Source organism: Nitrospirota bacterium, assembly GCA_030645475.1.
Classification (GTDB): domain Bacteria; phylum Nitrospirota; class Nitrospiria; order Nitrospirales; family Nitrospiraceae; genus Palsa-1315.
Map to the genome: position 1 here is coordinate 57,672 of JAUSMA010000029.1, position 54,785 is coordinate 112,456.

At 58.6% G+C, this 54,785-nt stretch carries 66 protein-coding genes (1 of these 66 only partly in view); 46 read left to right on the forward strand and 20 right to left on the reverse strand.

All coding sequences use genetic code 11. The features are described 5' to 3' along the window. The 3 genes in view from Q7U76_06990 to Q7U76_07000 are tightly spaced (at most 46 nt apart) and all read left to right on the forward strand, a layout consistent with a single transcriptional unit that may run on beyond the window. Positions 1-2,576, forward strand: partial view of an efflux RND transporter permease subunit gene (locus Q7U76_06990; GenBank protein ID MDO8356116.1) — the 3' portion only. 715 nt of this gene lie to the left of the window's left edge; the window shows 2,576 of its 3,291 coding nt (coding positions 716-3,291); its start codon lies beyond the left edge, outside the window; it ends in the stop codon at positions 2,574-2,576. Between the two features lie 19 nt (positions 2,577-2,595). Then, positions 2,596-3,054: a DsrE family protein gene (locus Q7U76_06995; protein MDO8356117.1), complete on the forward strand. Its 459-nt coding sequence runs from the start codon at positions 2,596-2,598 to the stop codon at positions 3,052-3,054. 46 nt (positions 3,055-3,100) lie between these two features. Further along, entirely contained in the window at positions 3,101-3,535 is a 435-nt protein-coding gene (locus Q7U76_07000; protein MDO8356118.1) for an OsmC family protein, read from the forward strand. A gap of 428 nt (positions 3,536-3,963) precedes the next feature. On the opposite strand, the gene Q7U76_07005 is transcribed toward Q7U76_07000, so the two are convergent. Next, positions 3,964-4,263, reverse strand: a complete 300-nt coding sequence (locus Q7U76_07005; protein ID MDO8356119.1) for a Fic family protein — start codon at positions 4,261-4,263, stop codon at positions 3,964-3,966. A gap of 354 nt (positions 4,264-4,617) precedes the next feature. Here Q7U76_07005 and vsr point away from each other — a divergent pair, with 354 nt between their 5' ends. After that, positions 4,618-5,106, forward strand: coding sequence for a DNA mismatch endonuclease Vsr (gene vsr / locus Q7U76_07010; protein MDO8356120.1), 489 nt, complete (start codon positions 4,618-4,620; stop codon positions 5,104-5,106). 46 nt (positions 5,107-5,152) lie between these two features. Then, positions 5,153-6,640, forward strand: a complete 1,488-nt coding sequence (gene dcm / locus Q7U76_07015; GenBank protein ID MDO8356121.1) for a DNA (cytosine-5-)-methyltransferase — start codon at positions 5,153-5,155, stop codon at positions 6,638-6,640. On the opposite strand, the gene Q7U76_07020 is transcribed toward dcm, so the two are convergent. Together Q7U76_07020 and Q7U76_07025 are read right to left on the reverse strand one after the other, a co-directional pair. Then, positions 6,637-7,215 (reverse strand): hypothetical protein, encoded by a 579-nt coding sequence (locus Q7U76_07020; GenBank protein MDO8356122.1) that lies wholly within the window; start codon positions 7,213-7,215, stop codon positions 6,637-6,639. The two genes, dcm and Q7U76_07020, sit on opposite strands and share 4 nt — an antisense overlap. Positions 7,216-7,304: 89 nt before the next feature. Then, positions 7,305-7,517, reverse strand: coding sequence for a helix-turn-helix transcriptional regulator (locus Q7U76_07025; protein ID MDO8356123.1), 213 nt, complete (start codon positions 7,515-7,517; stop codon positions 7,305-7,307). A gap of 532 nt (positions 7,518-8,049) precedes the next feature. Here Q7U76_07025 and Q7U76_07030 point away from each other — a divergent pair. The 33 genes from Q7U76_07030 to Q7U76_07190 all read left to right on the forward strand — a co-directional run bounded on the left by Q7U76_07030 (position 8,050) and on the right by Q7U76_07190 (position 33,164). Continuing rightward, positions 8,050-8,430 carry a cytochrome c gene (locus Q7U76_07030; GenBank protein MDO8356124.1) on the forward strand — a complete coding sequence of 127 codons (381 nt, stop codon included), beginning with the start codon at positions 8,050-8,052 and terminating at the stop codon, positions 8,428-8,430. Continuing rightward, a complete protein-coding gene (locus Q7U76_07035; GenBank protein MDO8356125.1) occupies positions 8,427-8,900 on the forward strand; it encodes a hypothetical protein in 474 nt (157 codons plus the stop codon). The genes Q7U76_07030 and Q7U76_07035 overlap by 4 nt, the downstream gene beginning before the upstream one ends. 203 nt (positions 8,901-9,103) lie before the next feature. Further along, positions 9,104-9,325 (forward strand): DUF2892 domain-containing protein, encoded by a 222-nt coding sequence (locus Q7U76_07040; GenBank protein ID MDO8356126.1) that lies wholly within the window; start codon positions 9,104-9,106, stop codon positions 9,323-9,325. Positions 9,326-9,401: 76 nt separating this feature from the next. Beyond that, complete coding sequence (locus tag Q7U76_07045) at positions 9,402-10,649, forward strand: FAD/NAD(P)-binding oxidoreductase (GenBank protein MDO8356127.1); 1,248 nt, start codon at positions 9,402-9,404, stop codon at positions 10,647-10,649. Next, positions 10,646-11,071 carry a hypothetical protein gene (locus Q7U76_07050; protein MDO8356128.1) on the forward strand — a complete coding sequence of 142 codons (426 nt, stop codon included), beginning with the start codon at positions 10,646-10,648 and terminating at the stop codon, positions 11,069-11,071. Before Q7U76_07045 ends, Q7U76_07050 begins: the two co-directional genes overlap by 4 nt. Before the next feature lie 180 nt (positions 11,072-11,251). Next, positions 11,252-12,055 carry a sulfite exporter TauE/SafE family protein gene (locus Q7U76_07055; protein ID MDO8356129.1) on the forward strand — a complete coding sequence of 268 codons (804 nt, stop codon included), beginning with the start codon at positions 11,252-11,254 and terminating at the stop codon, positions 12,053-12,055. Beyond that, positions 12,052-12,597: a ubiquinol-cytochrome c reductase iron-sulfur subunit gene (locus Q7U76_07060; GenBank protein MDO8356130.1), complete on the forward strand. Its 546-nt coding sequence runs from the start codon at positions 12,052-12,054 to the stop codon at positions 12,595-12,597. The genes Q7U76_07055 and Q7U76_07060 overlap by 4 nt, the downstream gene beginning before the upstream one ends. Before the next feature lie 78 nt (positions 12,598-12,675). Next, complete coding sequence (locus Q7U76_07065) at positions 12,676-13,998, forward strand: cytochrome b N-terminal domain-containing protein (protein MDO8356131.1); 1,323 nt, start codon at positions 12,676-12,678, stop codon at positions 13,996-13,998. A 242-nt stretch (positions 13,999-14,240) separates the two neighbouring features. Continuing rightward, complete coding sequence (locus Q7U76_07070; GenBank protein MDO8356132.1) at positions 14,241-15,080, forward strand: c-type cytochrome; 840 nt, start codon at positions 14,241-14,243, stop codon at positions 15,078-15,080. Between the two features lie 69 nt (positions 15,081-15,149). Next, positions 15,150-15,587, forward strand: coding sequence for an OsmC family protein (locus Q7U76_07075; GenBank protein ID MDO8356133.1), 438 nt, complete (start codon positions 15,150-15,152; stop codon positions 15,585-15,587). Continuing rightward, positions 15,584-16,762: a sulfite oxidase gene (locus Q7U76_07080; protein ID MDO8356134.1), complete on the forward strand. Its 1,179-nt coding sequence runs from the start codon at positions 15,584-15,586 to the stop codon at positions 16,760-16,762. Before Q7U76_07075 ends, Q7U76_07080 begins: the two co-directional genes overlap by 4 nt. After that, positions 16,759-17,406, forward strand: coding sequence for a c-type cytochrome (locus Q7U76_07085; protein ID MDO8356135.1), 648 nt, complete (start codon positions 16,759-16,761; stop codon positions 17,404-17,406). Before Q7U76_07080 ends, Q7U76_07085 begins: the two co-directional genes overlap by 4 nt. Before the next feature lie 37 nt (positions 17,407-17,443). Beyond that, positions 17,444-18,454, forward strand: a complete 1,011-nt coding sequence (locus tag Q7U76_07090) for a c-type cytochrome (GenBank protein ID MDO8356136.1) — start codon at positions 17,444-17,446, stop codon at positions 18,452-18,454. 93 nt (positions 18,455-18,547) lie between these two features. Further along, complete coding sequence (locus tag Q7U76_07095) at positions 18,548-18,907, forward strand: DsrE family protein (protein ID MDO8356137.1); 360 nt, start codon at positions 18,548-18,550, stop codon at positions 18,905-18,907. A 155-nt stretch (positions 18,908-19,062) separates the two neighbouring features. Beyond that, the gene (gene ppk2 / locus Q7U76_07100) at positions 19,063-19,995 is read left to right on the forward strand and encodes a polyphosphate kinase 2 (protein ID MDO8356138.1); all 933 of its coding nucleotides are present in this window, start codon (positions 19,063-19,065) and stop codon (positions 19,993-19,995) included. A 19-nt stretch (positions 19,996-20,014) separates the two neighbouring features. After that, on the forward strand, positions 20,015-20,458 hold the full coding sequence (locus Q7U76_07105; protein ID MDO8356139.1) for a DUF2231 domain-containing protein: 444 nt from the start codon (positions 20,015-20,017) through the stop codon (positions 20,456-20,458). A 49-nt stretch (positions 20,459-20,507) separates the two neighbouring features. Then, positions 20,508-21,068 (forward strand): c-type cytochrome, encoded by a 561-nt coding sequence (locus Q7U76_07110; GenBank protein MDO8356140.1) that lies wholly within the window; start codon positions 20,508-20,510, stop codon positions 21,066-21,068. Positions 21,069-21,337: 269 nt separating this feature from the next. Beyond that, on the forward strand, positions 21,338-21,649 hold the full coding sequence (locus tag Q7U76_07115; GenBank protein MDO8356141.1) for a YtxH domain-containing protein: 312 nt from the start codon (positions 21,338-21,340) through the stop codon (positions 21,647-21,649). A gap of 28 nt (positions 21,650-21,677) precedes the next feature. Beyond that, entirely contained in the window at positions 21,678-22,034 is a 357-nt protein-coding gene (locus Q7U76_07120; GenBank protein MDO8356142.1) for a TraR/DksA C4-type zinc finger protein, read from the forward strand. Between the two features lie 3 nt (positions 22,035-22,037). Continuing rightward, positions 22,038-22,946, forward strand: a complete 909-nt coding sequence (locus tag Q7U76_07125) for a 2-oxoacid:acceptor oxidoreductase family protein (protein ID MDO8356143.1) — start codon at positions 22,038-22,040, stop codon at positions 22,944-22,946. Positions 22,947-23,022: 76 nt separating this feature from the next. Further along, entirely contained in the window at positions 23,023-24,264 is a 1,242-nt protein-coding gene (locus tag Q7U76_07130) for a pyruvate synthase (GenBank protein ID MDO8356144.1), read from the forward strand. Between the two features lie 8 nt (positions 24,265-24,272). Then, positions 24,273-25,205 carry a thiamine pyrophosphate-dependent enzyme gene (locus Q7U76_07135; protein MDO8356145.1) on the forward strand — a complete coding sequence of 311 codons (933 nt, stop codon included), beginning with the start codon at positions 24,273-24,275 and terminating at the stop codon, positions 25,203-25,205. Between the two features lie 199 nt (positions 25,206-25,404). Next, on the forward strand, positions 25,405-25,725 hold the full coding sequence (locus Q7U76_07140; GenBank protein MDO8356146.1) for a metalloregulator ArsR/SmtB family transcription factor: 321 nt from the start codon (positions 25,405-25,407) through the stop codon (positions 25,723-25,725). Positions 25,726-25,774: 49 nt separating this feature from the next. After that, positions 25,775-26,605 carry an arsenite methyltransferase gene (locus Q7U76_07145; GenBank protein MDO8356147.1) on the forward strand — a complete coding sequence of 277 codons (831 nt, stop codon included), beginning with the start codon at positions 25,775-25,777 and terminating at the stop codon, positions 26,603-26,605. Between the two features lie 58 nt (positions 26,606-26,663). Beyond that, the gene (locus Q7U76_07150; protein ID MDO8356148.1) at positions 26,664-27,140 is read left to right on the forward strand and encodes an arsenate reductase ArsC; all 477 of its coding nucleotides are present in this window, start codon (positions 26,664-26,666) and stop codon (positions 27,138-27,140) included. Between the two features lie 46 nt (positions 27,141-27,186). Then, positions 27,187-27,543 carry an arsenite efflux transporter metallochaperone ArsD gene (gene arsD, locus Q7U76_07155; GenBank protein ID MDO8356149.1) on the forward strand — a complete coding sequence of 119 codons (357 nt, stop codon included), beginning with the start codon at positions 27,187-27,189 and terminating at the stop codon, positions 27,541-27,543. A 28-nt stretch (positions 27,544-27,571) separates the two neighbouring features. Beyond that, positions 27,572-29,365, forward strand: a complete 1,794-nt coding sequence (arsA, locus tag Q7U76_07160; protein MDO8356150.1) for an arsenical pump-driving ATPase — start codon at positions 27,572-27,574, stop codon at positions 29,363-29,365. A gap of 392 nt (positions 29,366-29,757) precedes the next feature. Next, complete coding sequence (locus Q7U76_07165; protein MDO8356151.1) at positions 29,758-30,273, forward strand: hypothetical protein; 516 nt, start codon at positions 29,758-29,760, stop codon at positions 30,271-30,273. A gap of 14 nt (positions 30,274-30,287) precedes the next feature. Further along, complete coding sequence (locus Q7U76_07170) at positions 30,288-30,770, forward strand: hemerythrin domain-containing protein (GenBank protein MDO8356152.1); 483 nt, start codon at positions 30,288-30,290, stop codon at positions 30,768-30,770. 11 nt (positions 30,771-30,781) lie between these two features. After that, complete coding sequence (locus Q7U76_07175) at positions 30,782-31,333, forward strand: hypothetical protein (protein MDO8356153.1); 552 nt, start codon at positions 30,782-30,784, stop codon at positions 31,331-31,333. A 171-nt stretch (positions 31,334-31,504) separates the two neighbouring features. Beyond that, on the forward strand, positions 31,505-31,942 hold the full coding sequence (locus tag Q7U76_07180) for a cytochrome c (protein ID MDO8356154.1): 438 nt from the start codon (positions 31,505-31,507) through the stop codon (positions 31,940-31,942). Positions 31,943-32,005: 63 nt separating this feature from the next. Further along, positions 32,006-32,578 (forward strand): nuclear transport factor 2 family protein, encoded by a 573-nt coding sequence (locus Q7U76_07185; protein ID MDO8356155.1) that lies wholly within the window; start codon positions 32,006-32,008, stop codon positions 32,576-32,578. Between the two features lie 205 nt (positions 32,579-32,783). Beyond that, positions 32,784-33,164, forward strand: a complete 381-nt coding sequence (locus tag Q7U76_07190; GenBank protein ID MDO8356156.1) for a cytochrome c — start codon at positions 32,784-32,786, stop codon at positions 33,162-33,164. Positions 33,165-33,207: 43 nt separating this feature from the next. Here the strand turns inward: Q7U76_07190 and Q7U76_07195 are convergent, their stop codons facing one another. The 16 genes from Q7U76_07195 to Q7U76_07270 all read right to left on the reverse strand — a co-directional run bounded on the left by Q7U76_07195 (position 33,208) and on the right by Q7U76_07270 (position 44,774). After that, entirely contained in the window at positions 33,208-35,379 is a 2,172-nt protein-coding gene (locus Q7U76_07195) for an acetate--CoA ligase family protein (GenBank protein MDO8356157.1), read from the reverse strand. 96 nt (positions 35,380-35,475) lie between these two features. Then, positions 35,476-35,838, reverse strand: coding sequence for a cytochrome c (locus tag Q7U76_07200; protein MDO8356158.1), 363 nt, complete (start codon positions 35,836-35,838; stop codon positions 35,476-35,478). 38 nt (positions 35,839-35,876) lie between these two features. Beyond that, positions 35,877-36,737 carry a universal stress protein gene (locus Q7U76_07205; GenBank protein MDO8356159.1) on the reverse strand — a complete coding sequence of 287 codons (861 nt, stop codon included), beginning with the start codon at positions 36,735-36,737 and terminating at the stop codon, positions 35,877-35,879. A 27-nt stretch (positions 36,738-36,764) separates the two neighbouring features. Beyond that, positions 36,765-37,436 (reverse strand): phosphoribosyltransferase family protein, encoded by a 672-nt coding sequence (locus Q7U76_07210; GenBank protein MDO8356160.1) that lies wholly within the window; start codon positions 37,434-37,436, stop codon positions 36,765-36,767. Continuing rightward, a complete protein-coding gene (locus tag Q7U76_07215; GenBank protein MDO8356161.1) occupies positions 37,433-37,654 on the reverse strand; it encodes a hypothetical protein in 222 nt (73 codons plus the stop codon). Before Q7U76_07215 ends, Q7U76_07210 begins: the two co-directional genes overlap by 4 nt. A 315-nt stretch (positions 37,655-37,969) precedes the next feature. Continuing rightward, positions 37,970-38,827 carry a universal stress protein gene (locus tag Q7U76_07220; GenBank protein ID MDO8356162.1) on the reverse strand — a complete coding sequence of 286 codons (858 nt, stop codon included), beginning with the start codon at positions 38,825-38,827 and terminating at the stop codon, positions 37,970-37,972. 24 nt (positions 38,828-38,851) lie between these two features. Beyond that, on the reverse strand, positions 38,852-39,418 hold the full coding sequence (locus Q7U76_07225; GenBank protein ID MDO8356163.1) for a hypothetical protein: 567 nt from the start codon (positions 39,416-39,418) through the stop codon (positions 38,852-38,854). Positions 39,419-39,441: 23 nt separating this feature from the next. Continuing rightward, entirely contained in the window at positions 39,442-39,942 is a 501-nt protein-coding gene (locus Q7U76_07230) for a BCAM0308 family protein (GenBank protein MDO8356164.1), read from the reverse strand. Positions 39,943-39,976: 34 nt separating this feature from the next. Continuing rightward, on the reverse strand, positions 39,977-40,657 hold the full coding sequence (locus Q7U76_07235) for a phosphoribosyltransferase (protein ID MDO8356165.1): 681 nt from the start codon (positions 40,655-40,657) through the stop codon (positions 39,977-39,979). 37 nt (positions 40,658-40,694) lie between these two features. After that, on the reverse strand, positions 40,695-40,850 hold the full coding sequence (locus tag Q7U76_07240; GenBank protein MDO8356166.1) for a hypothetical protein: 156 nt from the start codon (positions 40,848-40,850) through the stop codon (positions 40,695-40,697). Between the two features lie 173 nt (positions 40,851-41,023). Continuing rightward, a complete protein-coding gene (locus Q7U76_07245; GenBank protein ID MDO8356167.1) occupies positions 41,024-41,497 on the reverse strand; it encodes an Hsp20/alpha crystallin family protein in 474 nt (157 codons plus the stop codon). A gap of 577 nt (positions 41,498-42,074) precedes the next feature. Further along, positions 42,075-42,326 (reverse strand): DUF2934 domain-containing protein, encoded by a 252-nt coding sequence (locus tag Q7U76_07250; protein MDO8356168.1) that lies wholly within the window; start codon positions 42,324-42,326, stop codon positions 42,075-42,077. An 18-nt stretch (positions 42,327-42,344) separates the two neighbouring features. After that, a complete protein-coding gene (locus tag Q7U76_07255; protein ID MDO8356169.1) occupies positions 42,345-43,349 on the reverse strand; it encodes a sugar phosphate nucleotidyltransferase in 1,005 nt (334 codons plus the stop codon). Positions 43,350-43,390: 41 nt separating this feature from the next. After that, positions 43,391-43,771, reverse strand: a complete 381-nt coding sequence (locus tag Q7U76_07260) for a hypothetical protein (protein MDO8356170.1) — start codon at positions 43,769-43,771, stop codon at positions 43,391-43,393. After that, positions 43,768-44,061 (reverse strand): hypothetical protein, encoded by a 294-nt coding sequence (locus tag Q7U76_07265; protein ID MDO8356171.1) that lies wholly within the window; start codon positions 44,059-44,061, stop codon positions 43,768-43,770. The genes Q7U76_07260 and Q7U76_07265 overlap by 4 nt, the downstream gene beginning before the upstream one ends. Positions 44,062-44,534: 473 nt before the next feature. Then, on the reverse strand, positions 44,535-44,774 hold the full coding sequence (locus Q7U76_07270; protein ID MDO8356172.1) for a hypothetical protein: 240 nt from the start codon (positions 44,772-44,774) through the stop codon (positions 44,535-44,537). A gap of 236 nt (positions 44,775-45,010) precedes the next feature. Here Q7U76_07270 and Q7U76_07275 point away from each other — a divergent pair, with 236 nt between their 5' ends. From Q7U76_07275 to Q7U76_07310, 8 genes are all read left to right on the forward strand, one after another. Continuing rightward, positions 45,011-48,046, forward strand: coding sequence for a CheR family methyltransferase (locus Q7U76_07275; protein MDO8356173.1), 3,036 nt, complete (start codon positions 45,011-45,013; stop codon positions 48,044-48,046). A 63-nt stretch (positions 48,047-48,109) separates the two neighbouring features. Continuing rightward, complete coding sequence (locus Q7U76_07280; GenBank protein MDO8356174.1) at positions 48,110-50,164, forward strand: PAS domain S-box protein; 2,055 nt, start codon at positions 48,110-48,112, stop codon at positions 50,162-50,164. Continuing rightward, positions 50,161-50,808 (forward strand): response regulator transcription factor, encoded by a 648-nt coding sequence (locus Q7U76_07285; protein ID MDO8356175.1) that lies wholly within the window; start codon positions 50,161-50,163, stop codon positions 50,806-50,808. The genes Q7U76_07280 and Q7U76_07285 overlap by 4 nt, the downstream gene beginning before the upstream one ends. 295 nt (positions 50,809-51,103) lie before the next feature. Further along, on the forward strand, positions 51,104-51,556 hold the full coding sequence (locus Q7U76_07290; protein ID MDO8356176.1) for a response regulator transcription factor: 453 nt from the start codon (positions 51,104-51,106) through the stop codon (positions 51,554-51,556). A 51-nt stretch (positions 51,557-51,607) separates the two neighbouring features. After that, a complete protein-coding gene (locus tag Q7U76_07295; GenBank protein MDO8356177.1) occupies positions 51,608-52,075 on the forward strand; it encodes a hypothetical protein in 468 nt (155 codons plus the stop codon). Next, the gene (locus Q7U76_07300; protein ID MDO8356178.1) at positions 52,072-52,197 is read left to right on the forward strand and encodes a hypothetical protein; all 126 of its coding nucleotides are present in this window, start codon (positions 52,072-52,074) and stop codon (positions 52,195-52,197) included. Before Q7U76_07295 ends, Q7U76_07300 begins: the two co-directional genes overlap by 4 nt. 140 nt (positions 52,198-52,337) lie before the next feature. Further along, the gene (locus tag Q7U76_07305; protein ID MDO8356179.1) at positions 52,338-53,246 is read left to right on the forward strand and encodes a diaminopimelate dehydrogenase; all 909 of its coding nucleotides are present in this window, start codon (positions 52,338-52,340) and stop codon (positions 53,244-53,246) included. A 2-nt stretch (positions 53,247-53,248) separates the two neighbouring features. Beyond that, positions 53,249-53,812, forward strand: coding sequence for a BON domain-containing protein (locus tag Q7U76_07310; protein MDO8356180.1), 564 nt, complete (start codon positions 53,249-53,251; stop codon positions 53,810-53,812). Positions 53,813-53,911: 99 nt separating this feature from the next. On the opposite strand, the gene Q7U76_07315 is transcribed toward Q7U76_07310, so the two are convergent. Beyond that, complete coding sequence (locus Q7U76_07315) at positions 53,912-54,763, reverse strand: CBS domain-containing protein (protein MDO8356181.1); 852 nt, start codon at positions 54,761-54,763, stop codon at positions 53,912-53,914. Positions 54,764-54,785: the final 22 nt, after the last annotated feature.

Below are 54,785 nucleotides of genomic sequence, written 5' to 3' on the forward strand. Positions count from 1 at the left end.
TTATTCGTTCGCGCGAAGATCTCGAAGCGCTGGTGGTCGGCGTTCGCGATGGCAGGCCGATCTATCTCCGTCAGGTCGCAGACGTGATCGATGGTCCTTCCGACGTCACGCGATACGTCTGGTTCGGCCTGGGCGCCGGTGGGGATCGTGAAACGGGCCGCACGAGCGACGCTTCACGAGATACGCTTCACGAGTCCCCTGCCGTGACCGTGGCAGTCGCCAAGCAGCGGGGCATGAACGCCGTCACCGTCACCCGCGAGGTGCTCCGTACCGTCGATGAGTTGAAAGGCACGATCATCCCGTCAGACGTGCGCGTCACGGTCACGCGCGATTACGGGGAGACGGCCGATGACAAGGCGAACGAATTGCTGTGGCATCTGCTGATCGCGGTGGCGGCGGTGGTGCTGTTTCTCGGGCTGACCCTGGGCGTGCGGCCGGCGATGGTCGTCTCGCTGGCCATTCCCGTGACGCTCTCCCTCACGCTCTTTACCTCCATGCTGATCGGCTACACGATCAACCGGGTCACACTCTTCGCCCTGATCTTTTCGATCGGCATCCTGGTCGATGACGCCATCGTCGTGGTGGAGAACACCTATCGGCATCTGACTATGCGTCGTCTTCCCCATCGCGAAGCCTCCATTTATGCCGTGGACGAAGTGGGGAATCCCACGATCCTGGCCACCTTCACCGTGATCGCGGCCCTCCTGCCCATGGCCTTTATCTCAGGCCTGATGGGCCCCTATATGAGGCCGATACCGGTGAACGCGTCGATCGCCATGTTCTTTTCGTTGCTGGTCGCCTTCATCGTCATTCCCTGGTTTTGTCAGACCTGCTATCGCGCAGGTGTGGTGATGAAGGGCGTGGAGCAAGACGATGTGACAGACGGCTGGACATACCGGTTCTATCAGCGAGTCCTCACGCCGCTGCTCCGCCACCCATGGCTAGCCTATGGGTTTCTGGCCTTGGTCGGCTTGCTGCTCGTCGCATCGGTGGCGCTGTTCTATACGAGGAGCGTGACGGTCAAAATGCTGCCCTTCGATAACAAGAGCGAATTGCAGGTTGTTGTCGACATGCCGGAAGGGACCACGTTGGAAGAAACGGCGCGAGTCACGAAGGCCGTGACCCAATATGTGCGCACGATTCCAGAAGTCCGCGATTATCAGGCCTATGTCGGGACGGCCTCGCCGTTCAATTTTAACGGCCTGGTCCGGCATTACTTTCTCCGGGAGGGGAGCCATCAAGCCGATATTCAGATGAATCTGTTGCCCAAGGATCAGCGGTCGGCGCAGAGCCATGAGATCGCCCGGCTGGTGCGGCCGGCCGTGCAGGAGATCGGCCGTCAGTTTGGCGCGAACGTGAAGGTAGTGGAAGTGCCACCGGGGCCTCCCGTGCAATCGGTGCTGGTGGCGGAAGTCTATGGACCGGACTACGATCGGCAACGGGCTGTGGCTAAGGAACTTCGAGCCATGTTCGAGGCGACCCCCGGGGTGGTGGATGTGGACGATTTCATGGAGCACGATCAGATCAAATATGTCTTTACCGTCGATCATGCGAAGGCGGCGCTGGCGGGGGTTCCGTCCGACGATATCGTGAGGACGTTGCGTATGGCGCTTGGCGGGGACAAGATCGGCCTGGTGCATATTCCCAAAGAGAAAAGTCCGGTTCAGATCGTCATGCGGCTGCCGCAGGCGGAGCGGACCGGATTGGAGCATTTCGGCGAAATTGCCGTGCGGCGGCCGACCGGTGAAATGGTGCAGTTGTCGGAACTCTTGCGGTTGGAACAGACGATCGAAGAGAAGGCCATTTACCACAAGAACCAGAAGCCGGTGGTCTATGTCGTCGGCGACGTCGGAGGGCCCGGTGCGGAGAAAGCGGAGAGTCCTGTGTACGGGGTGCTCGGGATCGGTGACCGGCTGAAATCCTATCGCCCGCCGGAAGGTTATGAGATCGAACAGCACTACGCAAAGGCACCCTGGTCCGAGAGCCGTGTGGCGGTGAAGTGGGACGGGGAATGGCAGATCACCTACGAGACCTTCCGGGACATGGGGATTGCGTTTGCCATCGCCATGTTGCTGATCTATCTCTTGATCGTCGGCGAGTTCCAGTCGTTTCTCACGCCGTTCATCATCATGGCGCCCATTCCCCTGACGTTGATCGGCATCGTGCCGGGACATTGGATGACCGGCTCATATTTTACCGCCACGTCGATGATCGGGTTCATCGCCCTGGCGGGTATCATCGTGCGCAATTCAATTTTATTGGTGGACTTCATCGAGTTGCAACGACGGGAGGGCTGGCCGTTGCAGGAAGCGGTGATCCGGGCCGGAGCCATCCGCACGCGCCCGATTCTCTTGACCGCGGCGGCGCTGATGGTCGGGGCCTTCGTCATCATTCTCGATCCGATCTTTCAGGGACTTGCGGTCTCGCTGCTCTTCGGAGTCGGCGCCTCGACCCTGCTGACATTGGTCGTGATCCCGGTTCTCTATGTCAGTCTGATGAAATGGTCCCGCCCTCAGGGGCCGACAGAAGAGGCAGGTCAGAAGCAGGCGGCTACCGAGTCGTCGGGAGTGAACTGAGGTTTAAGGAGGGATGGTTATGTCTCGATATGCCACTGTTGTCGGTTTCGTCGGCTTGATGCTGTTGGCCGGTCTTGTCTGCCGTGTGGAACCGGTGCAGAGCGCAGAGGGACCAGAGGCCGGCAGCAAGATCCATCGCGTGGTCATGCACCTGAATAGCGGAGAGGAGAAGGTGCAGAAGGGAGCGCTCAACAACATCAAGAATCTCTATGAGGCATTGGGCGCCGAACGAGTGATGGTGGAACTCGTCGCCCATGGAGCTGGACTGTCGTTGTTCACGAAACAGGATACGAAGCTGGCCGAAGAGCTGGCGAGGCTGAAGACCTCCTATGGGGTCTCGTATACTGCCTGTTCAAACACGATGAAGGCTCAAGGGCTTACGAGGGCCGATTTGATCGATCAGGTGGATCGCACCATGCCGGCCGTGGTGCGCCTGATGGAATTGCAGGAGCAGGGGTGGGCGTACATCAAACCGTAACGAAGAGCTGATGGCCTATAGCTGATAGCAGGAACTGGGAGGAATCATGGATGTGAAGCCGAAAGTCTATCTGTATCACACGGCAGTGAAATGGACGGAGCAGCGCAAGGGAGTCATCTCCTGCGCCGGTAAACCGGATATTCAAGTTGCGACGCCGCCGGAGTTCAAAGGGCACGACGGCATCTGGTCGCCGGAGGATCTATTCGTCGCCTCCGCCAATATCTGTTTGATGACGACGTTCCTGTCGGTGGCGGAGCGAGCCGGTCTGGTCTTTACCTCCTACGAGAGTCAGGCTGAAGGAAAGCTGGAATTGGTCGAGGGGAAGTTTCAGTTCACGACCATCACGTTGAAGCCGACCATCACGCTCCCGGCGAATGCCGATGCGGCCAAGGCGAAGGAGCTGATCGAGAAAGCCGAAGCGAACTGCCTGATTTCCAACTCGATGAAGGCCAACGTCAGCTTGGAAGCGACGATCCGATAGCAGGATGCGGGAAATGGCGGATGCTGAAAACGCCCGCCAGCTTCGTTCTCACCTCGAAAGCATCCTCAACGTAGCCCAGAGGCTACGCCTCCGGTGCTTTCATCGGCTGCGGCCTTGCTGGACGAACGTTTTGAGCATCCTACCGGGAAGGTTCTCCTGTTGTCTCACAGATGTCGACCATCGACGTTCTGCTGAGCCGAAATGGTTTTTCCGCAGCCTGCTGGAGTGAGGCAACCCGCGAATCTTACACTGACCATGCTATACTGATTGTATGTTGAAACGCTCACTGACCAAGACCAATCCCTACCTCCTTGATCCTGCCAAGCGCCGTGCGATGTTTCAGATGACCGTGTCTACCTCTACGGATATCGAGGGAGTGAAGCTCACTCCCGCCGATTTGCGCTCTAACCCAAACACCTCGGAACGTCTCACCTCTTCTCGTGCACCTGTAAAGTCCTCTCGATCACCGCGGTAAATAGTGTGGTCATGGGATCGTAATTGCGATCTAGTCCCGCCTGCACCGCAGCAAAATACTGGCGCCGTTTCCTGCCAGATAACTTGTCGAACACAAGAGCGGGCAACCCCGCCTGTAGCCCCATAAGCACAGCGAGAATTCGAGCGGCTCTCCCGTTCCCTTCCCGGAATGGATGGATGAGGGGATAGAGGCTGATGATCTTCTGTGCTCGCGCAACGCGCGGTCGCGGACTACCCTCGTTGGACGCGCGCAATGGAAGATCAATCAGCCCCCATCCCCTGAGAAATGACGAGCGAGTTTGGAGTGATCATCTGTAGCCTCGTTCGACGTGTGCATTCGAAGATCGGCCAGGCTATTATTGAGACATAAGTCGTAATGGAGCGGACGTGGGTAGTGGGGATTCTGCTAGGCCAGACTGAGAAGAAGAGGTATAGGCGCTGATTGCCAGTACGCTCGCGACATTGCAGTAAGGTTGAACGGACCTGTCGCCGATGAATTCATTGCAAGCGCGAAAAATAGAATAACTAGTTTCTCTCTTGCCGAAAGAGAAGCACAAGGACTTTTCAAGTCGGAAAGGAGAAAGGTGTCTGGAGCCATTCACGCCACCATGAGGAACAGGTGGCCGACCGATCCGACAACTTCAGCCCGCATGAAGCGGGTACGGCAAATAGCGACTGGCCCTGAACAAAGAGTTCAGGCTGTGATTCGAACACTTGGGGTGCGGTTTTCCAACTCGCTTAGGTCTCTTGATGGAAGCCCTGACTTCTGCAGCAAAAAGCATCGCTGGGCTGTTTTTGTGCATGGATGTTTCTGGCATGGCCATGCATACTGTCGATACGCCACGGTGCCACAAAGAAATCGTACTTCTTGGTTGGCGAAAATCAAAGGAAACAAGGCTCGGGATCGTCGAGTCACAAATACTCTGCGAAAAAGCGGGTATGCGGTTTATGTGATCTGGGAGTGCCAGACACACGACCCTAACCGACTTCGCCGTCGGCTGGTTGCATTCTTTACAAGACAGACTCACTGTACTCTTCGCAATTTGGAAGTAATTTCCAAATCAAAATCTGGCACCTTGACACAGCGAAGACTTTGAGTATCATGCATTCACCAAGGCCTATTAATTGGTTGACATAACTTCCATGCGTGAAAATATTTTCGACATGCGATCACGAAGGTTGGAGCTCGGACTTCCACAGCGCGAGGTCGCACTGCGTGCCTGCGTCCGAGAGACGCAACTCAGAAAATGGGAACGTGGGCTCGAGTTGCCGGATTCTGAGTCAGCAAAAAGATTGGGAAAGGTTCTTAAGATCAGCCCGTATAAGCTTCTCAGTGCACAGGAGATCCACGCTGAATTTGCTACCCCAGGTGAGGGATACACAACTGCTGAGGCTGGCAAAGGTGAAGTTACTCGTCGTAAGTCGGTTCCTCCCAGTGGGATTAGACGAGTCTTGGATGTTTTTTGTGGGGCCGGTGGTCTTTCATATGGATTTGAACGGTCAGAAGGGTTCATCACCACATGTGGAATAGATCTGCTCCCTGACCGTATCAAGACATTTATGGCCAACCATCACTATGCAACTGGTATTGCCGGAGATTTGCGTGCATATTCTCTTCACGAGATACACAAGCTAACAGGGCATGTTGACGTTGTTGTGGGTGGACCGCCCTGCCAAGGATTCTCATCGATTCGCCCCTTCCGAAATCTGACAGAGGGCGATCCTCGGAATTCATTAGTCGAGCATTATGTATTGGTCATCAATCACTTGCGTCCAGAGTGGTTCGTTTTTGAGAACGTTGTTGGAATACTAACCCATGAAAACGGCTCACGGCTTCGCGCCGTCCTTGAAGGCTTCCGTAGCGCGGGCTACTCAGTTGAATGGCGTGTGGTTAACGCGGCTTTGTATGGTGTCGCACAACATCGCGAGCGTGTTGTAATTGTTGGAAATCGAAGAGGGGTGCCATTTTTATGGCCAAATCCTTCTCACCGCGCTGAACATAAAAGCATGGCTGGATCGCGGCCAGAAGTTATTCGAACTGAGGGCCCTCTCTTCTGTCCCGACCTCCCGCCCGCGGTCACTCTGATGGAGGCCATCGATGATCTGCCGCCAATACCTGCTGGTGGGGAGGCCTCAGGGTATATTGGGCCGACTCGGACTGAGTATCAGCGAAAACTGAGAGCCGGATCAAACCTCCTTACTTTGCACAGGGCAACCAATCACTCAGCAAAGATGCTCGAAATAATACGTCACGCAGGAAGCAACATTTCTGCTCTGCCGCAGGGTATGGTCAAAAGCGGTTTCAGTTCATGCTACAGCCGACTCAATCCTGATAGGCCAAGCACAACTTTAACGGTTAATTTCGTGCATCCTGCATCAAACCGCTGCATCCATCCATATCAGGATCGTGCTCTTACGCCTCGCGAGGGTGCCCGCATTCAGAGCTTCCCAGACAGTTATCAGTTTCACGGCACAACAGCACAAGTCGTAAAGCAGATTGGGAATGCCGTCCCGCCCATTTTGGGGCAACGAATTGCTGAAGCTATTATTAGTAGCGAGGAAAATGTGAAAAATGGTCGACCTAAGAAATCCCGAGATGCTTGGCAGCCTCAGGTTGAATCTGCCTTTTAGGTAGGCCGTGAGAAAAGCGAAGTAGTTTTTTTATATGTACCACCTTTTGGAGAAAGTGGACAGCGATCAAGGTCGCAGTACACAATTCCAAGAGCGTTCATGCCTTCGGCATTGATTACCGCGGTCTTCCCGCTATCGCCTTCTGTGTTACTGAAGTTAAAGTGAGACTTCTTCAGAGAGCCAACGCGAACTTCCCAAATCCAAGGTACTTTTCCCCTGTTGCTCTTTCCTCTATGGTGGTTTCCTTCAGCATCACCTAACACGTATCTAAGCGTTAGGTGGGGGCCTGGCTTAATAAGGTGGCCTTTTGGCTTGTTATTTTCTAGCGCCACTTTGATCTCAATGTTTTTGCATCCTGCACCTTGGCCGAGCAAGTCAGGGTATGTATGAGGCGCGTTCGCAGCAAAACGACCTTCAGAAGCTCTAACAATTCCACCGCGATAAAGGTTTCCGATGATTGCTGAAAGATTTGCTAGTTCGACCAGCTCGGATAAGCGTTCGCCTCCAGCCTCTATGAGTTTCTCATCGATGGAATCAAGAATCTCATAAACGTAGGTGACTGCCTTCCCGATCATGTCTACGGATAGTCCGCATACATCGAGTGAATTCTCGTGGCGAAGATATCTTGTGTTACAGGATCGCATTTTTCGATTCCGATTAAGCCTCAATGATCCGCGAAAAAATCACTGGGGTGTATCCGTAAAGCCAAGGAGAGCTTGAGAATGTTCAGAACTCCAACGTTTCGTTCGCCTCGTTCGATGCCGCCAACATACGTTCGGTGAAGCCCAGAGCGTTCTGCCAATGCTTCCTGGGATAGGCCTGACGCTTGCCGAAGCTCTCGAACTCGCATTCCGAAGCGTTTGAGGTCTCGGTTCATGGTTGCAATATCAATAGATGATGACGATACGTCTACAGACTATGAGTATCTATGTTTAGAGGATTTTGTAAGGGATAGGGTTAGGCACGAGTATGGATTTATTGAGACGCCCGACCTACGGTCTGCACGCGGTTGCCTGGAGCAAGAAGGGGGTGGAACAAGAAGGGGGACAGGCACCGCTCTGAAGCGGAGCCAGTCCCAGCTCACGACTGTCGAAAGATGAGCCGATTGACGAATGGTATCTACTCAGGTGTTCAGGCGGAAGACTAAAAGCCTTCGGCCTATCTACCTGAGTCGTTACGACGAATGACCGCTGACGTTTGACGTTCTCCTGGCTGTAGCATCTTGCGACAGTGATCAGATTCCCAACGGGGTCTTTCTCGACACTTGCGGCGCTCAGCCCTCGCCATCTTTCCTTCTTCTCTCTTAACTCATTGTTTGTTTGCATGTTTACTCAGCACACTTGGCCACGCTTGCCTGGCATCTCGCTCGCAATGATATTCAACGGGTAGGAAGGCAAGGAGGCAATGAAATGAAAATTGTACTGGTTGGAGCCGTGCTCTTGGCGCTCGCCGGGGGCGCGAGCCTGAAAGAATTGAACGTCTCTCAGCCGGAGCGTGATGTGCTCAGCGGTAGAGTTATTTTTTCGACGATTTGTCTCCGTTGTCATGGGATCGACGGGAAGGGCGATGGGCCAATGAAGTTTACGCCTCCGGTTGCCGATCTGACGTCCCCCGCGGTTCAAGGAAAGCTGGATGCGAGGTTGTTCAAGAGTGTGCATGACGGCAAGAAAAATACTGCAATGGGGGCCTGGAGAGAAGCACTCACGGACGATGAGATTTGGGATGTGCTCGCCTATGTGCGGACGCTCGCTCCCGAAGCAGCCGGCGGCATGGGAAGCGGGCTCCGATGAGATCGACCCTCTGCCGGATCATGTTGGGGCTGTGGGTCGTGACGATGGTGGCTGGTGGATGGTTCTTTGTGCGGGGATGGACGGTGCCTGGCACGGATGGGCGGACGCAAATCGTCTTAGCCCCGGCAGAGCGTGACTTGATCCTGGGCGAGATGCGGATGCTCCTGAAGGCGGTCCATGGTGTCGTGACTGGCTTGGCCGGTCAGGATCAGGCGGCGGATCGAACGCAGATTGAACAGGCTGCCCGCTCGGCAGGAATGGGCATGGCGGCGGACGTGAATCCGGCGCTCATGGAGAAATTGCCGCTTCCGTTCAAGCAAATGGGTATGTCGATTCATCGGGACATGGATGCTCTTGCGGATGCGGTCGTCCAGAAAGAGACTCCACAACAGATTCTCCAGCGCCTCTCCAGCATGACGGCCCGCTGCACGACGTGCCATGACATGTATCGATTCGGAGTGGATAAGTAGCGGTCAGCCGTCAGCATTCAGCTATCAGCATGAAGGTTCAACCGAAAAAATGGTCGAAAGCAAAGCCCAAAAAGGCTGAATCCATTTCCCGAACAATGACTCATACCCATCAAGATCGCGATCAGCCGACAGTCTTTTAATCTGAACGCTGATGGCTACCAGCTGAAGGCTGATCGCTTCAGCCCAACCAAGGAGGTGCAGTCATGACATGCAATGTAGGGGGAGTGGAACGACCGATTCGGATTGTTTTGGGGATTGCGTTGCTCGGGATCGGCGGCTTTGCCGGGTTGCCCCCGGTAGGAACTGGTATCGCGCTGGTGGTGGGGACAGTCATGTTGATCACGGGCGCCATCGGTTTCTGCCCGGCCTGGACCCTATTGGGAATCAATACCTGTCCGACGGAGAACGTGAACCGTAAAAAGTGAACCGTGAAACGGGAAAAACTTTGAAAAGCGAGTCTTGCGAACAACGATTTATGCCTAACGTGTAACGAGGTGAACCATGGCACGAGTGGTGATCATCGGCGCATCGATCGGTGGACTGCCTGCGGCTTATGAGGCACGGGCGTTTCTCGCGAAGAAACACAAGGTCACGGTCATCTCCAATGTCGAGTCCTTTCATTTCGTGCCGTCGAATCCCTGGGTCGCGGTCGGATGGCGTACCAGGAAAGACATCAGTTTTCAGATCGCGCCTGTCTTGGCCAAGAAAGGGATTGAGTTCGTTCATGCCACGGCGGACCGGATCGAGCCGGAACAGAATCGCGTCGTCACCGCCAAAGGCGAGGTGCCCTATGACTATCTGATCATCGCGACGGGTCCCAAGCTGAATTTCGGCGCGGTCCCGGGACTGGGACCCAGCGGCTATACCCAATCCATCTGCAATGTGGACCATGCCGAGCAGGCCTGGGGCTCGTATCAGGCTTTCCTCAAGAATCCCGGTCCCATCGTCGTCGGGGCGGCTCAGGGCGCGTCCTGTTTCGGACCGGCCTATGAGATGGCGTTCATCCTCGACACCGACCTTCGGAAAAAGAAGCTCCGGAAGAAAGTGCCGATCTATTTCGTGACGCCGGAACCGTACATCGGACATATGGGATTGGCCGGAGTGGGGGCTTCGCGCCGCCTCATGGAGGACGAGTTCGCCGAACATTCCATCAAGCCGATTCCAAATAGTTCGATCAAAGAAGTCCAGCCTGGCAAGGTGCTGCTGGAAGATGGACAGGAAATTCCGTTCCGCTACTCCATGTTCATCCCGCCGTTCGCCGGGGTGGATGCGGTGGCCGGTACGCCTGGCTTGTGTAACCCCAAAGGGTTCGTGAACATCGATGCCTATCAGGCCAATCCTAAGTACAAGAATATTTACTCGGTCGGTGTCTGCGTGGCGATTCCACCGGTCGAAGTGACCCCCATCCCGACCGGCGCACCCAAGACCGGCTACATGATCGAGTCGATGGTCTCCGCGGCGGTCCACAACATCAAGGCCGATATCGAGAACGATCCCAAGCGCGATACCGCGACATGGAATGCCATCTGCCTGGCCGACATGGGGGACACGGGCGTCGCGTTCGTGGCCTTGCCGCAGATGGCGCCGAGAAATGTGACCTGGGCGAAGAAGGGGAAGTGGGTTCATCTGGCCAAGATCGGGCTGGAGAAATATTTCCTCCATAAGATGAAACGCGGGATCAGCGAGCCCTACTATGAAAAAGTGATCCTGAAAGCGTTGGGCATCGAGAAGTTGGATAAACCGGCATGAATACGATAACGCTCCCCTTCTCTGTTAGGTTTTTCCGGCTCACGAAGATGGGGCTGCTGGCGCTGACGGGGTTGTTGCTCACGGCCTGTGCCGGTGGTCCGTCGGATCGTTCTGACGCCGTGAAGATGGCGGATGTCTTGAAGGGGAAGACGAAGCAGGAGCTTCTGGCCTGCGCCGGTGCGCCGAGAAGAGAGACCATCTCGGATGGTCTGACCGCGATGCTGTACCAGGAGGAAGCTGAACTTGTCGAACTCTCGGTTCCCGGCGCGAAGTCGAGCGGTCCACGGGATATACCCCATCGTTGTCGAGCGACGGTCACGCTCAAGGACGGCCGCGTGACCGATGTGCGATACGAGTCGGTGCCTGCATGGTTGGGGGCCGAAAACCATTGCGACGCGATCTTCGCGCGCTGCTCTCAGTAGGGGCAGCCGTCCGGTCGGAGAATCGGACGACCAAGGAGCAGGCCATGGAGCGGGCACTTGTGGGGAGGGCTCTCGTGGCCTCAGCGTTCGTATCGCTTGCCGCTGGTTCGGTCCATTATGCGGTCAGGGGCGAGAAGATTTTGTATCCGGGGGTTTCATGAGCCTCACAAGAAGAGACACATGACGGGCGGCGATCCATCGATCCTTGTTGTCGTGGTGGGAAGTCTGGTCGGTCTTTCGCTGGGCGTCACGGGAAGCGGCGGGTCGCTGATCGCAATTCCCCTCCTGGTCTATGTGCTCGGGACGAGCGTACAGGAAGCCGTGAGTCTCTCGCTCGCGCTCGTCGCCGCTGCGGCCTGCATCGGCGCCATCGAGTCTTTCCAGTCGGGCCTCGTCAAGGTGAAGGCGGCGTTACTGTTGAGCGGCACTGGGATGATCGGCGGGTGGGTGGGAGTCGCCGGTCACCGGCTTGTCCGGGAGGAAATCACGCTCCTGCTCTTCGGCCTGCTGATGATCGTGGCGGCCGGACAGATGTGGTGGCGCACGACCTTGCGGGAGGATCCTGAGGAACGGAGCATCTGCGCGGACCTGTTTCCGCGGACCTGCTGGATGAAAGTGAGCGGGATCGGATTGGTGGTCGGCTTGTTGACTGGATTCTTTGGGGTCGGAGGAGGGTTTGTGATTGTGCCGGCCCTGACGCTGCTACTTGGATTTCCGATGCGGGTGGCGGTGGGGACTTCGCTGTTCATCATTACGCTGATTGCCCTGACGGGAGTCGCCGCATATGCTCGTCTGGCTCCGTTGGATGCGCGCATCCTCTCGTTCTTGATCGCCGGTGCAATTATCGGAATGCTGGCCGGGAGACAGGTGAGTCGCGCCCTCTCCCCCACGCTCTTAACCAGAGCCTTTGTCGTGGTCGCATGGGTGGTCGCGGTGATTCTCATCGGCCACAATCTCTGGAAGATCAACGGAGGAATCTTGTGAGTGAGCAACAGGGGGGCCTTGAAGAGGGAGGGGACTATACGCCTGTCGGTTCGAGGCGGACGTTTTTTGGCTGGGTGACGAAGGTAGCGGCAGGCTTGGTCGGGCTCGGGCTGGCAATTCCCTTGGCCGGGTATGTGATTTCACCAGCTCTGAAGCGCAGAGTCCAATCGTGGGTCGAGGTCGGTCGGGTCGATAGTTTGCCGGAAGGAGAACCGTCACAGCTTGAGTATGTGACGATCGTCAGAGACGGATACCTAGAGGCCAAGACCCAGAAGGCCGTCTGGGCGGTGAAACAGCCGGACGGAGCCGTCACCGTGTTCGCGCCTCTTTGCACGCATCTGGGGTGCGGCTATCACTGGGATACGACGGACCGGCAGTTCAAATGCCCCTGTCATGGAAGCGTTTATGATGTGACCGGAGCGGTGTTGGCCGGCCCTGCTCCTCGTGCGCTGGACCGCTTGCCGACAAAAATCGAATTAGGACGGGTGCTCGTCATGTACAAAGAGTTCAAGTCGGGATTGTCGAAGTCGGTGGAACTGTGAAATTGGTGAGCGGCGAGAGGGGTTCGGGAAATCCTACCACTCGCCCCTAGCCGCTTGCCTCTAGCCCGGAGCATTCTGATGCGAATCTACGAATGGTTTGACCGTCGCTTGAACCTCACGTCGGTCGAACGGACCCTGCTCGACGAGCCGATTCCCGGTGGCGCCAGCTGGATCTATGTGTTTGGCTCGGCGACGCTTTTTCTCTTCCTGCTCCAAGCCATCACCGGCATGTTTCTCGCCATCTATTATGCGCCGACGCCCGATCACGCCTATGACAGTATTCAGTTCATTGAAGAACAGGTCGCATTCGGCGCATTCGTGCGCGGGCTCCATCATTGGGGGGCCTCAGGGATGGTGGTCGCGATCGGGCTGCATATGCTCCAGACGTTTTTGTATGGGGCATACAAGTCGCCTCGCGAAGTGATGTGGATGGTCGGCGTCGTGCTCTTTCTTATCGTGATGGCGTTTGCCTTTACCGGCTATCTGTTGCCGTGGGATCAGACGGCCTATTGGGCAACGCAGATCGGGCTCAATATGGTGGGCACCGTTCCGCTGGTCGGAGAGTTCTTGATGAAGGTGATGCGGGGCGGGGAGCTGTTGGGGGCGCTCACGTTGTCCCGGTTCTTTGCCGTCCATGTGTTGTTTCTGCCGGCGATCCTGGTCACCATGATCGCCGCGCATCTCTTCATTCTGCGACGCGTGGGCCCGGCCGGGCCCTGGACCGATGAGCGGGCATCGCTCGGCCGCGAGACGTTCTATCCGAGGCAGGTCTATATGGACGCCGTCGTCATGCTGGCGGTGTTTGCCATTCTGGCGAGCCTTGCGCTGCTGGTGCCCTTTCCCTTGACCGACAAGGCGAATCCTTCCGACACCAGTTTCGTGCCGGTGCCGGAATGGTATTTTCTCTTCTATTACGAATTACTGAAATACGTGCATGGACCGTTGGAGCCGCTCGCGACCTGGGTCTTGCCGATGGTCGTGATCCTCGGCCTGTTCTTTTGGCCCTTCATCGACAGGAATCCGGTGCGCAATCCGATCAAGCGGCCTGCCGCACTGGTCTCTGGGCTGCTGTTTCTTCTCGTGGTCTTTTCGTTACTGGGCCTCTCGATCAAGAATCTCTATGCCGTGCCGCGCGTAGATCCGGCTCTCGCCAGGGGGCAGGCGCTCTATCAGCAATTCGGCTGCATCGGCTGTCATCGCATTCACGGTGAAGGCGGGGCCGTGGGGCCTGACCTGTCCTACATCGGCGACACGAGGCCTGACCGTGAATGGCATCTGAAACATTTTCGAGATCCTCAATCGGTATCGCCTGGGTCGTTCATGCCGAAGTTTCCGCTAGATGAGAAGCAACTCAACGATCTGGCGAGCTACATGCTGAGCCTTAAGCGAACCCCATCCTAAATGTTTGGGTGAGAGGCGCAGGGCCAGAGGTTAGGGGGCCAGGAGGAATGTTTTTCTCTTGTCTCGTCCCCCTTGCCACGTGCCTAGCCCCTGTGGCGTCCGGCAACAAGTCTGGAGTCGGCCCTGTGGCTTTTCGCTCCAGTAGAAATTGGTTCTGATGTCTAATCGATTGATTTAATGGTAAAAGCAGCAGGCACATTGTCGGCGCTAGTGGCACGGTCTTGGCACAGGGGAGAGATATTATGATGTGGCTGTTGTCGATGGTTCTCGGGATGACCATGCTCGTGAGCTGTGCCGGCGAGACGGCTCGGGTTCAGACCGAGGAGTTTCACGGGGCAGACCGAACCGAGAGTGCCGCAATCGAGTTCGCTCCGCCCTCTCCGGAGACCATTCCAGGCAGCCAACTCGGTGAACAGATCAGGCTTGGGTATGAGATTATTGTCCATACGCAGGAATATGGCCGGCCTTATGTTGGCAACCGTCTCAATTGCACCAACTGTCACCTCGATGGCGGACTCAACCCAAATGCAGCGTCATTTGTCGGCCTTACGTCAGTCTATCCCCTCTACCGCCCCCGCAACGCGAAGGTGAATACGCTCGCCGATCGCGTCAACGAATGCTTTGAACGAAGCCTCAATGGGCGAGCCCTTCCGCCGGACAGTTCCAAGATGCAGGCCATCGTGGCCTATATAACCTGGCTTTCTGAGGGAGTACCGCAAGGGGCGACCATTCCCTGGAGGGGTCTCCAGCATATTGACTCACGGCGGGCACTCGATCCAGCCAACGGGAAGAAGATATTTGCGAACAAATGTGCCTTCTGTCACGGCTCCGATGGCCTGGGAACGATGTCGGGGCCGCCGGTTTGGGGACCGAAGTCTTACAACATTGCCGCAGGTATGGCACGGGTGAGCGTTGCCGCCGCCTTCATCAAATCGAACATGCCGCGTACGCAGGGGTGGACCCTGTCGGACGACGATGCCTACGACGTCGCCGCGTTTATCAACGCGCAACCGCGGCCGGATTTTCCCGACAAAGTGCATGATTGGCCGAAGGGTGGTAAGCCTGCCGATTCGCCGTATTAGCGTATGAGATGTAAAGCGTCTCTCGCGAACGACGAGAGACGAGATACGAACGACGTAGGAGAGGGCGACATGAAACTCACAGCCGCATACCATGGCGGGACGCGCTACGACATCACGAGCGGCACACATCGCATTGTCACGGATCAACCGGCAGACGACGGAGGGCAGGATGCCGGGATGAGTCCGGTCGAACTGTTTGTTGGCTCGGTGGCCAGTTGCGTCGGGTATTTTGTCGGGCAGTTTTGCGCGCGCCACGATATCCCTCGGGACGGACTGAGGGTCGATGCCGAGTGGACGATGGCCGAAGGCCCGCATCGAGTCGGCGCCATCGCCCTGGCGATCCATCTTCCTCATCGCCTGCCGCCGGAGCTCAAAGAACGTTTGTTGAAAGTCGCGCATGGCTGCACCGTCCATCAGTCGCTGACGGTTGTGCCGAACGTGGCGATTACGCTGAATCCTCACAGCCATGTCGGGAACAATCCAACAGGAGGAACGATCACCCCATGACCATCTCGCGGCGTGTATTACTCGAACGGCTGCTGCAAGGGCTCGGAGTTGCGGCAATCGTCAATCAGCATGTTTCCGTTGCGCAGGCAGCCGGGGAAGAGTTGACCCGGAACGAGTCGGGGCCGTTGACGGTCCGGGTGACCAGGCCCTTCGATGCCGAAACGCCGGTGCACGAATTCAAACCGTTCCTGACACCCAACCATCGCTTCTTCGTGCGGAGTCATTTCGGCCCACCACAGCCTGAGGCCATCTCTGAGGCCAATTGGAGACTTCGCGTCGGTGGCCTGGTTGAACGATCGCAGGAATTTACGCTGAAAGACCTGCGTCAGATGGACGCCGTGACCATTACCGCTGTGGTCCAATGCAGCGGCAACGGTCGGGCATTTCACCGGCCCAAGGTCCCTGGCGTCCAATGGGAACGGGGTGCGGTCGGGAACGCAGAATGGACTGGGGTGCGGCTGCGGGATCTCTTGGCGAAGGCCGGGGTTCAAGCCGGGGCTCGTCACGTGCAGCTCCAAGGAGCGGATCGGCCTGTCGTGGCCTCGGTGCCCTTGTTTACTAGGAGTATTCCTCTGGAGAAAGCCCTCCATCCAGATACGATTCTCGCCTATGAAATGAACGGGCGTCCCTTGCCGCTCTTGCATGGCGCGCCATTACGAGTGATCACGCCGGGCTGGATGGCGGACTCCTGCATGAAGTGGCTGACGGAGATCACGGTGCAGGCGGAGGAGTCGAAGGGCTACTACATGCAGGTGGCCTATCGCGTGCCGACGCAGCCTGTGGAGTCCGGGACGACCCCGAACGTTCCCTCGACCCCCGTGGAAGCGATGGTGGTGAAGTCGCTCATCGCCGCGCCGCAAGAGGGTGAGACCGTGAAGTCCGGTCCCGTCACCATTCAAGGCATGGCGTGGAGTGGGGAGGCGAAGGTCGTGAAGGTCGAGGTGTCTTTTGACGAGGGGAAGACGTGGGAGTCGGCGAGGCTGGTAGGGGAAGATCATCCCTACGCGTGGAGACAGTGGCAGTTGGTCTGGAAGGCGAAGACGGCAGGCACGTTCACGATTCTCTGCCGTGCGACTGACGCCCGTGGGGAGCAGCAGCCGGCCACGACTCCCTGGAATCCGAGCGGATTTTTATGGAATGGGTGGGATCGTGTATCGGTGACGGTGACGGTATGAGTGTGAAACGTGAGACGGTAGGCGTGAGGCGAGAGAAGGGGCTGGCCATCGGCTTGCTTTTCTTCGGTGGTCTTCTGGTCCTTGCGATGACAACAGCGGCGCAGGAGGACGATTTGGCCATGGTGAGTGTTGCGCTGGCACCCCGTGCAGAGGGATTGATCATCGCGCGTTGTTCCGTCTGCCACAGTCCTGATCTCGTTGCCCAGCAGCGGTTGCCTCGCGCACGATGGGAAGCCACGGTCGAGAAAATGAAACATTGGGGCGCGGAGGTCTCCGACGACGAGGCGGATCTGCTCGTGCGGTATCTGTCGGCGCGGTATCACCCTGGTGCGCCGGATCGCCTGCCGCCGCTCGATAGCGACGTGAGGAAGGCTGAGCCGCTCACGCAGGACTCGGTGGCCGAAGGTCCGGTGACGGGAGTCGCCACCAGGGGCACCGGCATCTTTGAACATAATTGCCAGGCCTGTCATGGGACCGGCGCCACGGGCGGGATGGGCCCGAAGCTGGCAAAGAATCCGATTCTGAAACACGAGGACCTGTTTTGGGAGACGGTTCTGCATGGACGGGGGCCGATGCCGGCCTGGGGTTCGGTGCTGAGTCATCAAGAGATTGCCGATGTGCATGCATGGTTGTTGTCGAAGTAACGGTGAGAGGACCTCACCCCAGATGAAAGGAGCGGTCATGAATCTGCGGAAAGGGATTGTCATTGGCGGTGCGCTGTTGGCGTTGGTGGGACTGATGTCCACACCGCGGTTGCTCTTCGGGAGCGACCAGCCCCGCGCGAAGGAACTGATCCAGCAGGCCTGTGTCCAATGCCATCGCCTTGAAGGGCAAGCCGAGTCGCGATTCAACCTGCGTGCACCGGATCTTATTTGGGCCGGGAGCAAGTATAACCGCGCATGGCTGATTCGATGGCTCACAGGGAAAGAAGCGCCGCTCTATGTGAAAGGCTATCGCTGGGATCTCAGTGAAGGGGCGATGAAGCATCCGGTGGTCACCGAGACCGAGGCGAATGCGATTGCCGACTATTTCGACAAGAACAACAAAGATCCGCGGGTGAAAGTCGGGGCGTTCGATGTGTCAAAAGTCTCCAAGTATGAGGTGGCGTTCGGCGGCATGGCCTATAAGGCGCACGCCTGTCTCGGCTGTCATACGATCGAGGAAAACGGAAAACTCATCGGCGGGCAGCAAAGCATCGCGTTGGAGAAAGCCGGTCAGCGGTACAACATGGACTGGCTGTTCCGCTTCGGTCAGAACCCGCAAGATTTCATCATCCACACGGGCGAATTTGTGGCGGATGCTACGGAGCCGCAATTGCGCGCGGTGATCGGGTTCCTGGCAGCACAAGGCGTGCCGGACTTCAAATACTATGAGCCCTGGACGGCTCCGGAGTTCGGGAAGGCCAGTGCCGGGCGCGGAAAAGTGATTTACAAAGAGTACTGCATGCAGTGCCACGGGGCTGCCGGAAAAGGGGATGGACCGGCTGCGGCCACGATCGAACCGAAGCCGGCGATCCATGCCAACATCAACTTCAGCGAGGTGCCGACAGAATATCTCTACAATATGATCAATCATGGCGGCGCGGCGATGGGCAAGTCAGCCAATATGCCCTACTGGGGGCTGACCATCGGGCAGCAGGGCGTGGCTGACGTGATGGCCTATCTCAAAGCGAACTTCAAGGGCCCGAAGTAGGAAACACGTGTGAAGCGTCGTTCGTATCGCGCGGAGTGTGAATAACGCCCGCGAGGTACGAACGAGGAACGACCAAGGACGGAGGAGCAATCGATGGCGACGTTTATCATTTCAGGTAGCCGGGGTACGGATGATCCCACGATGGCAACCTTGCCCTTCATGGCAGCAAAAGTAGCGAAGGAGCAAGGGCATGACGTCGTGCTCTGGCTGTGGAACGAATCCGTGACGCTCGGACGCAAGGGCACTGCCGAGCATGTGACGGGAGTCAACCTGACGCCGTTGAAGGATGTATTGTCTGCTGTGCAGGCTGCGAATATTCCCATTTGGGTCTGCGGGGCCTGCGCTGTGGCACGGCAGATCGGCACAGGAGATCTCGTTTCTGGCGCAACGATCAAAGGCATGGCAGACTATATCAAGGCCGTGGCCGAGCGTGACCGCAACGTCGCATTTTGATTTTGCAGCGAAGAAAGGAATCTCCTATGTCAGCCGATGGTAAATCGACCGGGAAGTCAAAAGGCAGCAAAGATCGAGTAGACGAGGCGGACATCGACGAGTCCGTCGAGAAGGGCGGGCGGTTCGATGTCAATGGGTTAGAGACCATTCCCACGATGGTGCCGCGAGAAGGGGACGGCTACCACCCGCTAGGCAGTAGGTCGGTCGCACAGGGGCTCGGACGCATCGGCGAATCGGGCCATGCCTTGACCGACGACGATCTCAGACGGGTCAACACAAGGAAAGGCCTTCTTCAACTACTCGAGAACAAAGCTGTTGATATCGAGGAAGTCCGCAAGACTTTGCTGTACGAGCAGGAGTTGCGGCAACTACAAGTTGAATTGGTCAGACTGCAACGGTGGGTTCAAAGCAACGGAGAACGGATCGCGATCCTGGTCGAAGGCCGCGATGCAGCCGGGAAGGGTGGCACGATCCGCCGGTTTACCGAGCATCTGAATCCTCGCGCCATGCGGGTAGTCGCGTTGCCGAAACCCTCGGACGAAGAGCGAGGCCAATGGTACTTTCAGCGCTATATTCGCCAGTTGCCCAACAAGGGCGAGATCGTGTTCTTCGACCGCAGTTGGTACAACCGTGCGGTGGTCGAACCGGTAATGGGATTCTGCACCAAGAAGGAACATCAGCGGTTCCTGCAGCAGGTTCCGGAATTCGAACATATGCTCTATGAAGATGGCGTGACCATCATCAAGTTCTGGTTCTCCATCTCCAAGGACGAGCAGGCGAAGCGATTCGAGGCGCGCAGACAGAATCCGCTCAAGCAATGGAAGCTGAGCCCGGTCGATGAAAAGGCGCAGGAGCTGTGGGACTCCTATACCCGCTACAAAGAAGAAATGTTCAGCAAGACACATGCAACGTTCAGTCCATGGATCATCGTCAAAGCTAACGACAAGCAGGCGGCACGATTAGAAAGCCTCCGGCACGTGCTGAATCTGCTCCCGTACAAGGGCAAAGAGGAAGCGCCGATCCGTCTGACACCGGACCCCAATGTGATTACCCGATTCCACCGCAAGATGGTGGAATTGGATTTGTGACAGGAAAGAAAAAGACTTGATGCATCCGATTCATCCGATCGTCGTCCATTTTCCCATTGCGCTGTTGTGCGCCAGCGTCGCATTTGATGCCCTCGCCTCTCGCTGGCCGACCGGAGGTCTTCGGGAGACAAGCCTCTATACCCTGCTAGCCGGTGTCTTGAGCGCAGGGCTGGCAGTGGTGACGGGTGGAATGGAGGAGGATCTGGCCGAGCGGGCCGGTGCGCCGGAATCGGTGCTTGAGTTGCACGAGAGCTTGGGTACGGTCACGCTGGTCGTCTTCGTTGCGCTGTTGGGGTTGCGGCTCGCCATGCAGTGGGGGTGGCTCAAAGAAATCCGTGCTCTGACTCTCGGTCTTGGTGCGATCGGGATTGTCATCCTGGCTCTGACCGGCTATTGGGGCGGCGAGCTCGTCTATACCTACGTAATTGGTATGAAAGCCATCATGTCCCCGGTGACGCCCTAACAGGATGCTGAACGCTGAACGGCGATCAGATAATCAAAGGAGTAATGCGATGAAGACGGGTATATTCACGGCCTTGGTCACGGTGGTGTCTCTTGCCATCCCTGCCTGGGCTGCGGAGCGACAGATCATGCAGCCACGGGTACCGGTCGACAAACTGGCCGAAGCCCGTGCTCTGACGAGCCCCTTGCCTGGTTCCCCGGAGGTTGTCGCGCAGGGCAAGGCGCTCTACAACGGCAAAGGCACCTGCTTCAACTGTCATGGGAAAGACGGGAGCGGTACTGGGCCGGTGGCGGCCCAGTTGGATCCGTCGCCTCGCAACTTCCAACATCATGGATTCTGGCGCCACCGGACGGAGGGCGAAATCTTCTGGGTGATCAAGCATGGATCGATCGGGACCAGCATGGTGGGATTTGGTGACCAGCTGACGGACGAAGAAATCTGGAGCATCATCCAGTACGAACGCAGTTTTCCCGGCGAACATGGCCCGGGTATGATGGGCCATGGTGACGGCATGGGGTCCATGATGGGGCCGGGCGGCGGCATGGGCGGTATGGAACAGGGTGGACCGAGAGGTGGCATGGGGCCTCGTGGCGGTGAATGTTGTCCCTGATTCGACGTGAAGCCTCAGGTGTCAGTTGCTACCACATTGATCTCGTAGAGATGCTGCGAGCCTTCCACGCATAGTAGAGCTGTTGCCTTTCGCGACAATGGCTTTCCCTTTTCAGCCCTGGAATGCCCCAGGGGCCTCGCTCCATTTTTCTCGCGATTTCTTAAGCCCCCGTCAAACCACAGTAATCGGTGATTCCTTCGTGCTGACTTTCTGGCACGCCCTTCGCTTTTCATCTAAACAGAACCCCATCTATCCAAGGAGGAATCGCTATGGACAATCAAGAGACAAAAGGTTCAGTCCAGGCCGTTGCGCTGGCCTTCATTGGGGGAGCGGTGGCCGGAGTCGTGGCCGGCCTTCTTCTTGCTCCGCAGTCGGGGGAAGATACGCGACGGGATTTGAAGCGCTATGCCAGGAGGGCCGAGGAGGAGGTCCTGGAGAAGGCGAAGGAGGCGCGTGCCGCCCTTGATGAGACCATCGAACGCGGGAAGCATTTCCTCGCAGAGAAAGCGGCGGATGTCGAAGCGGCGGTCAAGGCAGGACGAGAGACCGTGAAGGAAAAAATGGACAAATGTTGCAGCTGACGTTGCCTCGGCAGGAAGGGGTATTGCGATGCTACTGGTCGACGATATTCGGAAGAAGCTGCTCACCCAACGGCGCGAGCTGTTTTACCAGGTTGCACAAACGGAAGACGAGCTGCTCTGGCTTGAGACCGATGTCGAGAGCGAAGTGGGGGAGCGGGGGCAGGAAGAGAGTATGGTGCGCCTGCTCGATCGTCTGGATGGACGAGCGAAGACTGAGATCGAAGAGATCGACCGGGCGCTCGTCAAGCTGGAGGCCGGGCGATATGGCCGATGCGAACAGTGCGGAAAGGACATCCCTCAGTCCAGACTGGAAGCCGTTCCTGCGGCGGCCATGTGTATGGCTTGCGCAGAGGCAGGGGAGAAGCAGGCGGCGTTGAGGACATAACTGATGCGAGCGGTTCGCTTTCATGGCCGGGGCGGGCAGGGTGCGAAGACCGCGAGCCGCATCCTGGGAACGGCTGCGTTCCTGGAAGGGTTCGTGGCGCAGGACTCACCGATTTATGGGGCCGAGCGGCGCGGTGCGCCGGTTGCAGCGTTCACGCGTATCGATACCCTGCCGATCAAGCAGCGTGGGGCCATCGTCCATCCCGATCTTGTCGTGGTTGCCGACGCGTCGCTCGTACAGGATCCCGCCGCCCGCGTGTTGGAGGGTATCGATGAACGAACGGCGGTCTTCGTCAATTCCCCGCTGATCGCCGAACAGTTTCAAGCCAAGACTTCTCTACCGGGTCGCTTGACTACGCTGGATCTGACGGACATCGCCCTGCAGCAGTTTGGAAAGCGCGGCGCGATCAGCGCCCTCCTCGGTGCCGTCGCAGGACGACTCGTCGGGTTGCAGCGGGAATCGATCAGAGAAGCCATTGCGCGGGAGTTGGCGGATCTCGGACTTGCTGCCGCGGTCATCGAGCGGAATCAAACGACCGCACTGCAATGTTACGACGCGGTTCCCGCAGTTCCCCTTGAAACAGGCTCGCCGCGGCCGATCGTCCCGGTGCTGCTTCGAACGCCGACCTACGAACCACCGACCAGAGGAACCGCTGGCATTACGGCAGGCCCCAATTCAGCAATCCGGTCCGTGGCGGGATGGCGCACCTTTCGGCCAGTTCTTCGTCCGGACCTGTGCAACGGATGTTGGCTGTGTTTTGCCAATTGTCCGGAGGGGGCAATCGCGATCAAGCCGGACGGTAAGCCGGCGATCTACTATCCCCACTGCAAGGGCTGCCTCGATTGTGTCGAAGTCTGTCCAACCGATGCCTTGACGGTCGAGAGAGAGACGGAAGCGGCGCGTGAGGCATGAAACGTTGAACTGGTTTTTCTGGTTGAACCAGACAAACCGGATAGACCAGAAAAACTAGACAGACTAGACCGACCAGATGAACCAGACAAACCAGATGATGACCGGAAATCTCGCGGCAGCCTGGGGTGCACGTCTCGCCGATGTGGACTATGTGCCGGCATTTCCGATCACCCCGCAGACAGAAATTGTCGAGACCTTATCGAAATGGTGCGGCACCGGGGCCTTGAATGCCCGCTTCGTCACCATGGACTCGGAGCACTCGATGATGACTGCGGCGGGAGCCGCTGCTGCAACCGGTGCCCGCGTGTTCACGGCGACGTCGAGTCAAGGGCTCCTCCACGCGTTTGAAGTGTTGTACACCGTCGCGGGGTGGCGGGTACCCTTGGTGCTGGTGAATGTCTCGCGGGCCTTGGCCTCTCCCATCACGCTGGAGCCGGATCATAACGATGTGCTGGCGGCGCGCGATTCCGGGTTCTTGCAGATTCATGCGGAGACCTGTCAGGAGATCGTCGACTCGATCCTCATGGCCTATCGCATTGCAGAGGATCCGCGTGTCTGTCTCCCGGTCATGGTCAACCTCGACGGGTTCTATTTGTCATTCACCCGTGAGCCGGTGATCTTGCCTGATCCTCGCATGGTGCAGGCCTTCCTGCCGGCATATCGACCGACCCATTTGGGATTCAAAGCTTCGTCGCCACGCGCACTGGGGACAGCCGTGTTAGGTGGCGCCACCTACAGCTACTTCCGGCATCAGAACCATCTCGCGTCGATGAATGCGCTGCTCGTACATGAGGAAGCTGCCGTGGATTTCGAACGGCTCTGTGGCCGCCGCTACGATCTGGTCGAGGGGTACCGACTCGACGATGCGGAGGATGTGTTGATCATGACCAACGCCTTTGCGAGCAAAGGCAAGGCGGCGGTCGATGTTGCGAGGGCAGAGGGCAAGCGAGTGGGTCTGCTGCGGCTGCGCGTGATCCGCCCATGGCCGGCTGACGCGATTCGTCACGCATTGCAAGGGCGTCGGGCAGTGGCAGTCCTGGATCAGAATCTGTCCCCCGGGCAGGGCGGCATTCTCTTTCAGGAGATTGCGGCCTCTCTGTATCACGAGGCGCTGCGGCCGCGGGCGCTCTGTTCGTTCATCGGAGGCCTGGGAGGAAAAAATCTGTCGGAGGGCGAGTTCCGGGCGATCTTCGAGCAGACAGCCGAAGCAGGAGTCCGCGGCAAAGGGATCGGGCCGGTGCTGCTCTATACCGAAATGGAATATCGTGAGATGGAGCAGCTGCAATATCTGGCGCACGATCTTAAGACAGGCAAGTGAGAGAAGGCATGGCCTGGGAACCGCACATGTTCAAAGAGCTGCATCAGATCCCCCGCGAGGAGCATGTGTTTCCGGGGACGCCGTTGTGCGCCGGCTGCGGCGGGCTGGAGTCCTTGCGGCTCGCGTCCAAAGTGCTCGGCAGCCACGTCGTCTATGTGAATGCGGCCGGCTGCTTCACCAACTTGGCGGCCTTCCCCTTTACACCGCTCGACGCCTCCTGGCTCTACACGACGATGGGGTCTGCGCCGGCCGGCGCACAAGGCGTGCGTGACGCACTCGATGTGTTGATCGCCAAAGGCCGGTTACCGAAAGAAGAGGATCTGAAAGTCGTCGTGTTGGGCGGGGACGGGTCCACTTACGACATGGCGCTCTCATCGACATCCGGAGCCATTACCAGAAAACTGGATTTCTACTATTTCTGTTACGACAACGAAGCCTACGGCAATACGGGCGTCCAACTGAGTCCTGCCACACCCTATGGAGCTCGCACGTCGACGTCGCCCTGTGGGGTGCAACATCCGGCCGGGACGACGCAGGAAAAGAAAGACATCTTTGAAATCTGGCGCGCGCACAAGCCGCCCTATATGGCAACGGTGTCCCCTCGTTTTCCGCTCGATCTCGAAGAGAAGTTTGCGCGCGCAGAGGAATATCGCGGCCCCAAACTCTTCCTGGCCTTCGCGGCCTGTCCCACTGGTTGGTTGTTCGACCCAGCCTATACACCCGATGTGGCGAGGTTGGCAGTGGAGTGCGGGCTCTGGCCGCTCAAAGAAGCGATCAATGGAACAGTCACCCACACCTACATTCCCAAGCGGAAGCCGGTGGAAGAGTATCTGAAATTACAGGGCCGATTCCGGCATCTGTTCGAACCGACCAGGCAGGACGAAGCCATTCGGCACATTCAAGCGCGGGTCGATGATTATTGGAAGCAGGTCAACGGATAATTATCGTGCATGGAGGTGCCTCATAGAAATCAAAGTACTCATGTGTAACTGCAAAGGGCTCGGCGATTCATTCAAAGATTCCGATATGAATACACTTCCGTCACTTGAGGCCATCGTCTGATTGATCGGGGGATGGCCCTTTGTTTTTACGGGCTTTCTCTCCCTTGACTCATCAATAAATGTTGTTATGATGACAAGCATGACGACGACGATCAAGCGGCGAGACACAGGCCTGAGTCTTTTTCATGCCTTGTCAGACGACACGCGACTGGAGATCATGGAGCGCCTAAAAGACGGTGAGCGATGTGTGTGCGACCTCACCGATGCACTCAAGACGGGGCAGTCGCGTCTGTCCTTTCATCTGAAAGTGCTCAAGAATGCGGGACTGATCACGGATCGTCCAGAGGGCCGATGGATGTATTATGCTTTGAATAGAGCAGCCCTGGAGGAATTGGACGCGGTGGTCCAATCGTTACAGGGCTCGCGCCCAGGGGTGGGCTCCTCGTCCCGGTGTCGTTAGTTTTGGCGCCGATTAATCAACATTCGTTGATCAATAGAAGGAGTGCGTGATGAATAGCCAAGAGATCAAGGAATTTGTGAAGGCCGAGTACGGGCAGGCGGCGTTGCAGGCGAAACGAGGCGGCAGTTCCTGCTGTGGATCGGTTTCGGAACGAGCCGCCCCCATCACCTCCAATCTCTACGAGGTGACGGACACAGAGGCGTTACCGGCGGAGGCCGTCTTGGCGTCGCTAGGGTGCGGGAACCCCACAGCGCTGGCCGAACTCAAGCCTGGCGAGACGGTCTTAGATCTGGGGTCAGGCGGTGGAATCGATGTCTTGTTGTCGGCCCGTCGGATTGGACCGACCGGTAAGGTGTATGGACTGGATATGACGGACGAGATGCTCGCCTTGGCGCGGGAGAACCAGCAGAAATCTGGCGTGCAAAATGTGGAGTTCCTCAAGGGTGAGATCGAGGACATTCCACTGGCGAATCAACTCGTCGACGTGATCATCTCGAACTGTGTCATCAATCTCTCGTCCGACAAAGATCGCGTGCTGGCCGAGGCGTTCCGGGTCCTGAAGCCTGGCGGTCGGCTTGCCGTCTCCGATGTGGTCGTGCGTGGCGACGTCCCGGCGGAGATTCGCCACAGCGTCGAACTGTGGATGGGCTGTGTCGCGGGTGCCTTGGAAGAGTCCGCCTACCGGGACAAATTAGTGAAGGCGGGGTTCCACGATATCGAGATCGTTCCCACACGCATCTATCGCGCCGAGGATGCCAAAGACTTCTTAGCCGGCGCGGGACTCAATGTGGAGGTTCTGGCGCCGCAGATGGATGGTAAGTTCATGAGCGCATTCATCCGCGCAAGGAAACCGCTGGAATCTGAACTGAGACCGACCTAGGACATTCCCCCTGTGATCGTGCATGGCAGACGACGCGCATTCGAAAGGAGACGACATCGTGAATATCCTGTTCCTCTGTACCGGCAACTCCTGCCGGTCTGTATTGGCCGAGGCTACGTTTAATGCATTGGCAGGCGCTGAGTGGCGTGCCATGAGCGCGGGCAGTCATCCGACCGGCACGGTACATCCGCGATCCCTGGCCTTACTACAGCGCGAAGGCATTTCGCCCGAGGGTTTGCACAGCAAGTCGTGGATCGGCTTGCCTGCCATTCCCGATATCGTCATCACGGTGTGCGGCAACGCAGCCGGTGAGACCTGTCCCGCCTATCTCGGTCCGGTGTTGCGCGCCCACTGGGGCGTGGAGGATCCGGCCAAAGCGACGGGGACCGAGGCCGAAATCGACGCCCAGTTCGAGCGGGCCTATCGCACCCTGCGCGCCCGCATCGAAGCATTCTTGAAACTGCCGCTTGAGCGGCTCAGGCAGGATCGTGAGCAGTTCGCGGTCGAACTAGATCGCATTGCAACGCTGTCATAAAACTATTTCTATTCACTCCTGTTTCACGATTTCATGGAGGTTCAACATGACGAAGATCGACGTGTATGACTCGGCGATGTGCTGCAGTACTGGTGTCTGTGGGGTCGATGTGGATCAGCGATTGGTGAACTTTGCCGCAGATGTCGAGTGGGCGAAGCAGCAAGGCATGACGATCGAACGCTTTAACCTGGGGCAACAACCGTTGCAGTTCGCCAACAACGCCAGGGTCAAAGGTTTTTTACAGCGCTCAGGGGAGGCCTCGCTTCCGCTGATTCTGGTGGACGGAGAAGTGGCCCTGGCCGGGCGGTATCCCAACCGGGCTGAGCTGACGCGCTGGGCGGGCGTAGCCGCTACACCAATCCAGAACAAGACAGAAGGCAGCTGTTGTGGTGGCTCATGCTGATGGGTCCGTCACGTCACAGGAGTGCGGCATGCGGTTTCTAGAGAACCCACCCACGTTTCTATTTTTTACCGGCAAAGGTGGCGTCGGCAAAACGTCGCTGTCCTGCGCCACCGCGATCCATCTGGCTCGGCAGGGCAAGAAGGTCCTCCTGGTCAGTACCGATCCTGCGTCCAACGTCGGCCAGGTGTTCAGCCAGACGATCGGCAACCACATCACCGCCATTCATGCCGTACCAGGACTCTCCGCCCTGGAGATCGACCCGCAACTGGCGGCGCAGCAGTACCGCGAACGTATCGTCGGCCCGGTGCGCGGACAGCTGCCGGATTCCGTGGTGAAGAGCATTGAAGAACAACTCTCCGGAGCCTGTACCACCGAAATCGCTGCCTTTGATGAATTCACCGCGTTACTCACCGATGCGGTGTTGATTGCCGGCTATGATCACATCATCTTCGACACCGCACCGACCGGCCATACCATCCGTCTGCTGCAACTACCTGGCGCATGGAGCGGCTTTATTGAAACGAATCCGGGAGGCGCCTCTTGTCTCGGCCCATTGTCGGGTCTGGAAAAACAACGACAGCGGTACGCGGACGCAGTCAAGGCGCTGTCCGATCCCGGCCGTACCCGTCTGATCCTGGTGGCTCGCGCACAGAAAGGCACGTTGGATGAGGTCGCGCGCACGCATCAGGAACTGGCCGCCATCGGCCTGTCCAGGCAACATCTCGTCATCAACGGAGTCTTGCCGGAGCGCGAAGCGGCACACGATGCGCTGGCTGCCGCCATCCGTCGCCATGAGCAGGAGGCGCTCGCCGCGATGCCTGCCCTGTTGCGCTCCTTGCCCATCGATTACCTGCCGCTTAAGGCAGTCAACCTCGTCGGGGTCGAGGCGCTGAGTAATCTGTTCTCGGATCGAGATGAGGTCGCGCCTGTGACCGCTGGTACGTTCGCCGACTTCATCGATCTTCCGCGGCTGTCGACGCTGGTCGATGAGATCGCCAAAACCGGCCATGGTCTCGTCATGATGATGGGCAAGGGAGGTGTCGGCAAAACCACGCTCGCGGCTGCGGTGGCAGTGGCCCTGGCCCAGCGTGGCCTTCCCGTGCATTTGACGACATCCGATCCTGCCGCCCACCTGACCGACACGTTGTCCGGAACGATGGCCAATCTGGACGTCAGCCGTATCGATCCGCAGGCGGAGATCACCCGTTATCGGCAACATGTGCTCGACACCAAAGGCCAGGATCTCGATGCCGAAGGCCGTGCCATGCTGGAAGAAGACTTGCGCTCGCCCTGCACCGAAGAAATCGCGGTGTTCCAAGCGTTCTCACGCATCATCCGCGAGGCCGGCAAGAAATTTGTCGTGATGGATACAGCGCCGACCGGGCACACCCTGCTGCTGCTCGATGCCACTGGAGCCTATCACCGCGACGCGACCCGCCATATCGATTCACATCTGCATCACACGACGCCGATGATGCGACTGCAAGACCCGGCGCGCACCAAGGTGATGATTGTGACCTTGGCGGAAACCACGCCGGTGCTGGAAGCCGCCCATTTACAGGAAGAGCTGCGCCGCGCCGGTATCGAACCCTGGGCCTGGCTGATCAACAACAGCCTGTCCGCAGCGCCGACCTCGTCGCCCCTGCTGAAGCAGCGGGCTTCGTTCGAGCTGGCTCAGATCGAGGCGGTGCGTACCAGGTACGCCACACACATTGCCCTCGTGCCGATGCAGGCCGAGGAGCCCATTGGCATCGAACGGTTGCTCAATCTCGTCGAGCCGCAGCGCGCGCCGGACCTCGCCATCGCGACCCGCACAGCATAGAAAGAAGCCCTGCCCTCCTTCTGCAATTACATTGCAGCCACAATCGTCTCCTACGAAGGAACAGCACAAGAATACAAAGTGACCGGGGCTGTGCCTCCAATTGTCGCATTGTGCGCCAGTGCTACTCGGACTGTTGGAGCAAATGACCCCATTCTCCCTGCTCCCGTTTCACGGTTGCTTGCCAAGTTGTTGTCTCTACAAAACAATCACTCTGCTTATGATCTGCATGGCAGCGGCATGCCCATTGCTCACTATTGTATAAAGTCGGTCGGGCATCAGTCAGATCGGCGGGAGGCGGCGAGCATGCTCTGAACAGGATTGAGAGAACGACACCAGGCTATATATCTGGTCTGATGAGGCTAACTGGTTGATGTGATTGAAAGAGGTTCGAAATGTCTTGGATTGCTCCTCTGCCATTATATAGAGGCAAGCAGGCCTTCCTGAGAGGGGCGGCTTTGGGGGTGCTTTGTAGTCTGTTATCGGCTGGTTGCACCGAGGTCGAACATCACCACGGAGGGCAGCCGTCGAATCCCTATCTCACCTCCGACACCAGGCATCCCATTCCACTGTCGTTCCCGGCCGGGAAAGAACATCGCGCGGTGATGATGCAGCACCTGGAAACCATTCAGGTGATCGTAAATGCGTTGGTTGAAGAGGACTATGAGTTGGCGAAAGGTCTGACCGAATCGCACCTGGGTTTTTTTATGCACCGGCAGGCGATGGCGCATCAGCAGCCCGAGAATTTTCCGCCCGCCTACCACGACTTGGCCATGGCGCATCATGAAGCGGCAGAAACACTCGCCCGGATCATTCCCACAAAAGACCTGAAGCAGATCTTGCCCCAGCTCAATAATGTGTTGAAAGCCTGTGTAGCCTGTCATCTGGAATACAAACTGAGAACCTCATAGGGAAGGAGCATCTCATGCCCGAACGCACGATCAGCAGCATGTTCGATGAAGATCATGACCGGCTGGATGAGCTGTTCAAGTCGTTTCATCTGCTGAAACGGATGGATCCCGCCAAAGCTCAAAAGGCATTTGTCGATTTCAAGATCGGGCTCCAGCGGCATATGGTCTGGGAGGAAGACGTGTTGTTTCCGTTGTGGGAGAAAAAAACAGGCATGACCGAAGGAGGCCCCACCTTCGTCATGCGACAGGAACACCGCGAGATCGGAGAATGTTTGGATGCGATCGATCGCAAGGTGCAGGCGCAGAACCCAGAAAGCGATCAGGAAGAACAGGCATTTATGGATATGCTTGAACGGCACAACATGACGGAAGAGGAGGTTCTCTATTCGGCGATCGACAGGGCGACGAGCATGGACGAGCGTGAAACGGTATTTCAGGCTATGAACAAAATTCCGGAAGCGCGCTATAAAGCCGGTTCTGGAGCGAAGCAGGCCTGAGAGGCACATCTATGACTATTCCGCTCAAACTTGAAGGCGCGTTCTCAAGCAAGGAGGCCTTGCATGAGATGATTCTGCATCGAAAGGTCTGTTTCGATCATGACCCTTTCTACGTCAAAGATGGGACGGGGCACATCGTCCAGATCGGGTTTCAACTCAACCTCTATGCGGCCTTTGACGATCCTCGCCACCTGCCGCTCGGCGACGATCCGGAGCATCATGAGCTGGTGGGGGACCTCCATCGTCTCTGCCGTGTGTTCTTCCAATCGTTAGACCTGCTCAAGCCCTGTGAACATCCCGATCCGCCCGCTCATCGCGTGGTGTTCTCGCCTGAGCGGAAAAACAGGGCCGAGGTCCTTCTTCAGATCCCGATCTTCGATCGTGCCCACTTCGGTGCGAAATCCGATCGTCACGTGCAGGAGCTTCTTGCCATTACGGAATGTTTGCTGAAGCAACTGGGTGCCAGACGAGGATGCTGGGAGGAGCAGAAGCGCGAGTCCTTGACCGCTGAGGAGTCCTGCGAGGGCCATGTGGCTGCCGCCGAAGCAGCGAGGAGTTCATGAGCCTGCAGCCGGTAGCCCGTCGCGTTCCCATCGTGACCGGATAATAAACTGTGGCAGCCCCATGTGGGCGGGCAGTGAGAGATTGAGGACGATGAGCAGGGAAAATAGTTGAGCGGGCGAACTGCCATCAAATGAGACAGCGCTGGGTGTAGCGGACAAAGGGAGATTCCAATGAGGCGACTATCCTACATCGGGCTTGTCATGCTGGGGCTCGTACTATGCGGCGGAAACCTCGTTCAGGCCGGTCGGCAAGCGCCTAACAGTTCGGCGACGGCTCAAGCTGATGCCGAGCGGGGCCGGGCGGTCTTCAACGGGAAAGGCGTCTGTTCCTACTGCCATGGCATCGATGGGAGGAAGGACCAACGACCGGAGCTCGCAGCCGATACCGCCGCGCTCATCGAGCAACTCAATCCTCCACCATCCGACCTCAGGAATCGGAAGGGGCTCCGATTGGCCAGCGACAAAGCTCGATTCAACGCCATCCGCGAAGGCCATCCCGGCACTGGCATGTTTCCCGACACCACCATGACAACTCAAGAGCTCACAGACACCTTGGCCTATTTGGCCGTACTCAGGCAGCAGGACTCGAAGAAGACCAGTAAGCCGTAGGCTGGATGAAGGCGAAAGGTATTGGCACGAGCCCATCACGGTCAATCACAAAGGGAGGACACCATGTACATCCGGCACTCACGACTCGCGTGTGGAGTATTATTGCTCGGCGTCACCGTTGTTTCCCAGGGATGTCAAACCTCCGCTCCCCCCATTGCTTCTGACGTCAGCGGCACGCACGTGTCCCAAGGGGCGGATCTTCAAGGAGATGAAAAACAGATTCAGGCCATCTTGGCCATGTTTAAAAAAGCCGAGGAAGCTGTGCACCGTAAGGATCTGGACGCATTAATGGCGCTCTATGCCGACGATTACAAGCATGGCGGGTACAACAAGGACGGGGTGCGAGCGGTGTGGAGCGATCTGTTCGCCCGTCATCGCGATTTTGCAGGAGCCCATATTTTTTCGAAGATCAAGGTGGAGCCCGGCAAACCGATACCGCTGGCCCATGTCACGTGCACGGGCGGTCTCTGGGCAGTTTCCGATGAGACAGGTCAACGCGTGAATATCGATAGTTGGTATGGCGAGGTCCACCATGTGACGTTCGATCACGGGGCCTGGCATCTGGCCGGAACGTTTTGGGAAATTCCGCGAGGCAAAGAGTCGCGTCCTGCCTTCTTGCCCCATCCCTTCTTCTGATCCTACGAAGGGATCAGTGAAACGCGGCACGCTCAGTGACGACCGGGCTCCGGTATCAGCCGGAGCCCGGTTCTTTCCCCTGCTCAGGCTATCGTACGGTGCAGTATCGATGCTGACCTATCGCGCTCCTCAGGAGTGAAGGCTCCAGGAAACGTAACTGACTCAGTGCTTTCGTGACGAAGGAAGGAGAAATGGAGCTACGCCCATGCAAAAGTTGTTGATCTGTTGTGTCCTCTTTGTGTTGTTCCTGGGAGCTTCCATCAACGTGGACATGCATCTCGCTCGGGCGAGCGACGGCGGCCCACAGGGCGCCGACAAAAATAGTTTAAGCGGGATGGCTTCGAGGCATCCCATGGGGGACAGTAAACGAGGAGAGGGACTCTACAACGCCAGTTGCGTCGTCTGCCATGGCTCACGAGCGGCAGGAGGGATCGGCCCTCGATTGGCGGGGAATCCCGTGCTGTCGAACGAGCAGGCATTCTGGAAAGTTGTCTCCGAAGGGCGGCATGTGATGCCGCCATTGAAGGACGCGGTGACCAAGCGACAGATGGCCGACATCCAGGCCTGGCTGAAGACGCTGCCGTGACGTCTTACGCGCAGACTCCTCTCTATGGGTGAACCCTCACCCCCTAAATCTTTGGAGATGCGTTCGAATCAATCCTTATCCTGGCGTCGACAATCTTGCATCCTCTTCCTTTCGGCTGAGCGAAGACCGGATTCAAGTCGAGTTCGCTGATTTCTGGAATCTCTTCGACCAGCCAAGAAATTCGCAACAGCACCTCCTCGATCGCCTCCACATCTGCTGCCGGTTGGCCTCGGTATTCTTGCAGCAATCGATAGCCTTTAATCTCGCGCACCATCTGAGCTGCGTCGCGGTCGGTGAGGGGAGTGATCCGGAACTGCACATCGTTGAGAATTTCGACGTGGATGCCGCCCAGGCCGAAGGCGAGGAGGGGACCGAAGAGCGGATCGCGGGTCATGCCGACCATCACTTCTACGCCACCTGACAGCATCGGCTGGATCAGCACTCCTTCCATTGCATCCAACTTGTGATCCTGTGCGAGTCTGGACCTGATTGCTTCAAAGGCGGCGAGAACGGCTTGCTCATCAACCAGGTTCAAACGCACCGCGCCGATCTCGGTCTTGTGAACGATCTTATGAGACGCGAGCTTTAGCGCTACGGGAAAGCCGATCTTGCTTGCCAGCTTCACTGCCTCTTCTGCGCTGGTTGCCACTGAACCTTGGACGAGAGGCAATTTCATCGCTGTGAGGAGGGCATGGGTTTCTTCTGTGGTGAGCCAGCCCGATCCGCGTTCTGATAACGCTTTGGCGCAGATCGATTTGGCTTTCGAGAGATCGGCATCCGCATAACTGGGCGCTTGCCCTGCTGGCTGTCGTTTCCAGGATTCATAGGCCACGGCACGGCTGATGATGCGGGCTGGGATCTCAGGGTGCGGGTAGGTGGGAATGGTTTCTCCCTCGACAGTGAACGCTCGCTCCAAGTCTCCTTCTGCCATCCAACAGATGTAGACCGGTTTGTTCCGTCCTGTGGCCAGCCGAGCTATGCTGATTCCCCTGGTGATTCCTGCTGCCACCGGGTCATTGTCTTTTACTCTGACCGATACGTGCATGATGATGAGGGCGTCGATCTCGTTTGCTTTGAGCATGGTTTCAACGGCCTGCGCATGTTGATCTTCTGTGGCAAAGCCGATGACATCGACAGGATTTCTGAGCGCCGCTGTGGGAGGAAGAAAAGACGCAAGTGCGCATTGTGTTTGCTGGGACAATTCCGATACGGTTAATCCTTCTGCCGCGCAACTGTCGGCGCAGAGGACACCAGGGCCGCCGGAATTCGTCAGGATGCCGACGTTGCGACCGGCAGGGATTCGTTGAGCTGAGAGACCGGTAGCCAATGCCAGAAACTCTTCCAATGTTTTCGCCCGGATCACCCCACATCGTGTGAACAACGCATCAACGGCTGTGTCGTTCGTGGCCATGGCCGCAGTGTGTGAGCCTGCAGCAGATTGGCCGGCCTCTGTCCGGCCCGCTTTCAGTACGACGATCGGTTTCTTTCTTCCTACTCGCTCGGCGATCTGTCTGAACCTCTGAGGATCGACGACGGTTTCGAGATACAGCAGAATCACGTCGGTGGCTGGGTCCTGTTCCCAGTACTCCAGAAGATCGTTGACGGTGACGTCCGCATGGTTTCCGACGCTGACGAAGCTGGACAGTCCGAGATTCAATCGGCTGGCTGCCGTCACCACGGCGAGCCCGAGGCCGCCGCTTTCCGAGGCGATGGCGACTCGACCGGCGGGAGGGAATATTGGCGTATAGGTCGCGTTGAGACGCACGGCAGGATCGAGGTTCATGAGTCCGAAACAATTTGGCCCGATCAGGCGTATCCCGTGCAGACGGACTTTTTCTTGCAGCTGCTGTTCGAGCGAGATCCCTAATGTGCCGGTTTCAGCAAATCCCGCCGTGATGAGGATGGCTGCCGGAACCTGCTTCGCGGCGCAGTCGTCGATGACAGCGAGGACTGCGTTGGGAGGCACAGCGATGAGGGCAAGATCGACAGGGCCTGGAATAGCTCTCAGCGAGGGAAAGACTGGAAGCCCTGCAATCTCGGTTGCATGAGGATTGACCGGGACGATCGTTCCGGCGAAGCGGCTTCCCAGCAAGGATTCAAGCAGCCGGTAGCCGATGTGTGATGTCTCGCGCGACGCACCGATGACGGCAACGGAACGAGGATGAAACAACGGCTTCAGCGAATCAACTGTGGAACGGTGTGGGGATTGAGGCATGACGAAATAGACTGTTCTTTCCGGTCTGAACGGTCAAGAGGAGCGCTGTGACGAAGCGTCGGGGGCGAGCTCATGTCGCCATTGCCACGCAGGACGTCAGCTGAGCGGGTCGAATGGCGCCATCATTCGCACATAGGCCAGCACATCCATCACTTGCTGATCGGTGAGCTTTCCCCGGAACCCGTGCATGGGGGTAAAGGCGGCCCCGTGCGAGATCGTAATCAGGAGTTCCCAATCGGTTTTGGATCGCGAGGCGATAGCCTGAAGGTTGGCAGGGCGCATGATCAGATACTGTCCCTCCGGTCCGTTCCCGTCTAACTTCTCCCCGTGACAGCGCAGGCAATTCTTTTCATAGACCACTTGGCCTGCTTGAGGATTCCCACGCACCGCTTGGGCTGCGACCCATGTGCTGCATCCTATCACCAGTACCAACGCGCTCAGTATCACTCGAATGTTCATAGCCCTGCATCCTTTCATCAATGAATCGTTGAGGACGGTCAGCGCACCACGAGCACGGAGCAGCCGGCCCGATGCACGATCCCGTGCGAGACGCTGCCCATCAAAAATCGATCGAGTCCCTTCCGTCCATGGGAACTGACCACGATGAGGTCGTGGGTTTTTCCCGCTTCACATATGGTCGTCACAGGGTCACCCATGCGGACATCCGTGGTGACGTTGAACTCTGGGCCCGCCAACGCTTTGGCCGTGTCGCTCACGGTCTGTTGAGCCTGCCGCTTCCGTTCCTCGGACCAGCCTTGAAATCCCACCATCACGTGAGGTTCGACGATGGCGAGCGAGGGCACGACCGAGAGGATCGTGAGGGCCACGGGATTCTTGAAGGGATGCGCCCTCAGCCAGGCTTGCTGACGGATGGCATCTTCTCGGCCTTCCACTGCCATGAGGACACGAGCGATGGGTCGAGCCTTTCCTTTCACGATCAAGGTCGGGAGTGTGGCATGGAGCAGGATATGGTGCGAAATGCTGCCGACGAACAATTCCGTCACCCGACTGTGGTCGTGAGTGCCCACGGCGATGAGGTCGGCCTTCGCAGCCGTCGCGCTGTCGAGAATGAAGGCGGCCGGATGCTGGACTTCGCACAAGGTCTTGATAGAGGGAGTCTCGACCGGCAGCAAGGTGCGGCAGCGTTCAACGGCCTGGCGACCGGCCTCCATCAAGGCATGACGGAATTCGTCGTACCCTTGCAGGTTGGCGGCTTCGGCGACGATGGGATAGTGAAACATGCCTAGGTCGACGCCATGAACGAGGACGACCTCGTCCGGGCGGTAGAGCAAGCCCACCTGCGCCACTGCCGCAAAGGCTTCGTCCGACCAATCGATACCAACCACAATGTTCATCATCTGCGATGTCTCCCTGGTTCGTTCGCGTTACGTCCGAGAGAACGATGGCGATCTGGCGCGTTCGCGATGCGCCGCTTCCAGCAGGGCTAAGACCTGCTCATCAGTCACTGGCTCAAAGTCTGCGTAGAGGGCTCCGACAGACGAGAACGGCTCCGGTGTTGTGAGGATCACGCATTGGTCGACCAGCGGACATATGCGCGAACTTTTATCGCTTGGCGCGACAGGCATGGCGACAATCACACGACGGGGGGAGAGGGCGGCCATGGACGTGATCGTGGCGAAGAGCGTCGCTCCTGTCGCGATACCGTCGTCGACAAGGATGACTGTCCGGTTGGCCAGAGCGGAGAGCGGTCGTCCTTGGCGATAGAGCGTCCGCTGCCGCCGAAGTTCCCCTTCTTCCCCCAGAACCAGTTCCTGGATGTCTTCGCCGGATAGTCGACAGGCGTCGGCTGTCTCCTGGTTCACATACAAGGCACCCGTTTCGCTGACAGCCCCGACCGCACAGTCCGGGTTATTGACGGTGCGGAGCTTGCGCGTCAGAAAGACTTCCAGCGGCAGGTGCAAGGCCACGCTCAGTTCGTAGCCGACGACCACCCCGCCACGTGGAAGGGCGAGAATGACGGCATTCGGATCGCCCCGGTATATAGCCAGCTCCTTGGCCAACAAGACACCCGCATGAGCCCGATCGCGAAATGTCATAACAGACCCTTCCGTGCGGTTGGTTGCGTCACGATGTAATAGCTTGGTCGTTGCTGTGTCAGGCAGACCTGCCCGTCCCGACTCAACCGATCAACTTCGAGAAAGACCTGATTCCATGTCAGCCCTCGACAATTGAAGACGATGTCTTCCAGGTTGCAGCCGGGTGAGCGGGCAATGACATTCAGAATGGTGGTAGTGGTCGCTGATGGCACTGTCATGAAAGCCTCTGTTTTCAGTTCACGCGTACCTGCAACAAGTGCATCATGAATGCCAGGCAATAGTCGGTGGAGCAATTGCAGCAACTCCGCATTGGTACGGCAGTCTCGTCTATGTCGAGAGATCTCGGCTGGATAACACTGGGGCATTACGGGGCAGAGCGGTGGCGAGGCACTGTCGCCTCTTTCCGCATTGGGCGGCAGAGCGGGGATAGGTCTGTCTGGTTTATTGGTCTATCTGGTCGGTCAGGTTTACGAGATGGACAAGACAGACCGGATAGACCAGTCTCTTCGCACGTGGCATCCTGTTAGGCGTAGTTACCTCACCACCAGCACCGGACAGGCGACCCGATGGACGAGGCTGTGCGACACGCTGCCGAGCAGGAAACGTGCGACCCCTCGACGGCTGTGCGACCCCACAATGAGGAGGTCGAATTCTGACGCACGAGCGGCGACCGTCTGGGCCGGGTCGCCGCTCAATACCTGGACGGACACCGTGGAGGAGGGCCCCATCAGCGCGGCGGCCGTCGTCTTGACCAGATCTTCTGCTGAGTGATTCGCGATATCCGCCCAGCGTTCGAAGTGTGCCATGTTGGAGGGGTCGGCAAGCTGCAGTGACGGGACGACGGTGAGGATCGAGAGTTCCACCGGATCGCGGAATGGATGTGCGGTCAACCAGTCGCGAATCATCTGTGCGTCCTGGCGGCCTTCGAGGGCGATTAAGGCACGGCGGATTCTCTTCGGAGGGCCCTTCACGATCAGCGTCGTTCTCGTTCCGTGGGCCAAGACCCGATGGGAGACGCTGCCGAGCACCAATTCAGCCAGTTTACCGCGCCCGCGAGCGCCCATCACCACCAGCTCCGCATCGGCCTTTTCCGCCTGATCGAGCACGATACGGGCCGGCGATCCGATTTCGCGCACCTGCGTGACGGCGATCCCGTTGGATGGGATTAAGGCGGCAGTCCGTTGGAGCAATTCCTGGCCCGCATCCATCATCGCCTGCCGAAACTCCTCGTATCCCTGCAGCGCGGCGGCGCCGGCGACAGCAGGATATTCGTAGACGCCCAAGTCCACTCCATGCACCAGGGTCATTGTTGTTGGACGAAATAAGAGGAGGGTCTGTTGAACGGCCGAAAATGACTGGTCCGACCAGTCGATGCCGATGGCGATGCGCATAGAGCGGTCCTTTCCTGTCGACGCTTAGAACAATGGATGGGGTGCGGTTCCGAACGGCAGCACTTTGGGCGAGTCGCCCACATTGCCCCGAATCCGCCATCCGGCATGTTCAAAGGTCAGGTAATGCACTTCTTCATACCAGCTGTCGATCGGCACCCGGAGCCCACTGATCTTCGAGAGGCCCGACAAGCTCCCCGTGCAGGTCACTTCGAGAATGGTATTGGAGCCCGCTCCCACCTTGACGATCTTCGAAAAGAAATGCACTTCGCTGATATCGCGGTATTCCTCGAATAGGTCGGACCAGATCTTCCGCACATCCGCCTGTTTCAACCCATGATAGTTGTACTGGGTGGCGTAGAGCGCCATGACGCCGTCCAGATTACCCGCCGCGACGGCGGCTTCAGCTTTATGAAACACATCCAGGATCTGCTTGACGGTGGCCTCATCCACTTCGACGAGCGCGCCCTGTGGAATGGACGTCGCCGCCTGACCTGTCGCGCCGGTCGCCAGGCTGAGTGCAGCGACCAGGGCAAGGAGCCAGCGACGGGGACCGGCGGACTGTTTCGACATCCTGCGAGGGTTGGCGGTCATAGAGTTCTCCTCAACGGTTGCGCTTAGCGAGTCCATGTGACCCGTATGAATTGTTCATCCTGGTCGTAATGCAATTCCAGTTCCCCGTGGTAGGCCTGTTTCAGCGCCTCGCCGATGCGCCGGGGCAGGTGGGTATCGGTCGTCGAAATGACCAGGCCCTCAGGTTGTGATTCAATCCCCATGATCCGGGAGAGCGGATGTTCCTTTTTTCCCTTCTCTTCCATGTTTCTGACGACACCGATCAGCTGATCGTGCTGGGTATCTTTGAACGGGCCTTTGATCGTGACGAGGCCCTTGGGATATTTATCGTGAATGCGGTGACAAGCCGGGCAGAGCGTCTCGTGTGCGCCGGCCGGTTTCGCGTCCCAGGTCCAGCGACCCTGGTGAAAGACTGCGCCGCATGTCGGACAGATCGTGGGCTCCTTGAGCTTTCCTTGCAGTTTATAGGAGTCGTGTTCGTCCTCTTGATAGGTTTTGTCTCTGCGCGTTCCCAACCCAGACGGAATCTTGGAATGTGTGGACATGGTGACGACTCTCCTCCTTGGCGAATAAGACGAGTTACGAAGCTGGCGACGAGGGCATGCGTGTGAGCATCGCCTCCTCGGCCAGATTTAAGTATTCCACGACGTCGCGATCCTCGACTTGTGTGAAGTCTACGAAGAAATTCCCCACGGCTTCGAACGGGTCCGGCGTCATGAGTATCACCAGCTCGTCCACATGTGAGCGAACCTCACGGATCGTCGACGGGGGACCGACCGGAATCACGCCCACCAGGCGGCGCGGCTGCAGATTTCGAATCGCGAGCGCCGAAGCCATGAACGTCGAGCCTGTGGCGATGCCGTCGTCGACCAAGAGCACCGTGCGCCCGGTGAGGAGCGGCAGCGGCCGCCCCTGCCGGTACAAGTTCTTACGTCTGGCGATCTCCTGCTCCTGGACATGGATCAATCGCTCCAGCTCGTGCCGGGAGAGGCTGAATGAGTTGATCGCCTCTTGATTCAGATAGTGCGATCCCGTCTCGGCCACCGCCCCAATGGCATATTCTGGATTGCCCGGCGCACCGATTTTTCGGGTGATGAACACATCCAGCGGAAGGTGGAGTGCCAGGCTGAGCTGATAGCCCACTGCCACACCGCCGCGGGGAAGGGCCAGAATGAGACCATGCGGGTCGTCACGATAGTGCAACAATTCAGCCACGAGCTGGCGGCCCGCCTCTTCACGGTTCTTGAAAATCACTGACACCTGTCCTTCCTGCCGTGCAGGACCATTGCTGGTGACATTAGATGAGTCCGCTCGTCACGCCCACGCCGATCAGAAACATGGCGAACAGAACCAGTAGCGCAATCAACCACCACAGATGACGGTGAGGTCCCGTGGTCATGTGATGCCAATGAATGTTCCACGGAACTTCAAGGTAGTGAGGGTGTCGGAACATCTCGCACCTCCTCTGGCTGGATGCTGAAAATGTCCACCAGCTTTGTTCTCGCATCGTTCAGCCCCTCAACGTACCCTCCGGGTACGCCTCGGGCCTTCACTCGCTGCGGCTTTGCTGGACGGCCATTTTGAGCATCCAGCAAGAGGGATTCCCCGCAGCCGTACCTGTCGCCCTTACGAGACCTTCACCTCGATCGATTTCGGTTTCGCCTTCTCCGATTTGGGCAGGTGCGCGTTCAGCACTCCGTCTTTGTATTCCGCGCTGACTTTGCTGCCGTCGGCATCATTCGGCACGGTGAAGCTGCGCATAAAGCTTCCGTATGACCGCTCGACGCGATGGTACTTCTTGCCTTTTTCCTCTTTCTCATACTTTCGTTCGCCGGAGATGCTCATCACATTGTCCTGAACCGTCAGTTTGATGTCTTCTTTCTTCACATCTGGTAGATCTGCCTTGATGACATATTCCTTGTCGTCCTCTGTAATGTCGACGCGTGGAGACCATTCGGCGACGGTCATCGCTTCCTTCCCGGTCTCGGTGCGAACCGCGGGGCGGCCCAAATAGCCGAAGAGGCGTTTTTCCATATCCTCTAATTCCTTGAATGGATTCCAGCGCGTCGTTACCGGTTCCCAACGGGTTAAGTCAGACATGAGGAACCTCCTTCTGATGGGGAATGGAATCACTTCCTGGAAGGATAACAGTGCATTGTCGGTGCCACAGAATGGTCTCGTCGGATAGTAGAGGGAGAAATGCGGTAGCAGAGGGAGTTACAGGCTGAAAACGTGAAAGAGAGAACGGTCCCATCCGGCAGGGTGAGGAGTTTTGGGCCAGCGACAAGTCAGGGAGCTGTTGCCAAATACCTCAATGGAAGGCGGGATACCGTTTCTTGAGAAGAGGAGTCCGATGGTCGCAACAGTGATGGGAGGAGGGCTTATGTGCCCTTGGTGTTCCGTTGGAGGTGCGGATCTGGCACGACGCCCCCACATTCAACGCAGCGTACTTTCCCGGCCCTGTGTTCCTCCTCCGTCACGCTGTCAGAGATCAGGCGACTATGTGTACAGGCGCAAGATGGGCTCATTGAGATGGGCTGAGGGGGTTGCTCTGACTTGTTGAGGCTCACGGTGCACCTCCGGGACGGCAAGTAGGGATCACAAGCAGATGCGGACTAGCGTAATTCTTCGGTGTCCGCAATGCAAGATACAAAATATGGCACCCTGAGGGGCCTTGTCAGGCCGACTGGACCTGACTGAGAATTTCCCGCTCCGCTTCGAGCCAATCCTCAAGCGCCGATCCATCCCGGTATCCCCGTTCACTGTAGAGCTCATAGGCTCGTTTTGCGATCGAGCTCGGGAGGTCATCGCAGGGCGACAGCGGCAGCACCTGAAATTTCTGCGCCGCCGGCTTGTTGGCTATCTGCTGCTGCTGGGGAGCCGGTGCGTTCTTTTTTGGTGTTGTGGAACGAATGCTGACGGATTTCATGGCTCTGTTCTCCTTGGATTATACGGATGACAGACTCAGGGGCAGCCCACCATTCGCTGCAACGAATGGGAAGGGGACAAATGGCCGATCGAGACAGCTCAACGGGAACGATGGTTGCCGATCGATCCGCCGCAGCGTTTCGGTAATCCGTTCCGGCTTGCCCCAGTCGCTCCAGAGCACGCCGGTCAGTTCGATGACCGCCAGACGCTCCGGGATGCGTTGCAGCAGGTGGGAGGAGAAATTCTTCGCCGGCATGTCACGGTAGATCGCCTCGAGGGCGCGCCCCTCTTCCGGCCCTCCGATGGCCTGGCCCAGCCGCTCAAAGAGCGGCATCATGTCCGGCAGGCATTGCCAGCCCAACGTCCAGAGCAAGTCCACGTTGGCGGCAAACACCAGCATGTTCCAGAGCGCGCCTGCCCGTAAGGCGGCATCGGCCTGCGCAGCGCCCGGTTTTTCCAGGAACCAGCGGACGGCTCGCACCGGTTCGTCCGGCAGTCCGGCGAGGGATGGGCCTGGGAGGATCCAACCATAGTCCAGTTCCAGCCGATCCGGGGCGACGCCCAGCATCACCAGGCGATCAGGTTGCGACTCCGCGATCCGGACCGCATGCCGGACCGCGTCGAGGAACCGCGCTTCTGGATAGACGAAATGATCCGACGGGTAGAGCACAACCGTGGCCTTCGGGGCTCTGGCGCGGATATAGGTCAAGGGTAAGAAGACACCGGCTGCCGTGTCGCGATTGGCCGGCTGGAAGAGAATCGTGCTATTTCCCCTGCCATCCAGTTGCGCCAGCGCCTCGCGGCAATGGCGATGGGCGGCCACCGTCACGATGCGCTCCGGCGGCGACAGCTTGGCCGCCCGGTCCAACGTATGCTGGAACATGGAGCGTGTGCCGACGAAGGCACAGTACTGCTTCGGGGTGGGCCGGCCCAACCAGCGATGGATCAGTGAACTCACCCGCGTGCCCTCTCCTCCCGCTAGGATGATCGACCAGAGCTGGTCCGAGGTATTTAGTAGACTCACGATGTTCGGCCCCCCTAATTGTCACAGACAGGAGTAGCGACTCAGGTATACAGGCTGAAGGCGCGTAGGCTTCGGCCTTCAGCCTGTTTTCCTACAACGGAACCATTCACCGAAACATGCCGAGGCCGTCCGGTCTGCTGAGGCCCTCTCGGGAGCCCTACTCGCGGAACTACCGGCCCGGGACCCTTCCCCCGGTTGGCCAGGATGAAGGGATCCACGCAGTCGCCGCAGTTGACGCAACGCCGGAGCGTGACCGGTGTGCCGGTGGCGTCCCGTTCCAGAGAGGCCGTGAAGCTGGTGACCAGCAAGCCGCCGCACCGCAGGCAGGATAGGCCAGGCAGTGCCGATGGCTGGGCGCGCGAGGCCAGGCTTGCTGCCTGACGGGCCGCACCGACGTTCGGATAACCGGCTAGCCGGCTCATGGCCGCGTTCCGATCTCACGAAAGTATTGCCGCATCGCCTCCTGAACTTTCGTGAAACATTCAGGGCAGTAGGTATGCGTCTGTGCGATCTCGGCCGGATCGATGCCATGGGCTGCACGATACGTTCGCTGCGTGAGCCAGCAATCGAGGCCGGGAGGATATCGCCGATCGTCGCGAATGAGTCCGCAGAGACAACAGACAGGGAGCAGCGTCGGCGCAATGAACCTGTCTCTCATGGGAACGGACGGTGATGGACGCATGGTCGGATCGAACCCCTGTTCAAGAGACATGCGCCACCTCCTTTCATGCACCAGCCGGACAGAACCAGTCACGGAGCGATGGGTGAAGTCGAATGTCAGGATGTAGGTATACGAATTCGTCGCCGTGGGGGGAACTGGGGCATTCCCCAGTTCTTCCCGAATAGGTTACTAGCAGGCTGTTGATAAAGACCGCCAGCCGGGAAACGCTGAACGATGAGTGATGAACTGTGAGCGAAAAACGATGCTCACTTCAGCGTTCAGTCGCTCGCTTGCTGCGGCCTTGCTGGACGGCCCTTCTGAACAGTCTGCCGGCGTGGAACACGAGATCTGGAGGTGGTGATGGCACCTATCGTAGATCCCGGTACGAGTGCGTACGTCAGGTCAGAGGTTGTAGCAGGCTTTCACGGGGAGGAGATCGCACGACGATGCCGGGCGCGGTCGTGCCCCGTTTTTCCTGCACAGCAATGGCTCCTTCGTTCATGGCATGACGATGCGATCCGGATTCAGCATGGCGGCAGGGGGTCTGCCTTGACAGGTTGGCGCGGTGCCAGTGAAACGAGATAGCCTGACGAGCCTGGACGCTGGAGAGTGACGATGCCGTCCCTGGTGAGCCGGTCCACCGTGGCAAATAGCTGGTTCCATGAGGAGTAGGGGAGCCGCTCGTTGAGTTCTTCGAGCGTGCAGATACCGACCTGAGCGAGCACCTGGCGGATGGCCGATTCAAGCGTATCTGTCCGAAGCATAGGATCCTCCTGAAATAGACGTCGCACTCCTGCACATCTTGTACGGGATGCGTCTGTATAGGGAAACTAGGGAGCGCCCTAGTCCTCGTCGAAGACATTACTAGAGCCTGTCAGGCCGCATTCGCGCGGCTTGTACGAACGAGAGAAAGGGCCTAGACTCTGGCCCCAGATCGGCCCTCCAGTTGCGGGCGCTGATTCCGATGCCGCGTTGTCTATCCTCTCGAGGAGTCGATCCTATGGCGGCGGCGAAGAAGACCTCTCGAACCAACGCCACGGCCGAGCGCGGCGCCACGCACAAGGCCGCCAAGCGGCAGCCGGTCAAGGGCAGACGTCCTCCGGCTGAGACCGTTCCATCGATACCTCTGCTCACAGAACCGCCCGGTTTTCTCATTGTCGGGATCGGCGCCTCCGCCGGCGGCTTGGAGGCCATGGAAGCCTTTTTCCACCACATGCCCCCCGGCAGCGGGATGGCCTTCGTCGTGGTGTCGCACCAGCATGCGGGCCATGTCAGTCTTCTCCCGAGCCTGCTCAGTAAATGCACCGCGATGCCGGTGTTGGAGGCCAAGGACGGGATGGCGGTGGAGGCCAATGGCGTCTATATGGCGCCGGGTGGCATCAATCTGGCTATCCTGCACGGCATCCTGCACTTCATGGATGCCCCGACGAAAGAACGCGTGCCGCTGCCCATCGATTATTTTTTCCGTTCGCTGGCGGAAGACCAGAAACAACGAGCCGTCGGCATCGTCCTGTCCGGGACCGGCAGCGACGGCACCGTGGGGTTGCGCACGATCAAGGCCGAGTCCGGCCTGACGATCGCGCAAGATCCGCAGTCGGCCAAGTATCAGAGCATGCCGCGCAGCGCGATCGATGCCGGGGTGGCCGATGTGGTGCAGCCGGTGGAGAAGATGGCTGAGCCGTTGCGCGCCTATGCGCGGAGCCGCACCACACCGGCGACGCTCCTGCCTGCACGTGAGGCCTCGCAGGCGCTGCATAAGATCTTCATCCTCTTGCGCGACCGGACCGGGAACGATTTCGCGCGGTATAAAGAGAATACGATTCACCGGCGCATCGAACGACGGATGAATGTGCATCAAATCGAAAATCTGAAGTCGTATCTCCGGTTTCTCCAGGCGAATCCGCACGAACTCGATGCCCTGTTTCAGGAACTGCTGATCGGCGTCACCAGTTTCTTTCGCGACCCGCAGGCCTTCGAGGTCCTCGAACAGAAAGTGCTGCCCGCGCTCGTGGAGGGCAAGCCGGAGGGTGCGATCCTGCGGCTGTGGGTGGCCGGCTGTTCCACCGGAGAGGAGGCCTATTCGCTCGCCATCCTCTTCCGGGAATTGCTGACGCAGAAGAAGCTCCGCCTCACCATCCAGATCTTTGCATCCGATCTCGACAGCCGGGCCATCGACGCGGCGCGCGCCGGCCTCTATCCGGTCGGCATCGCCGAGGACCTCACCCCGGCGCGCCTGCAGCGGTTCTTTACCAAGGAAGACAGCCGCTATCGGGTCAAGAAGGAGATTCGGGATCTGGTGGTGTTTGCCCAGCATAACCTCCTGACCGATGCCCCCTTTACGAAGCTGGATCTCCTGTCTTGCCGCAATCTCCTGATCTATCTGGATGCTCAGGCCCAGCACAACATCCTGCCGCTGTTCCACTATGCCTTGAAGCCGAACGGTGTGCTGTTTCTCGGTACCTCCGAAACGGTCGGCGAGTACGATCAGCTCTTTACCGTCATTGACCGGAAATGGAAGTTGTTCAGGCGGACGGCGGAGCTCGGCACGGTTCCTCGACTGGAACGGTTTCCCCATGGATCGATGAAAGGGACCACCGAGATCCGTGCGGAGGCGGACGCGGCTCTTCTCCCCACTCGTCCCGCCTCCATCCCCACGTTGATCCAGCAGCTCCTGGTCTCGCGGTATGCGCCGTCGGCCGTCGTGGTAAATGCTCGGGGCGAAGTCGTCTACATCCATGGGCATACCGGGGCCTATCTGGAACCGGCGCCCGGCCAGCCGACCCACCATCTGATCGAGATGGCGCGGGAAGGGTTGCGGCACGATCTGGCGGCCGCGCTCCATCAGGCCGCCGGCCAGGAGGAGGACGTCGTGCGCCGCGGACTCCGCCTGCGCGCCAACGGCGAGGTCATCCTGGTCGATCTGCTCGTGAAAAAAATTGCCGAGCCGGAGGCCCTCCGGGGCCTGCTCCTCGTGACGTTCGATACGGTGCGTCCGGGAAAGGCCGCCGTGAGCAAGGGCGTATCGGCGCGAGCGGCCGCTCCGTTGAAGAAAGGGGAGCCTGGACTGATGCAGGAATTGGAGTTCACCAAGCAGCGGTTGCAACGGACGATCGAGGAACTGCAAACCTCCAATGAAGAGCTGAAGTCCACCAACGAGGAATTGCAATCCACGAACGAAGAGCTGCAAAGCACCAACGAGGAATTGGAGACGGCGAAGGAAGAGCTGCAGTCCCTCAATGAAGAACTCCTGACGGTCAATGCCGAACTCCAGGGCAAGCTCGATGCGCTCGCAGAGGCGCACGACGATCTGCAGAACCTCTTGAACAGCACCGAGATCGCCACGATCTTTCTGGACAACGAGTTGCGCATCAAGCGGTTCACCTCGGAGGCGAAGCGGGTGAGTTGCCTGATCGCCGTCGATGTCGGACGCCCCCTGTCGGACATCGTCTCGAAGCTGGTCGATGACCGGCTGCTGGAGGATGCGCAGGACGTGCTGCAGACGCTCGTCGTCAAGGAGCGGGACGTCCAGACCACCGACGGGAGCTGGTTTGCCATGCGGATCCTGCCTTATCGCACCGGCAAGAACAGCATCGACGGACTGGTGTTGACGTTTCTCAACATCACCAAGAGCAAGGAGGCGGAGCAGGCCGTCCAGGCGACGCGCAGCGTGGCCGCCAGCATCGTCGAGACGATGCGTGAACCCCTGCTCGTCTTGGACGACCAGCTCCGCGTGGTTTTGGCCAATCAGTCCTTCTACCGGATCTTTCAGGTGCAGCCGCGCGAGGTCGAGCAGCAGCTCCTCTACCATCTCTGCGCCGGGGCCTGGAACAGGCCGGATTTACGCCATCTGCTGGAGGAGATTCTGCCGAAGAACCGCTCCTTCCAGGACTTCATTGTGGACCAGACGTTTCCTCACATCGGACGTAGGTTATTGATGCTCAATGGCCGCCGACTCGAACAGGCGCTGGTCTTACCAGGCAGAATTTTGTTGGCGATGGAAGAAGTGAAGGCCGAGGGGAAGGCTGAAGGGGGTTAGGCTGAAGGTCTGAATCCCGAACACTTCAGCCTGAACCCCTTCAGCCTAGACAGGGGTGCTGCGATGGCCAAGAAACCAGACAGACCCGCGAAGTCCACGGCGCTTCGCCGACAGGCGGAGGAACTCCTCCGGACGACCGATCGCGACGTGGCCGCCATGCCGGTCAAGGACGTGCAGCAGCTCGTGCAGGAGCTGCAAGTCCATCAGATCGAGTTGGAGATGCAGAACGAGGAGCTGTGCCGGACTCAGCTGGCACTCGAAGCGGCGCGCGATCGTTATGTGGATCTCTACGATTTTTCCCCGGCCGGCCACCTGACGCTGGATACTCAGGGCACGATTCAGGAGGCCAATCTGAGGGCCGGGACCCTGCTCGGCATCGACCGGAGGGAGCTGATCGGACAACCGCTCGCGGGAGTGATGGCAGCCGGTTATGAGGCCACGCTCCGTCGGCATTGGCAGGAGGTCTTGACGAGCGGCCGGCGGCAGACCTGTGAGGTGCTGCTCCGGAACGAGAAGGGCCTTTCGTGCTGGGTTCATCTGGAGAGCCTGGCGGTTCACGAGGAGTCCGGGCCGATCACCCATTGGCGGATGGCGCTGCTGGACGTGAGCGATCGCAAGCTGGCCGAGCAGGCGATGGAGGCGCAGCGGGCGCAGCTCGATGGGATCATTTCGTCGGCGATGGATGCCATCATCACCGTGGATGAGAAACAACGGGTATTGGTCTTCAACCGCGCGGCAGAATCCATGTTTGGCTGCCCGGCTGCCGATGCCATCGGACAGCTACTCGACCGGTTCATCCCGGAACGGTACAGGCAGGCGCACCACGGTCATATGAGCGCCTTCGCCCGGGTGGCAGTACCCGCGCGTGCGAAGGAACGAGTCGGCACGTTGTTCGGCCTTCGAGCCACCGGAGAGGAGTTTCCCTTCGAGGCCTCCATCTCTCATGTCCGGGTCGGCGGCAAGACGCTCTTCACCGTCATTCTGCGCGATATCACCGAGCGGAAGCGCGCAGAGGATGCCTTGCAGGCCAGCGACGCCTTTACCCGTTCGGTCCTGGACTCGCTCTCCGCGCGTGTCTGCGTGTTGGACAGGGACGGAGTCATCCTCCAGACGAACGAATCCTGGAAAACGTTTGTCCGCTGCAATGCGAATCCCGCGGTCGCCGGTGACGAGGTCGGGCAGAATTACCTGGACGTGTGCCGGCGAGCGAGCGCCGCTGGAGAACCGATCTCCCGGCTTATTGTCGAGGGGGTTGTCGCCGTGTTGGGGGGCAGTCAACTGAGTTTCAGCGCGGAATATGTCTGTCATTCGCCGGAGGAGGAGCGCTGGTTCCAGATGCGGGTGACGCCGTTGAAAGCGTCGAAGGGCGTCGTGGTGTCGCATACGGATATCTCACCGCGAGTACGGATGGGGTTAGAGTTGGAGCACCAGCTTCTCCTGCTTGGTCACAAACAAGAGGAGCTGGAATCCCTCACGGGGAAGCTGATCGAAGCCCAGGAACAGGAGCGCCGACGGATCGCGCGAGAACTGCACGACGACTTCAATCAACGATTGGCGGCGCTGGCCGTTGAACTAGAGACCTTAGAGCGTACGCCCGATGCCTTTCCCGAGCCGGTCGTTCAGCAACTCACCGCGGTGCGGGACCATGTCGGACAGCTCTCCGATGACCTGCACGATCTGGCGTACCGGCTGCACCCTTCGTTGCTCGAACATGTCGGTTTGGAGGTCGCCGCGCGAGACCACGTGACCGAGTTCACGAAGCGGACGGGGCTGCCCGTGACGTTGACCGCGCGAGAGGTCCCTGGGACGCTCTCGCCGGAGGTGGCCACCAATCTGTTTCGCGTGATGCAGGAGAGTCTGCAAAATGTGCTCAAACATGCCCGGGCGACCGAGGTGACGGTGAAGCTGAGCGGCTCGTCTAAAGGGATCGGTCTGTCGGTGCGCGATAACGGTCAGGGGTTCGACCTGGAGCGCACAGACGTACGCGTGCAAGGACTCGGCTTAGTGAGCATGCAAGAGCGTATGCGTCTGATGGGCGGCTTTCTCCGAATCCATTCCCTCCCAACGGATGGCACGAAAGTCTGCGCTTGGATTCCTCGTGCTCAGGAGGGCGCATGAAGAGGCCGCGCGTCCTCATGGCCGATGACCATTCGCTGATCCTCGCCGGCTTGCGGAAGTTGGTGGAGGCTGACTGCGACGTGGTGGGCACGGTGGAGGACGGGCGGGCGTTAGTGGAGGCGGCGCAGCAGCTGCGGCCGGATCTGATTCTCCTGGACATCTCGATGCCGCTCTTAAACGGGCTCGAAGCGGCCCGGCAACTCCGCACCCTGGTGCCGGACTGCAAACTCATCTTCCTCACCATGCATGCCAGCCCGACCTATGCGACCGAAGCCTTCCAGGCCGGGGCCTCCGGCTATCTCCTCAAACGGTCTGCGGCCTCGGAACTCGGTCTGGCGATCGCGTCCGTCCTTCAAGGCCAACATTATCTGACGCCGCTGCTCACGAAAGAGGTGCTGGACTCGGTTCTCAAGCCCTCCACCGGCGAGCGAGGCAATCCTGTCTCCGGCGCGCTCACCGCGCGTCAGCGCGAAGTTTTGCAGCTCGTCGCCGAAGGCCATGGCACGAAGGAGATCGCCACGATCCTCAGTGTGTCGGTGAAAACGGTGGAGTTCCATAAGTCCCGCATCATGCAGCATCTGGATCTTCACACCACGGCGGACTTGACCAAGTACGCGATTACCCACGGCATCACCGGCCTCTAGCGGGGTGCTGATGAAGAGCATATGGCGTATGGCTAATGGCTAGGAATCAGATTTGGAACTGCCGAAACCAACGATCGACTCCCCTTCCCGGCAGACGGTGCTTTTCCCGAGCCATCAGCTATACGCCATACGCTATCAGCTCCGCCCTCCCACGAGATTCGCTTTACGTTTCACGCTGCAGTTGCCCTCTAGTACGATTCTTCTGCGGTACCAGGGTTTTTCCTAGTTTCGCCGCTTCCCCAAGCCGACTACCATAACAAGAAGTTTCCCTTGTGAGAGAAGAGGACGTCACGCGATGACGAAGCCACGAATCTTGCTCGCCGATGACCATCCTGAATTATTGAGTGCGCTACGCGGCTTACTAGAAGATGGATTAGGTGAGGTGGTGGGCATGGTGACGGACGGGCAGCCGCTTATCGAAGCGGCCATCCGGCTGGAGCCGGACATTATTATCTTGGATATCTCGATGCCGACGATGAATGGGCTGGACGCCACGCGCGCCCTGCAGACCTGTGCCCCGCAGAGTAAGGTGATTGTGCTGACGGTCCATCGGGAGCCGGTCTACGTGTCCTTAGCCTTTAAGGCGGGAGCCCGCGGTTATCTCCTCAAACGAACGTCCCTCTATACGGAACTGCCTCAAGCCCTGCTGCATGTGCTCGCGGGTGAGCGCTATCTCGGGCATGGTGTGGGGGAGAGAGAGGCGTGGGAACGTGCCGAGGGAGAGAACCTGTCGACCCTGATGTCGTAACAGGGACGAGGGACGCCTAAGAGCCTGAGCGATGGAGCCAGGAAGACTGTGATGAACGGACAGGATGGCCGACAGCAGGACAGGCTGCTGCTCACGCCCCACTTCGCGGGCCATCACGACCTCCTGTTCGGAACCTTCGCCCGTGACGGCTCTGCCGACCGGGAGGGGGCCTCGTCGCTGTTGGACGACCATGCGGTCGCCCGGTTCAATCGGATACAACATGCCTATCTGTTCTCGCTGCCAGGCAGCGAGGGCGAGAGATCTCCGGTCAGCGATGGCGTAGCGGCGCCTGTCTCTCATGATCCCTTCCGCCTCGGCGCTGGTTGGCATCTCAGAATCTTTTCCCATTTTCTGAACTCCGCACGACCGTTGGTGTTCGAAACCTTTGGGGAATGGCCTCCCTTGTACCACACGGTTTGGGTGGCCTTGCTGAATGTGATGTTCCGTGACCGCGAGGAGGCCATGCTCACTCTCGTACCGTGCGGGATGGGCAGGCTGAGGCTGCTTGGCAGGACGTGAGCGAGACGATCCAGGTTCTGGCTGTTGCGTTGAGCAAGCCGGCGGCCGACGAGCGCCAATGCCAGGCCGAACATGAGCGGGTCATGACGCTCCTCGTGGCGTGGTTTCCGGAGATGGTCTGATGGGCGTGCGCGATGGACCCCCGCTCTCTCGGCAAGGACCGGTGGCTTCTCGACTTTCTGTTCGGAGCCTGTGGAAGAAGCAGTCAATGGTCTGCGATTGCAGGGCTCTGCCCGCGTGAAGGTGGAAGGTTCGCACGAGCATGAAACCATTCAATCTGGCGGTGGTGGGTTTCGGGAGAGTGGGAACGATCTGCGCGAAAGCCTTGCTCGAGAGTAAGGACCTTGTCCTGGCGGCGGTGGTCCGGCGCCAGGACAGTCTGGCGCACCCATTGCCTGAGGCGTTCCGCAAGATTCCAGTCGTGGCTCATGTGGCGCAAGTGCAGACGGTGCAGGCTGCGCTCCTCTGCGTGCCTCTGCCGCAAGTCTTGGATGCGGCGCATGAGTGTCTGCAACATGGAATCCCCATCGTCGAATCTTCCGTGCTTCACGGAGAGGCGTTTCAGGCCCATCGCGACGAGATCCACCGGCTCGCGGTTCGCCACAAAGTTCCTGCCATTGTCGGTGCCGGGTGGGATCCCGGAGCGCTGTCCATGTTCCGGTCCCTCTTCGCCCTCCTGGTTCCGGAGGGCTGCACCGAGACGTCGCATCGCGTCGGCGTGAGCCTCCACCATACGGCGATGGCCCGCCAGATTGCCGGCGTCAGGGAAGCGCTCTGCACCGAACAGCGGACAACTAACGGCAGACGACAGCGCTATGTGTACGTGGAGTTGGAACAGGGAGTCGATGCCGGTTTGGTCAGCGCAGCGATCCGCGCCGATCCTCTCTTTCTCGGTGACGAGACCCTGATATTCCCGGTTGAGCATATTGCCGCGCTTGAGCAGGAAGGGCGCGGGGTGTTGCTCGAACGTCGAGGTGTGCCGGGGCCTCTCGGGCATCAACAGGTACTGCTCGAAGCGAGGTTCGAGGTCTCTCTGCTGACGGCGCAGATGATGCTCGCGGCTGCCCGTTCGTTGTCTGGGCTGAAGCCGGGCGCCCATTCATGCATGGATCTTCCCCTCAACGCCTTGTGGGGCGAACAGCAGACAAAGGCTGAGCGGGAGTGGTTGTAGGCATGTCTCTGAATTTCAATGTCACAGATATCGTGGAGCGCTTGCATGTGACGTTTCCCGCCCACGTCATGGGCGATGGAGTGATCTTGGACGCCGTGCGTGATGCGTTGCTTCAGGAGCCGGGCCTGCAGAGTTGTACGATTCGTGTGAAGCGCGCAGGGACGTGGGACAGCGTCAGGGAGTCGGCCATGACGCCGCAGGGGGTCATTCACCTATCCGTGACAGACGGGGTTGTTCTCCTGAAGGGTCATGTCACCAGCCTCATCCAGAAGCGGCTGGCTAGCGTGCTGGCTTGGTGGGTCCCAGGGATTCGAGATGTCGGCAATGGTCTGGAGGTCGTCCCGCTGCAGGAAGATTCCGATGAGGAAATTGCGAACGCGGTGCGCCTCGTCTTGGACAAGGATCGTTTCGTGAGTGCCGAGCGCATCCGTGTGACGGTGAAGCAGGCGGTGGTCACCCTGGAAGGCGGCGCGCCCTCTGCACCGCAGGAGGAGATGGCCGAGCTCGATGCCTGGTATGTCTTCGGGGTCGACAAGGTCGACAATCGCTTGGAAGTCCGTCGGTGAAAAGAACGAACATGGGCGGGGAATCTTTTCTCGCCGGCATGGGCTCATGGAGGCTCTCGACCCCGTCTCTTTCCACTGCGGTGAGGGAGACGAGTGGCTTTATGGCTGGCGAAGGAACCGGGGTTTGTCTCTCACAGACACCATTTTGACCAGGTCCCGCACAGACACAATGCCGACCACTTTGTTGTCCTCTGTCACTGCGAGGTGGCGAATCCGTTCCTCGGCCATGAGCCGACTGGCGTCGCGAACGGTACGGTTGATGTCGATCTGAATCAGGGGATAGTTCATCACGCTCCCGACCTTGGTGCTGCCCGCAGGGAGATGGGAGGCCATCCCTTTCCTCACCACATCGGTCTCGGTCACGATTCCGACCATTTCTCCAGCCTCCATCACGAGAAGCGAGCCGATCCGCTTCTCCGCCATCGTCTGCGCCGCCTCCAGCACCGTCCGTTCACTCGCAATGGTTTCCAGCGTCTGGTGCATGAGCACGCTGAGGGGCCGGTACACATTGTCGAGGTCATGAATGGGGCCCCCTTCTGAATCGACAAAATAGCGCGCGAGATCTCGCATCGAAATGATCCCGACGATTTCATCTTTGTCCGAGACGCAGAGATAGCGGACATGGTTCGTTTCCATCAGATGGCTCGCATCCAGCATGGGGCAATCCGGTGCGATCGTCAGCAGCGGACTGGTCATGATCTGATCCACCATCGTCAGGGAAGGATCGATTCCTTTGGCGAGCACCTTTCGAATCAGGTCCGTCTCAGTCACGATCCCGGACTCGCGAGTCATCCGACCCTCTGCGTCGGTCGACTCGACCAACAGGGAGCCAAGGCTTTTCTCCCGCATGCGCTCCGCAGCCTCCACAATCGTGGTCTCGGGTGGGACGACTTCCAAGTATTGATGCATGAAATGCCCTACCGTGCTCACGGACTGCATTGTCATAGACATTCCTTTCCTTCTTGAGACCGCA

What these genes read in the sequence shown, in the direction of transcription:
- Q7U76_06995 (MDO8356117.1), top strand. Translation starts at nt 2,596, where the DNA reads ATGTCTCGATATGCCACTGTTGTCGGTTTCGTCGGCTTGATGCTGTTG.
- Q7U76_07000 (MDO8356118.1), top strand. Translation starts at nt 3,101, where the DNA reads ATGGATGTGAAGCCGAAAGTCTATCTGTATCACACGGCAGTGAAATGG.
- vsr (MDO8356120.1), top strand. Translation starts at nt 4,618, where the DNA reads ATGAGGAACAGGTGGCCGACCGATCCGACAACTTCAGCCCGCATGAAG.
- dcm (MDO8356121.1), top strand. Translation starts at nt 5,153, where the DNA reads ATGCGTGAAAATATTTTCGACATGCGATCACGAAGGTTGGAGCTCGGA.
- Q7U76_07020 (MDO8356122.1), bottom strand. Translation starts at nt 7,215, where the DNA reads ATGATCGGGAAGGCAGTCACCTACGTTTATGAGATTCTTGATTCCATC.
- Q7U76_07025 (MDO8356123.1), bottom strand. Translation starts at nt 7,517, where the DNA reads ATGAACCGAGACCTCAAACGCTTCGGAATGCGAGTTCGAGAGCTTCGG.
- Q7U76_07030 (MDO8356124.1), top strand. Translation starts at nt 8,050, where the DNA reads ATGAAAATTGTACTGGTTGGAGCCGTGCTCTTGGCGCTCGCCGGGGGC.
- Q7U76_07035 (MDO8356125.1), top strand. Translation starts at nt 8,427, where the DNA reads ATGAGATCGACCCTCTGCCGGATCATGTTGGGGCTGTGGGTCGTGACG.
- Q7U76_07040 (MDO8356126.1), top strand. Translation starts at nt 9,104, where the DNA reads ATGACATGCAATGTAGGGGGAGTGGAACGACCGATTCGGATTGTTTTG.
- Q7U76_07045 (MDO8356127.1), top strand. Translation starts at nt 9,402, where the DNA reads ATGGCACGAGTGGTGATCATCGGCGCATCGATCGGTGGACTGCCTGCG.
- Q7U76_07050 (MDO8356128.1), top strand. Translation starts at nt 10,646, where the DNA reads ATGAATACGATAACGCTCCCCTTCTCTGTTAGGTTTTTCCGGCTCACG.
- Q7U76_07055 (MDO8356129.1), top strand. Translation starts at nt 11,252, where the DNA reads ATGACGGGCGGCGATCCATCGATCCTTGTTGTCGTGGTGGGAAGTCTG.
- Q7U76_07065 (MDO8356131.1), top strand. Translation starts at nt 12,676, where the DNA reads ATGCGAATCTACGAATGGTTTGACCGTCGCTTGAACCTCACGTCGGTC.
- Q7U76_07070 (MDO8356132.1), top strand. Translation starts at nt 14,241, where the DNA reads ATGATGTGGCTGTTGTCGATGGTTCTCGGGATGACCATGCTCGTGAGC.
- Q7U76_07075 (MDO8356133.1), top strand. Translation starts at nt 15,150, where the DNA reads ATGAAACTCACAGCCGCATACCATGGCGGGACGCGCTACGACATCACG.
- Q7U76_07080 (MDO8356134.1), top strand. Translation starts at nt 15,584, where the DNA reads ATGACCATCTCGCGGCGTGTATTACTCGAACGGCTGCTGCAAGGGCTC.
- Q7U76_07085 (MDO8356135.1), top strand. Translation starts at nt 16,759, where the DNA reads ATGAGTGTGAAACGTGAGACGGTAGGCGTGAGGCGAGAGAAGGGGCTG.
- Q7U76_07090 (MDO8356136.1), top strand. Translation starts at nt 17,444, where the DNA reads ATGAATCTGCGGAAAGGGATTGTCATTGGCGGTGCGCTGTTGGCGTTG.
- Q7U76_07095 (MDO8356137.1), top strand. Translation starts at nt 18,548, where the DNA reads ATGGCGACGTTTATCATTTCAGGTAGCCGGGGTACGGATGATCCCACG.
- ppk2 (MDO8356138.1), top strand. Translation starts at nt 19,063, where the DNA reads ATGGTGCCGCGAGAAGGGGACGGCTACCACCCGCTAGGCAGTAGGTCG.
- Q7U76_07105 (MDO8356139.1), top strand. Translation starts at nt 20,015, where the DNA reads ATGCATCCGATTCATCCGATCGTCGTCCATTTTCCCATTGCGCTGTTG.
- Q7U76_07110 (MDO8356140.1), top strand. Translation starts at nt 20,508, where the DNA reads ATGAAGACGGGTATATTCACGGCCTTGGTCACGGTGGTGTCTCTTGCC.
- Q7U76_07115 (MDO8356141.1), top strand. Translation starts at nt 21,338, where the DNA reads ATGGACAATCAAGAGACAAAAGGTTCAGTCCAGGCCGTTGCGCTGGCC.
- Q7U76_07120 (MDO8356142.1), top strand. Translation starts at nt 21,678, where the DNA reads ATGCTACTGGTCGACGATATTCGGAAGAAGCTGCTCACCCAACGGCGC.
- Q7U76_07125 (MDO8356143.1), top strand. Translation starts at nt 22,038, where the DNA reads ATGCGAGCGGTTCGCTTTCATGGCCGGGGCGGGCAGGGTGCGAAGACC.
- Q7U76_07130 (MDO8356144.1), top strand. Translation starts at nt 23,023, where the DNA reads ATGAACCAGACAAACCAGATGATGACCGGAAATCTCGCGGCAGCCTGG.
- Q7U76_07135 (MDO8356145.1), top strand. Translation starts at nt 24,273, where the DNA reads ATGGCCTGGGAACCGCACATGTTCAAAGAGCTGCATCAGATCCCCCGC.
- Q7U76_07140 (MDO8356146.1), top strand. Translation starts at nt 25,405, where the DNA reads ATGACGACGACGATCAAGCGGCGAGACACAGGCCTGAGTCTTTTTCAT.
- Q7U76_07145 (MDO8356147.1), top strand. Translation starts at nt 25,775, where the DNA reads ATGAATAGCCAAGAGATCAAGGAATTTGTGAAGGCCGAGTACGGGCAG.
- arsD (MDO8356149.1), top strand. Translation starts at nt 27,187, where the DNA reads ATGACGAAGATCGACGTGTATGACTCGGCGATGTGCTGCAGTACTGGT.
- arsA (MDO8356150.1), top strand. Translation starts at nt 27,572, where the DNA reads ATGCGGTTTCTAGAGAACCCACCCACGTTTCTATTTTTTACCGGCAAA.
- Q7U76_07165 (MDO8356151.1), top strand. Translation starts at nt 29,758, where the DNA reads ATGTCTTGGATTGCTCCTCTGCCATTATATAGAGGCAAGCAGGCCTTC.
- Q7U76_07170 (MDO8356152.1), top strand. Translation starts at nt 30,288, where the DNA reads ATGCCCGAACGCACGATCAGCAGCATGTTCGATGAAGATCATGACCGG.
- Q7U76_07175 (MDO8356153.1), top strand. Translation starts at nt 30,782, where the DNA reads ATGACTATTCCGCTCAAACTTGAAGGCGCGTTCTCAAGCAAGGAGGCC.
- Q7U76_07180 (MDO8356154.1), top strand. Translation starts at nt 31,505, where the DNA reads ATGAGGCGACTATCCTACATCGGGCTTGTCATGCTGGGGCTCGTACTA.
- Q7U76_07185 (MDO8356155.1), top strand. Translation starts at nt 32,006, where the DNA reads ATGTACATCCGGCACTCACGACTCGCGTGTGGAGTATTATTGCTCGGC.
- Q7U76_07190 (MDO8356156.1), top strand. Translation starts at nt 32,784, where the DNA reads ATGCAAAAGTTGTTGATCTGTTGTGTCCTCTTTGTGTTGTTCCTGGGA.
- Q7U76_07195 (MDO8356157.1), bottom strand. Translation starts at nt 35,379, where the DNA reads ATGCCTCAATCCCCACACCGTTCCACAGTTGATTCGCTGAAGCCGTTG.
- Q7U76_07200 (MDO8356158.1), bottom strand. Translation starts at nt 35,838, where the DNA reads ATGAACATTCGAGTGATACTGAGCGCGTTGGTACTGGTGATAGGATGC.
- Q7U76_07205 (MDO8356159.1), bottom strand. Translation starts at nt 36,737, where the DNA reads ATGATGAACATTGTGGTTGGTATCGATTGGTCGGACGAAGCCTTTGCG.
- Q7U76_07210 (MDO8356160.1), bottom strand. Translation starts at nt 37,436, where the DNA reads ATGACATTTCGCGATCGGGCTCATGCGGGTGTCTTGTTGGCCAAGGAG.
- Q7U76_07215 (MDO8356161.1), bottom strand. Translation starts at nt 37,654, where the DNA reads ATGACAGTGCCATCAGCGACCACTACCACCATTCTGAATGTCATTGCC.
- Q7U76_07220 (MDO8356162.1), bottom strand. Translation starts at nt 38,827, where the DNA reads ATGCGCATCGCCATCGGCATCGACTGGTCGGACCAGTCATTTTCGGCC.
- Q7U76_07225 (MDO8356163.1), bottom strand. Translation starts at nt 39,418, where the DNA reads ATGACCGCCAACCCTCGCAGGATGTCGAAACAGTCCGCCGGTCCCCGT.
- Q7U76_07230 (MDO8356164.1), bottom strand. Translation starts at nt 39,942, where the DNA reads ATGTCCACACATTCCAAGATTCCGTCTGGGTTGGGAACGCGCAGAGAC.
- Q7U76_07240 (MDO8356166.1), bottom strand. Translation starts at nt 40,850, where the DNA reads ATGTTCCGACACCCTCACTACCTTGAAGTTCCGTGGAACATTCATTGG.
- Q7U76_07245 (MDO8356167.1), bottom strand. Translation starts at nt 41,497, where the DNA reads ATGTCTGACTTAACCCGTTGGGAACCGGTAACGACGCGCTGGAATCCA.
- Q7U76_07250 (MDO8356168.1), bottom strand. Translation starts at nt 42,326, where the DNA reads ATGAAATCCGTCAGCATTCGTTCCACAACACCAAAAAAGAACGCACCG.
- Q7U76_07260 (MDO8356170.1), bottom strand. Translation starts at nt 43,771, where the DNA reads ATGAGCCGGCTAGCCGGTTATCCGAACGTCGGTGCGGCCCGTCAGGCA.
- Q7U76_07265 (MDO8356171.1), bottom strand. Translation starts at nt 44,061, where the DNA reads ATGTCTCTTGAACAGGGGTTCGATCCGACCATGCGTCCATCACCGTCC.
- Q7U76_07270 (MDO8356172.1), bottom strand. Translation starts at nt 44,774, where the DNA reads ATGCTTCGGACAGATACGCTTGAATCGGCCATCCGCCAGGTGCTCGCT.
- Q7U76_07275 (MDO8356173.1), top strand. Translation starts at nt 45,011, where the DNA reads ATGGCGGCGGCGAAGAAGACCTCTCGAACCAACGCCACGGCCGAGCGC.
- Q7U76_07280 (MDO8356174.1), top strand. Translation starts at nt 48,110, where the DNA reads ATGGCCAAGAAACCAGACAGACCCGCGAAGTCCACGGCGCTTCGCCGA.
- Q7U76_07285 (MDO8356175.1), top strand. Translation starts at nt 50,161, where the DNA reads ATGAAGAGGCCGCGCGTCCTCATGGCCGATGACCATTCGCTGATCCTC.
- Q7U76_07290 (MDO8356176.1), top strand. Translation starts at nt 51,104, where the DNA reads ATGACGAAGCCACGAATCTTGCTCGCCGATGACCATCCTGAATTATTG.
- Q7U76_07295 (MDO8356177.1), top strand. Translation starts at nt 51,608, where the DNA reads ATGAACGGACAGGATGGCCGACAGCAGGACAGGCTGCTGCTCACGCCC.
- Q7U76_07305 (MDO8356179.1), top strand. Translation starts at nt 52,338, where the DNA reads ATGAAACCATTCAATCTGGCGGTGGTGGGTTTCGGGAGAGTGGGAACG.
- Q7U76_07310 (MDO8356180.1), top strand. Translation starts at nt 53,249, where the DNA reads ATGTCTCTGAATTTCAATGTCACAGATATCGTGGAGCGCTTGCATGTG.
- Q7U76_07315 (MDO8356181.1), bottom strand. Translation starts at nt 54,763, where the DNA reads ATGTCTATGACAATGCAGTCCGTGAGCACGGTAGGGCATTTCATGCAT.